Annotated in this window: 39 protein-coding genes (1 of these 39 running past the window's edge); 30 read left to right on the top strand and 9 right to left on the bottom strand. The window is 45.3% G+C overall.

Features of this window, described 5'->3' with window-relative positions; translation table 11 throughout:
• Positions 1–288 precede the first annotated feature (288 nt).
• The 6 genes from G633_RS0116390 to G633_RS0116365 all read left to right on the top strand — a co-directional run bounded on the left by G633_RS0116390 (position 289) and on the right by G633_RS0116365 (position 9,855).
• On the top strand, positions 289–795 hold the full coding sequence (locus tag G633_RS0116390; protein ID WP_026520578.1) for a GNAT family N-acetyltransferase: 507 nt from the start codon (positions 289–291) through the stop codon (positions 793–795).
• A 132-nt stretch (positions 796–927) separates the two neighbouring features.
• Positions 928–2,208 carry an MFS transporter gene (locus G633_RS0116385; protein WP_026520577.1) on the top strand — a complete coding sequence of 427 codons (1,281 nt, stop codon included), beginning with the start codon at positions 928–930 and terminating at the stop codon, positions 2,206–2,208.
• A 132-nt stretch (positions 2,209–2,340) separates the two neighbouring features.
• A complete protein-coding gene (locus G633_RS0116380) occupies positions 2,341–3,558 on the top strand; it encodes an iron-containing alcohol dehydrogenase (protein WP_026520576.1) in 1,218 nt (405 codons plus the stop codon).
• A 176-nt stretch (positions 3,559–3,734) separates the two neighbouring features.
• Entirely contained in the window at positions 3,735–6,149 is a 2,415-nt protein-coding gene (locus tag G633_RS0116375) for a glycoside hydrolase family 2 protein (protein ID WP_242838888.1), read from the top strand.
• A 12-nt stretch (positions 6,150–6,161) separates the two neighbouring features.
• Positions 6,162–8,774, top strand: a complete 2,613-nt coding sequence (locus tag G633_RS18870; protein ID WP_081664839.1) for an alpha-L-rhamnosidase — start codon at positions 6,162–6,164, stop codon at positions 8,772–8,774.
• Between the two features lie 7 nt (positions 8,775–8,781).
• Positions 8,782–9,855 (top strand): alpha/beta hydrolase, encoded by a 1,074-nt coding sequence (locus tag G633_RS0116365; protein WP_026520574.1) that lies wholly within the window; start codon positions 8,782–8,784, stop codon positions 9,853–9,855.
• Positions 9,856–9,955: 100 nt separating this feature from the next.
• Here G633_RS0116365 and G633_RS0116360 read toward each other — a convergent pair whose 3' ends face one another.
• Together G633_RS0116360 and G633_RS0116355 are read right to left on the bottom strand one after the other, a co-directional pair.
• Complete coding sequence (locus tag G633_RS0116360) at positions 9,956–11,284, bottom strand: sensor histidine kinase (RefSeq protein WP_026520573.1); 1,329 nt, start codon at positions 11,282–11,284, stop codon at positions 9,956–9,958.
• A gap of 1 nt (position 11,285) precedes the next feature.
• Positions 11,286–11,996, bottom strand: a complete 711-nt coding sequence (locus tag G633_RS0116355) for a LytR/AlgR family response regulator transcription factor (protein WP_026520572.1) — start codon at positions 11,994–11,996, stop codon at positions 11,286–11,288.
• A 130-nt stretch (positions 11,997–12,126) separates the two neighbouring features.
• Here G633_RS0116355 and G633_RS0116350 point away from each other — a divergent pair, with 130 nt between their 5' ends.
• The 5 genes from G633_RS0116350 to G633_RS0116330 all read left to right on the top strand — a co-directional run bounded on the left by G633_RS0116350 (position 12,127) and on the right by G633_RS0116330 (position 19,071).
• Positions 12,127–13,578, top strand: a complete 1,452-nt coding sequence (locus G633_RS0116350) for an MFS transporter (RefSeq protein ID WP_026520571.1) — start codon at positions 12,127–12,129, stop codon at positions 13,576–13,578.
• Positions 13,579–13,707: 129 nt separating this feature from the next.
• Positions 13,708–16,779, top strand: coding sequence for a glycoside hydrolase family 3 C-terminal domain-containing protein (locus G633_RS0116345; RefSeq protein ID WP_026520570.1), 3,072 nt, complete (start codon positions 13,708–13,710; stop codon positions 16,777–16,779).
• Entirely contained in the window at positions 16,779–17,165 is a 387-nt protein-coding gene (locus tag G633_RS20200) for a hypothetical protein (RefSeq protein ID WP_026520569.1), read from the top strand. Before G633_RS0116345 ends, G633_RS20200 begins: the two co-directional genes overlap by 1 nt.
• A 47-nt stretch (positions 17,166–17,212) precedes the next feature.
• A complete protein-coding gene (locus G633_RS0116335) occupies positions 17,213–17,623 on the top strand; it encodes a hypothetical protein (protein WP_026520568.1) in 411 nt (136 codons plus the stop codon).
• A 2-nt stretch (positions 17,624–17,625) separates the two neighbouring features.
• On the top strand, positions 17,626–19,071 hold the full coding sequence (locus G633_RS0116330) for a family 43 glycosylhydrolase (protein ID WP_155834984.1): 1,446 nt from the start codon (positions 17,626–17,628) through the stop codon (positions 19,069–19,071).
• A gap of 100 nt (positions 19,072–19,171) precedes the next feature.
• On the opposite strand, the gene G633_RS0116325 is transcribed toward G633_RS0116330, so the two are convergent.
• Positions 19,172–20,395 (bottom strand): helix-turn-helix domain-containing protein, encoded by a 1,224-nt coding sequence (locus G633_RS0116325; RefSeq protein WP_026520566.1) that lies wholly within the window; start codon positions 20,393–20,395, stop codon positions 19,172–19,174.
• Between the two features lie 198 nt (positions 20,396–20,593).
• Between G633_RS0116325 and G633_RS0116320 the strand changes: the two genes are divergently transcribed.
• From G633_RS0116320 to G633_RS0116290, 7 genes are all read left to right on the top strand, one after another.
• Complete coding sequence (locus tag G633_RS0116320; RefSeq protein WP_026520565.1) at positions 20,594–22,072, top strand: MFS transporter; 1,479 nt, start codon at positions 20,594–20,596, stop codon at positions 22,070–22,072.
• Positions 22,073–22,096: 24 nt separating this feature from the next.
• Entirely contained in the window at positions 22,097–22,378 is a 282-nt protein-coding gene (locus G633_RS18865; RefSeq protein WP_196804285.1) for an NINE protein, read from the top strand.
• Positions 22,379–22,392: 14 nt separating this feature from the next.
• Positions 22,393–24,207 carry a beta-glucuronidase gene (gene uidA / locus G633_RS0116310; RefSeq protein WP_026520564.1) on the top strand — a complete coding sequence of 605 codons (1,815 nt, stop codon included), beginning with the start codon at positions 22,393–22,395 and terminating at the stop codon, positions 24,205–24,207.
• Between the two features lie 17 nt (positions 24,208–24,224).
• The gene (locus G633_RS0116305; RefSeq protein WP_026520563.1) at positions 24,225–25,949 is read left to right on the top strand and encodes a glycoside hydrolase family 3 protein; all 1,725 of its coding nucleotides are present in this window, start codon (positions 24,225–24,227) and stop codon (positions 25,947–25,949) included.
• Positions 25,950–25,966: 17 nt separating this feature from the next.
• Positions 25,967–26,794, top strand: a complete 828-nt coding sequence (locus G633_RS0116300; RefSeq protein WP_026520562.1) for an HAD family hydrolase — start codon at positions 25,967–25,969, stop codon at positions 26,792–26,794.
• Positions 26,795–26,891: 97 nt separating this feature from the next.
• The gene (locus G633_RS0116295) at positions 26,892–27,626 is read left to right on the top strand and encodes a lysophospholipid acyltransferase family protein (protein ID WP_022768636.1); all 735 of its coding nucleotides are present in this window, start codon (positions 26,892–26,894) and stop codon (positions 27,624–27,626) included.
• Positions 27,626–29,134 (top strand): 2-oxo acid dehydrogenase subunit E2, encoded by a 1,509-nt coding sequence (locus G633_RS0116290; protein WP_026520561.1) that lies wholly within the window; start codon positions 27,626–27,628, stop codon positions 29,132–29,134. The genes G633_RS0116295 and G633_RS0116290 overlap by 1 nt, the downstream gene beginning before the upstream one ends.
• An 81-nt stretch (positions 29,135–29,215) precedes the next feature.
• Here the strand turns inward: G633_RS0116290 and G633_RS0116285 are convergent, their stop codons facing one another.
• Positions 29,216–30,553, bottom strand: coding sequence for an MATE family efflux transporter (locus tag G633_RS0116285; RefSeq protein WP_026520560.1), 1,338 nt, complete (start codon positions 30,551–30,553; stop codon positions 29,216–29,218).
• An 871-nt stretch (positions 30,554–31,424) separates the two neighbouring features.
• On the opposite strand from G633_RS0116285, the gene G633_RS0116280 reads away from it, so the two are divergent.
• Positions 31,425–33,311, top strand: coding sequence for a glycosyl hydrolase 115 family protein (locus tag G633_RS0116280; RefSeq protein WP_022768633.1), 1,887 nt, complete (start codon positions 31,425–31,427; stop codon positions 33,309–33,311).
• A 3-nt stretch (positions 33,312–33,314) separates the two neighbouring features.
• Here the strand turns inward: G633_RS0116280 and G633_RS0116275 are convergent, their stop codons facing one another.
• Positions 33,315–34,196 (bottom strand): alpha/beta hydrolase, encoded by an 882-nt coding sequence (locus G633_RS0116275; protein WP_242838887.1) that lies wholly within the window; start codon positions 34,194–34,196, stop codon positions 33,315–33,317.
• A 139-nt stretch (positions 34,197–34,335) separates the two neighbouring features.
• Here G633_RS0116275 and G633_RS0116270 point away from each other — a divergent pair, with 139 nt between their 5' ends.
• The 3 genes from G633_RS0116270 (at position 34,336) to G633_RS19835 (ending at position 36,645) form a co-directional block, all read left to right on the top strand.
• Positions 34,336–35,703, top strand: coding sequence for a hypothetical protein (locus G633_RS0116270; protein WP_026520558.1), 1,368 nt, complete (start codon positions 34,336–34,338; stop codon positions 35,701–35,703).
• Positions 35,704–35,830: 127 nt separating this feature from the next.
• Positions 35,831–36,448 (top strand): L-2-amino-thiazoline-4-carboxylic acid hydrolase, encoded by a 618-nt coding sequence (locus tag G633_RS18860; protein ID WP_035771688.1) that lies wholly within the window; start codon positions 35,831–35,833, stop codon positions 36,446–36,448.
• 35 nt (positions 36,449–36,483) lie between these two features.
• The gene (locus tag G633_RS19835) at positions 36,484–36,645 is read left to right on the top strand and encodes an L-2-amino-thiazoline-4-carboxylic acid hydrolase (protein ID WP_081664837.1); all 162 of its coding nucleotides are present in this window, start codon (positions 36,484–36,486) and stop codon (positions 36,643–36,645) included.
• Between the two features lie 52 nt (positions 36,646–36,697).
• On the opposite strand, the gene G633_RS0116255 is transcribed toward G633_RS19835, so the two are convergent.
• Positions 36,698–37,129: a hypothetical protein gene (locus G633_RS0116255; RefSeq protein WP_026520557.1), complete on the bottom strand. Its 432-nt coding sequence runs from the start codon at positions 37,127–37,129 to the stop codon at positions 36,698–36,700.
• 994 nt (positions 37,130–38,123) lie between these two features.
• On the opposite strand from G633_RS0116255, the gene G633_RS0116245 reads away from it, so the two are divergent.
• Entirely contained in the window at positions 38,124–39,836 is a 1,713-nt protein-coding gene (locus tag G633_RS0116245) for a S41 family peptidase (protein WP_022768626.1), read from the top strand.
• A 48-nt stretch (positions 39,837–39,884) separates the two neighbouring features.
• Positions 39,885–40,658, top strand: coding sequence for a PrsW family glutamic-type intramembrane protease (locus tag G633_RS0116240; RefSeq protein ID WP_022768625.1), 774 nt, complete (start codon positions 39,885–39,887; stop codon positions 40,656–40,658).
• Positions 40,659–40,681: 23 nt separating this feature from the next.
• Here G633_RS0116240 and G633_RS0116235 read toward each other — a convergent pair whose 3' ends face one another.
• Complete coding sequence (locus tag G633_RS0116235; protein ID WP_022768624.1) at positions 40,682–41,653, bottom strand: AraC family transcriptional regulator; 972 nt, start codon at positions 41,651–41,653, stop codon at positions 40,682–40,684.
• Between the two features lie 121 nt (positions 41,654–41,774).
• Between G633_RS0116235 and rhaB the strand changes: the two genes are divergently transcribed.
• The 5 genes from rhaB to G633_RS18855 all read left to right on the top strand — a co-directional run bounded on the left by rhaB (position 41,775) and on the right by G633_RS18855 (position 49,364).
• On the top strand, positions 41,775–43,223 hold the full coding sequence (rhaB, locus tag G633_RS0116230) for a rhamnulokinase (RefSeq protein WP_022768623.1): 1,449 nt from the start codon (positions 41,775–41,777) through the stop codon (positions 43,221–43,223).
• A gap of 26 nt (positions 43,224–43,249) precedes the next feature.
• The gene (locus tag G633_RS0116225) at positions 43,250–44,512 is read left to right on the top strand and encodes an L-rhamnose isomerase (protein ID WP_026520556.1); all 1,263 of its coding nucleotides are present in this window, start codon (positions 43,250–43,252) and stop codon (positions 44,510–44,512) included.
• A gap of 37 nt (positions 44,513–44,549) precedes the next feature.
• A complete protein-coding gene (gene rhaD, locus G633_RS0116220; RefSeq protein WP_022768621.1) occupies positions 44,550–45,377 on the top strand; it encodes a rhamnulose-1-phosphate aldolase in 828 nt (275 codons plus the stop codon).
• Between the two features lie 97 nt (positions 45,378–45,474).
• Positions 45,475–46,620 carry a lactaldehyde reductase gene (gene fucO, locus G633_RS0116215; protein WP_022768620.1) on the top strand — a complete coding sequence of 382 codons (1,146 nt, stop codon included), beginning with the start codon at positions 45,475–45,477 and terminating at the stop codon, positions 46,618–46,620.
• A gap of 593 nt (positions 46,621–47,213) precedes the next feature.
• The gene (locus G633_RS18855; RefSeq protein WP_051200323.1) at positions 47,214–49,364 is read left to right on the top strand and encodes a glycoside hydrolase family 3 protein; all 2,151 of its coding nucleotides are present in this window, start codon (positions 47,214–47,216) and stop codon (positions 49,362–49,364) included.
• A 110-nt stretch (positions 49,365–49,474) separates the two neighbouring features.
• On the opposite strand, the gene G633_RS0116205 is transcribed toward G633_RS18855, so the two are convergent.
• A complete protein-coding gene (locus tag G633_RS0116205) occupies positions 49,475–50,866 on the bottom strand; it encodes an MFS transporter (RefSeq protein ID WP_026520555.1) in 1,392 nt (463 codons plus the stop codon).
• 176 nt (positions 50,867–51,042) lie between these two features.
• On the opposite strand from G633_RS0116205, the gene G633_RS0116200 reads away from it, so the two are divergent.
• Positions 51,043–52,533: a hypothetical protein gene (locus G633_RS0116200; protein WP_026520554.1), complete on the top strand. Its 1,491-nt coding sequence runs from the start codon at positions 51,043–51,045 to the stop codon at positions 52,531–52,533.
• Between the two features lie 170 nt (positions 52,534–52,703).
• On the opposite strand, the gene G633_RS19595 is transcribed toward G633_RS0116200, so the two are convergent.
• A protein-coding gene (locus tag G633_RS19595) for an AraC family transcriptional regulator (RefSeq protein ID WP_022768615.1) crosses the window boundary here: on the bottom strand, positions 52,704–52,813 show its final stretch. The gene runs 865 nt beyond the window's last position; 110 of the gene's 975 nt are visible here — the last part of the coding sequence; its start codon lies off the right edge, out of view; it ends in the stop codon at positions 52,704–52,706.

Genomic DNA, 52,813 nt, shown 5'->3' with positions numbered 1-52,813 from the left:
TTCGTGCTTAATTGACAGGTAAAAGAGTTTTGCACAATCCGAATTTCGCGACAAATTTATGGCAGAAGTAGGGTTGCAATCATTGTTGACAGGTAAAATACCGGGACAACCTCTTTTACAACAGTCATCCAACAATCATCCAATAATCATCCATAACTTGTGACGCAAGAACAGATTTCTGCTACCATAGATAAAAGAGATTTAATCGTGAAATGAACAAAGTAAGACAAATAAAGAAAGAAAAATAAAGCAAGACGCACAAAGCAAGCTGAAGAAAGGCATAACCCCATGAAACTACGCGCATACAAGAAAAGTGATTCCCCAATAATAGCAACCTGGTTGCGCACTGAGGAAGAGCTATACAGATGGTCAGCGGACAGGTACGGATTCTTTCCGCTAAAACCTGACAGCGTAGATGAAAACTACGCTCCGGCGATAGGGATCGGAAGATTCTTTCCGCTGACGGCAATAGATGATTATAACAATGTCATAGGACACCTGATCATAAGGTATCCCAACGAAAACGATGATTCTTCAGTCAGGTTCGGCTTCGTGATCGTGGACCCGGAGATTCGCGGAAAGGGTTACGGGCAGGAGATGCTGAAGCTTGCAATAGAATATGTAAAAGAGAATCTGACCGCCACCAGGATCGACCTGGGCGTTTTCGTCAATAACCCAAAAGCCAGGAAATGTTATGAAGCAGTAGGGTTTACCGAGTATGGTGCACACGTCATAAACACGCCCTACGGACCATGGGACTGTGTCGACATGGAGTTATTCCCGACAAGATGCTAAGCATCAAAGTAAAGCGAAATTACTAAATAACAGAAGAGTAATAAAACCGGAACAGGAGGCATAAAGATGGTCATTTGCAGTGCAAATGCTCCTTTTTCAGCAAGATAATTCAGGAAAAAGGAGCGAATTAAAATGAAAAACAGAATAAAGAATCTAAAAGACTTCTACGTACTTTGGAGTACACAGAGCCTGTCACAGCTTGGAAGTGCCATAACGCAGTTTGCGCTTACGCTCTGGATTTATGAAAAGACAGGATCGGCGCTGAGCACAGCGACGCTGACAATCTGCACTTATGCGCCGTACGTTATAATGAGCATTTTTGCCGGCGCACTTTCAGATAAGTTTGATAAAAAGAAAACCATGCTTATCTGCGACCTGTTTGCGGCACTTACAACGGTACTTGTATTTGTGCTTTATAAGACGGACCTATTGTCCATGTGGCATCTGTATGCCATCAACATGGTGTCGGGACTTATGAATACCGTTCAGCAGCCGGCTTCCGAGGTAGCATACACGCTTATTGTGCCCAAAGACGATTATCAAAAGACAAGCGGGCTTCAGCAACTGAGCAGATCACTTGTATCAATCGGAAACCCGATCATTTCAGCGTCTCTTTATGCGCTGGCGGGGCTTGATGTTGTTATCGCTGTTGACCTTCTGACCTTTGCCGTTGCCTTCTTTTCACTGCTGCTTTTCGTGAGAATTCCCGAAATCAGCAGCAAGGCAAACTCAGAAGGAAATGTTCTGACGCTTGCAAAAGAGGGACTTGTCTTTTTGAAAAAGACACCGATGATACTCCATGTGATATTGTTCATGTCGGGAGTTAACCTGATTGCATCTGCGTTTGATGCAGTGCTTCCGGCACTGGTGATTCCAAAAGCAGGAAACAGTGTCTTTGGAATAGTTACTGCATGTTCCGGAATAGCTATGGTTGTAGGCAGCTTTTTGCCGACTGTTCTTCCAAAGCCCAAGGACAGGGTAAGAGTGATATTCCTCACAATGCTCTTTTCCCTGGGAACGGAAAACTTCGTACTGGCGTTTTCAGAAAACCCGGTGATATGGTGCATCGGACAGTTTATTGGATGGTTTTTTGTTCCGCTCATGGCGGCCAATCAGAACGTCATCATGCGAAACACCATACCTGTTGAACTTCAGGGAAGGGTATATGCGTGCAGAAATACACTGCAGTTCTTCACGATTCCGATAGGTCTTTTCCTGGGAGGGCTCTTTGTTGACAAGGTCTGCGAACCGTTCATGACTATCAGAGCCGGCAGCGCTTTCTGGACCACGTTGTTTGGTACGGGTAAAGGCTCGGGAGCTGCTCTTATGATGCTCATACTGGGCATAGCCGGTGTTGTAATGTGTCTGGTTTCCAGAGGGTTTATCAGGAAGTACTCCTACATTGAAGATTGATAGAAATGTCTTTTACCAAAAAATTGACTGACATTTTGGATAAAACCCTACATTATTTCTGAAAAAATGATATAATAAGAGAAGGGTTACGTTATTTATTTAACAATATTTTTCAAAGGAGGGTTTTTTCTTATGTCACGTTTTACACTGCCGAGGGATGTCTACCACGGGAAGGGCGCACTTGAGGCGCTTAAATCACTTGAGGGTAAAAGAGCTATCGTCTGCGTTGGTGGAAGCTCAATGAAGAAAGGTGGATTCCTTCAGAAGGTAGAGGATTACCTTAAAGAAGCAGGTATGGAAGTTGAACTGTTTGAGGGTATCGAGCCCGATCCTTCAGTTGAGACCGTTATGAAGGGTGCTGAGGCTATGCAGAAGTTCCAGCCTGACTGGATCGTAGCAATCGGTGGCGGATCACCTATCGATGCTGCCAAGGCTATGTGGATCAAGTACGAGTATCCCGAGACAACATTCGAGGATATGTGCAAGGTATTCGGACTTCCTAAGCTCCGCACAAAGGCTCATTTCTGTGCTATTCCTTCAACTTCAGGAACAGCTACAGAGGTTACAGCTTTCTCAATCATCACTGATTATGACAAGGGTATCAAGTACCCTATAGCTGATTTCGAGATCACACCTGATGTTGCCATCGTTGATCCCGAGCTCACACATACAATGCCTATCAAGCTCGTTGCTCACACAGGTATGGATGCGATCACACACGCTATCGAGGCTTATGTTTCAACAGCTAACTGCGACTACACAGACGCACTTGCAATCCATGCAATCGAGATGATCCAGGCTAACCTGGTTAAGTCATACAACGGCGATATGGATTCAAGAGATGCAATGCACAACGCACAGTGTCTTGCAGGAATGGCATTCTCAAATGCTCTTCTCGGAATCGTTCATTCAATGGCACACAAGACCGGTGCTGTATTTGCCGACAAGGGTGCACACATCATCCATGGCGCAGCAAACGCTATGTACCTTCCTAAGGTTATCGCATTCAACGCCAAGGACGAGACAGCCAAGAAGCGCTACGGCGTTATCGCTGATTACATGAACCTCGGCGGATCAAACGATGACGAGAAGGTTAAGCTTCTCATCGAGTATCTGCGCAAGATGAATGACGACCTCAACATTCCTCACTGCATCAAGAACTACGGTGCAGACGGTCTTCCTGCAGAGCAGGGCTTTGTTGCTGAGGACGTATTCCTTGACAGACTCCACGACATCGCAGCAAACGCTATTCTTGACGCCTGCACAGGATCCAATCCTCGTCAGCCCAGCCAGGAAGAGATGGAGAAACTCCTTAAGTGCTGCTACTACGACACAGAAGTTGATTTCTGATATTCTTAAGTCGATTACGGATTGTGCTATAAAAATGACAGTTGGCGCTCTGCATGTGCAGGGCGCCATTTTTTGCATTAGAATTATATCATCAAGAAAAATGAGCCCTTGACTCCGTCCCTGGGGGTCATAAATGAGCCACTGACTCCGTCCCTGGGGATCATTTCAGAAAGGATATGAAGATGCAGAAGATTGATTTTGGAAAGAACTGGACATATAAAAGAGCTGATGTGGAAGATACCTACAAAGAAGTAACGCTTCCGCATGATGCAATGCTGTGCGAGAAGAGGAGCATAGATAACCCGGGAATACACAATCTTGGCTATTTTGAGGGCCATGATTATGAGTATAAAAAGACCTTTAACCTTCCCGAAGATTATGCTGACAAGGATATAATCTTTGAGTTTGAGGGAGCTTATCACTCACCTGAAATCTACATAAACGGGAAGCTTTCAGCAAGATGGGACTATGGCTACACCGAGAGGTCTTTTGCACCGGATAATCTTAAGTTCGGTGAGGAAAAAGAGAATGCTAACGAGATAAAAGTCATTGTCCGCAATGCAGATCAGCCAAACAGCAGATGGTACTCAGGATCCGGAATCTACAGACCTGTATGGATGTATGTCGCAGACAAAGATCACATAGAGTTAAACAGCATAAGGGTCAGGACAATCGATGTAAAGGCTTCTGACAAAACCTATACCCGTGGAAGTGCGTTGATTGGAATAAGCGCAGAGACCACAACTCACGGCCCGTTTGAGTTTGCAATCCTTTCAAAAGACGGCGACGTGATCAACAGCGGGGTTGAACAGTCAGATGAAGAGGCGATTGTACAACTTGAAGATGTCCTCTTATGGAGTGCAAAAAGCCCTGCGCTCTACACCCTCAAAGTAAAATATCAGGAAGACATCGAGGAGGTTACCTTTGGCATCAGGACTCTTACCTGGGACAGAGAGCACGGAATGAGAGTAAACGGAAAGCGTATCCTTTTAAGAGGCGCATGCATTCATTCGGACAACCAGCTTCTTGGCGCAGTAACAGATCCTGACGCGGAGGAGAGAAGAGTAAAACTTCTTAAGAAGTGGGGCTACAACGCGATCAGAAGCGCTCACAATCCCTGCTCCAAATATCTGCTCGACGCCTGCGACAAGTACGGAATGTACATGATGGACGAGTATGTTGATATGTGGTACATCCACAAGAACAAGTATGACTACGCAACTCTTATGGAGAAGAATTACAGGGAAGACCTTAAGTCCATGGTTGAAAAGGACTACAACCACCCAAGCGTTATCATGTACTCAACAGGAAACGAAGTTGCTGAGACCGGCCAGGAGAGAGGCATCAAGCTGACAGAAGACATGACATTGCTCCTTCACAATCTTGACTGGACGAGGCCTGTCAGCTGCGGCGTAAATATCTTTTTCAACTTCCTCTTCTCAATGGGAATGGGAATCTACAGCGATGAGAAGGCGGAAAAAGACGCAAAGAACGGCGCAAAGAAAAAGAAGGCCGTGGGCAGCGAATTCTACAATCAGATGGCGGGACTGTTTGGCGATACCTTCATGAAGATGGGCGCAACCATCTATCCATGCGACGTAAAGACCAGAGATGCCTACGCAAATATGGACATTGCAGGCTACAACTACGGAATTCTCAGATATAAAAAAGACCTTAAGAAATATCCCGAAAGATTGATCCTTGGAAGCGAGACCTTCTGTAAGGACGCCTACAAGTTTTATGAATTTGCAAAAAGACATCCCGGCGTAGTCGGAGACTTTGTTTGGGCAGGTCAGGATTACATTGGAGAAGCAGGCATAGGTTCCTGGGAGTATGAGGATTACGCGCCTGCAGATTGCGACCAGGCAGGCTGGCTTACTGCCGGCTCAGGCAGACTCGACATCACGGGAAAAGAGATCGGTGAAGCATATTATACAAGGGTAGCCTTTGACAGAGAGAAAGGCCCTATCATCGCAGTTAAGCCCGTATATCAGAAAGGTAAGCATTCACCTTCCGCATGGAAACTCTCGGATGCTATCAGAAGCTGGTCCTACAGAGGCTGCGAAGGATATGAAGCAAGTGTCGAAGTTTATGCAAGAGCCGAGGATGTTGAGCTCTTTGTAAACGGAGTTTCAGTCGGAAGAAAGAAAGGAAAAGACTGCATCTTCCGCTTTAAGACTCCTTACAAAAACGGTCAGATCGTGGCAATCTCCTACGATAAGAACGGCCATGAGATTGGAAGAGATGAGCTTTCAACAGCAAAGGATGACACACAGCTTACCATAAAACCAGAAAAAGACAGCGTTCAAAAAGGTCACCTTTCCTACGTAAGGCTTTCGCTTACCGATTCAAACGGCGTATGGGAACCAATGGAAAAAGACAGGATCAAGGTGAGCGTATCAGGAGGAGAGCTTGTGGCGCTCGGAAACGGATGCCCCTACAATCCTGATGGATACTTAAAAGATGAGACCTTTACCTACTACGGAGAAATGCTCGCGATAGTAAGAGCGGGTGATGCCGACAAGGTAACCATTACAGCTACAGGGTCAGACGGCAAAGAATATACCTGCGAAATACCTGTTACAGCATAAGGAAAAACAAAGATGTTACAGATAAAAAAGTTTACAGTTGAAGAACTTGATAGAGGCTGCGTTACGGACAATGAAAATCCTGTCTTTGCCTGGAACTATGATAGTGACAGAAATGGAACGACTATCGTATCCCAGAAGCTCGTGATTGGAGATTATGAAAAAGAGATATTATCCGACGGCAGCTATACCTATGATGGCCCAGAACTTAGTTCAATGCGCGAGTACAGCGCAAAGCTCATAGCCGAGGCAGATAACGGAGACATGGCAGAAAAGAGCATATCTTTTGCAACAGGCAAGATGCATGACCCGTGGAGCGGACAGTTTATCACTGACGGAGAATATGTCTTTAAGGAGAAAAAGATATCTCCCAAAGTCATGGTTTTTAGAAAGAAGTTCGCGACTGATAAAAAAGTAAGTAAAGCTGTGATCTACTCAACAGCCATTGGAATGTACAGGCTCGACCTCAATGGAAGTAAAGTTGGAGAGGATTTCCTGACTCCGGGATTTACTTCCTACAAGACTAATCTTCAGTACCAGACCTATGATGTTACAGACATGTTAAAAGAGACTAACACTCTTTTGGCAACTTTATCCGGAGGCTGGGCTGTCGGCTCATTTGTCTTTTCAAGAGTAAACAGGGTGACAGCGGATAAGCAGAGCTTTCTGTGCGAACTTCACATCCTTTTTGAAGATGGAACAAAAGAAGTGATCGCGACAGATGCTTCCTGGGAGGTTGCACTGGGCGGTCCTGTCCTTTCTGCGGACATCTATGACGGCGAGGAATATGACGCAAGGATAGGCGAAGGAGAAATGTCTTTTAAAAAGGCATCAGTTTATGATCTGCCTTTTACTACGAACATTAAGGCTCAGTACGGACTTCCCGTAAGAGAGCATGAAACCTTTGAAGCGGTGAGCATAAGAACTGCCGGGGATGAGATCATCTACGACTTTGGGCAGAACTTTGCAGGTCTTGTACATCTTGAAATTGACGGCAATAAGGGAGAGGAGATAGAGGTAAAACATGCCGAGGTTCTCCATCCCGATGGAAGGCTTAATACGGACTTTCTGCGCTCAGCCAAGGCGAGGATCAGATATATATGCAAAGATGGTCACCAGGAATACTGCCCATCTTTTACTTACATGGGATTTCGTTATGTCAGCGTAAAAGGGATCAGTGCTGACAGGATCAAAGTGACTGCAAGGGCGCTGTATTCTGATGTAAAAGACAATGGATCTTTTACCTGCTCTAACGAAATGATAAACCGTCTCCAGGAAAATATCAGATGGGGAGCAAAATCCAACTTTGTCGACATCCCCACGGACTGCCCACAGAGAGATGAAAGGATGGGCTGGACGGGAGATATAGCTCTTTTTGCAAATACTGCTGTTTACAATTATGACTGCGGAAGATTCCTTAAAAAGTGGCTTAAAGACATGCGCGCAGAGCAAAGAGCCACCGGCGGAATTCCCAATACCATACCGTCTCAGGGCTACGGTTTCCCCGTGACAATGCCTGTTATTGCTGTGGATTTTTGGGGAGATGCTTCGGTCCTTGTTCCCTATGCCCAGTACATGGCGGATGGGGATGAAAAGATACTCATCGATAACTATGAGATGATGAAAAAATATGTGAATGCCTGCAGGTTCTGGGCCGGATTTCTTAGCTTCGGGAAGAGAAGGCATCTCTGGAATACCATGTCTGTCCTTCACTTCGGAGACTGGGTTGCGCCTGATGTTCCTAAGATGAGTCAGTGGCAGAAGAGATCGAAGTGGACTGCAACTGCAAGTCTTTCGAATACTTCCAGCCTTCTGTCTGAAATTGCAGGGATCCTTGGAAAGAGCGAGGATGAAGCTCTTTATAAAAAGGTTTCAGAAAATGCGGCGGATGCCTACAGGAAATATCTTACCGACGGAAATGGAAAGCTTAAGGAAGAGTTCCAGACGGCTTATGTTCTTCCTATTTACTTTGGTATGTTTAAGGGAAAAGAGAAAGCAAATGCAGCGAACAATCTGGCAGAGCTTGTAAAAAAGAATGACTACAAGATCGGCACAGGTTTTCCCGGTACGCCATACATTCTTTTTGCGCTTGCTGATAACGGCCATGAGGATGAAGCCTTTAATATGCTGACCAATACTCAGTGCCCTTCATGGCTCTACGAGGTAAAGATGGGGGCAACCACAATCTGGGAGAGATGGGATGGCCTTGATGAGAACGGAACCTGCCCCATCGGAGATGACGGGACAGAGACCATGATATCCTACAACCACTATGCCTCCGGCGCCGTGGGAGATTTCCTCTACAGGAGAGTTGCAGGTATAGAGGCTGTGACTGCCGGGTATAAGAGCTTTAGGATAAAACCCGTTATCGGCGGCGGAATCACTTCTGCTTCCGGCAAAGTTGATACGCCCTACGGAGAGATTGATAGCACCTGGAAGGTAAGCGGGGATGTCTTTTCCATAGAAGTACATGTCCCGGTCGGCAGCACCTGCCAGCTTTTCCTCCCTGACGGAAGCAGCCACCACCTGGAAAACGGCCACCACACCTTCACCTGCAAAATGAGCCCCAGGGACGGAGTCAGTGGCTCATTTGTGAGCTCCGGGGACGGAGTCAAGGGCTCATTTTGAGGGAGAGATGATGAGAAAGAATAAGAATTCACGGATTTTAATAATTACAGCGGTACTTCTTTTGGCTATTGCGTCAGTTCTTTTTGCATATAGAAGTGCTGCGCACATGGTGATAAAAAACATGACGGCCATGCATGTTGATATGGATGAGAGTGCGGACTGGAGCGGTGGAAAGAGCTATATAAAGGTCCCATACGCCCTGGATTCAGAATCTCAGTACCTGGATTTATATGTGCCGAACACTGCTACAAACGAAGATGCACCACATTTGTTTGTGCTGGTTCACGGCGGCGGTTTTATTACCAACGACTCCCAGTCAAGGCAGGCGCAGCTCATGTACAGGTACTTCAGGGACAACGGATATGCCTGCGCGACCATCAACTACAGACTGGCTCAGGAGGAGCCTTTCCCGGGCGCTCTATGTGATGTCAAGGCAGCAGTCAGGTTCCTTAAGGCTCACGCCGATGAGTATGGATATGATGCGGAGCACATCGCTATATGGGGAGAGTCTGCAGGAGGCTATCTTGCAGTGGCTGCATCGGTTACAAATGACAATGAGTTCATGGATGTAGAATACATCGAGCAGAAAGAGTACGAGGAGAGGACCGGCGAGAAGTTATCGGCGAAGGTTGATATCTGCGTCGACTACTACGGAGCGGTTGAACTTACCGATAAGAGCGATGACTGGAAGACGCTGGGTGTTCCGAAGTTCGTTGTGAATATAGCCAACTCGTGGCTTCACACGGATGTTATGGAAGGGTATTCGGATGTGGAGTCATTCTGGCAGAGAAAAGAAACGTCTCAGATGAGCGAGGAAGAGAAGGCCTATAGCGACATCTACACTTATGTGGCAGAAAATATCTCTAAAGACTTTGGTGTGAAATTCTGGATCGCTCACGGAGACTGCGATATCACGGTTCCGATTCTTCAGTCCGAGAGATTTTATAATACTGTAAAAGAGCTTGTGGGAGAGGGAAATGTCTTTTACAGAGTCGTAGAAGGCTCCGGCCATGCGGGAGATATCATGTACTCCGACGAAGAACTTTCCGGGCTCAAGATATTCCTTGACGAAAATATGTAAAAATGAGCCATTGACTCCGGCCCCAGGGCTCAAAAAAATGAGCCCCTGACTCCGTCCCTAGGGCTCAAAAATGAGCCACTGACTCCGTCCCCGGGGCTCATTAATTTTGAGAGGGGATGAGGATGGAGAGCTTGAACCAGCCGTCCTCTGCGACGGCTACGATTGAGCCTCCGTATTTCTCTGCGATGCTCTTCATGCTCTTTATTCCAAAGCCGTGGAAGTTGGTGTCGGCTTTACTGGTAAGAGGCAGATTGTGTCTGAATCTGATCTTACCGATATATCTGTTTTCTACAAAGATCCTGACAAAGCTCTTTTGCTTATCGACAGTTAAGTGAATCAGTCTCTCGTTCTTGTCGGGGATCTTCTCTGCGCCTTCGATGGCGTTATCCAAAGCGTTTCCAAAAAGTGAACTGACATCCATGGGATTCATAAATGAAAGTATGGAGCCGTCGGCAACGCAGGTAAGTTCAATTCCTCTTGCCTGGCACTTCATGGCCTCTGACGTAAGGATGGTATCAAGGACTTTGTTTCCTGTCTGGTAGCTGGTTTCATAGTGTCTTATCTCATCGAGCATCTGGTCGAGGTACTCCTGGTTTTCCTCGGAAGAGCCGGCTTTCAGAGCCAGGATCTGATGCTTTAAGTCGTGGTATTTCTGATTTACTAAAGCCATGTTCTCTTCCTGGATCTGGTACTGGCTGTACTGCATTTCATACATGCTCTTTAGGGTCTCGGCTTCAATTCTCTCAACAGTCTGAAGCATGAGCTCGTGATAAAGATACAAAAGAGATACTGCCATAAAGTCGATGACTGTTCTTATCATGAAAAGTTCAAGTGTGTTCTGGGTGGTAAAAGGCGTGCCAACGACAACATAAGAGAGATTACTTATGCTGTAGAGAATGAGCATGACGATGACAACCATAATGAGTTCACGTTTCCCAATAATGAGTTCCCTGTTGCGAGTGGCATTTCTCTTTTCCAAAAGAATACCAATTCCGAAAACTATGACATAGACTGTGATCATTGAAATGCACATGTGAAGCAGATCAAACTTAACACCTCTGTTTTTAACTCCGAAGTAGTATATCTGCCAGCCGAGTGATGCCATGAATTCTCCCAGCATAAAAGACCTTACGGAGTAATAAGCTTTTTTGCAAAAATCACCCTCAAGGCAGTGGTGGAAGATCATAAAGATGGTTAGCCCCACAATGGTCATGACAAGGACAAAGTATAGTCCATAGCACCCGGTTGTAAGGTGCATGAAAGCCAAAAGAAATATTCCCAGAGCAATGAGCGCAGGCCATTTGCGAAGTCCCTTTTTTGTATTGTGATTAAAGTGAAGAAAAAAGAGAGCCGAGAAAAAATAGCCCACAGCATACCATGCTCCGGGGGTGTTTCCAAGCTCTGAAATCAGACGGAATTTTATATCCATTTCAGTGTCCCATCTTTCTCATATATTCGTTGAGGGCGTCAATAAGAGGCTTCTTCTTGGCCCTTGAAACCTGCAACAGGTTATCGCCTACTTTTACATCATTTCCGGTAATGGCATCCACAAATTCAAGATTTACAAGATATCCCTTGTTGCACTGGAAAAAGTTAAGTCCCTCCAGTTCCTTCATGGTCTCTTTCATGGTGCCTTTTGCATTTATGTTCCCGTGTTTTGTATGGAAGATAAGGTCGTGATTTATGACCTCAACATAAAGAATTTCTGAGGCATCTATCTTTTGTTTTATGCCACGCTCGCCGGCTACAATGTATTTCTTTTCGCTGGTCTTTCTGCGTCCGATAGCTCTTTTCATGGTCTGCGAAAAAGCGTAGTAGCTAAGCGGCTTTAGAATGTAGTCAAGAGCGCCCACCTGATAGCCGCTGATGGCATACTGTGGCATGTTGGTGATAAAGATGATAAGCACATCCTGATCCACTTCTCTTATTCTTGTGGCTGCCGTCATACCATCAACAAACTCCATCTCGATATCCAAAAGGATAATATCAAGCTCGGGTTTGTAACCATCCAAAAGTTCATCGCCATCTGAATATTCAGAGATCTGAAACTGCTCTGCGTATTCGTCTTCATATTGTTTAAGAAGCGCTCTAATCTCTTTTCTGTATCCTGCGTCGTCATCAACTATCGCCAGTCGTAACATGTCTTTTCCTCCATAAACTAATTATAATCGAAAATTGCAGTTCACGACAAAAATCTACCGTTTCCGCAGACAAGAGTTTTTTCAATATATTTTTTGCTAGGATATAAACATGGAAAAGGAGTAACGCGTAATGAACAAAAACATTTGGTCAAATCCGCTTTTAAAAAGCGCCATAAAGTCAGATGACGTAAGGATGCCCGAGATGCTCCTGGGATATCTTATAGGCCCCTTCGGCGCACTTTTGTCATCCGGAATTTTTACCAGCATGCTTCAGAAATATCTTAACGAAGTGCTGGGAATATCAAACAAGTTTCTGACAGTGCTTCCACTGGTTTCAACCATATTTATCATAATTGCAAACCTGGTGGTGGGACAGCTCATTGAAAAGACAAGAGTCCTGGCCGGAAAGGCAAGACCCTGGATACTTCTCTCGGCAGCCACGCTCTCGATTGCATCGATACTCATGTTTATCGTACCGGCGCATGGGACGCTCAAACTGATCTGGATAGCGGTGGCTTACAATCTCTACTACTCAGTGGCATATCCAATTTACAACACAGCCAATGCAACAATGGTCCCCGTGTCCACGAGAAACGGGCAGCAGCGAAGCGCCCTGGCTTCCTTAAGTAACATCGCAGGCCTCGGAGTTATGGGAACAGGATCCATGGTATTCCCGATTCTTGCTTCCAATATTCTAAAGAATGACCAGAGCAGATGGCTGATGATAATGATCTTTGTCGCCATCATTACCGCACTGACGATCATCCTTCAGTACAAGTTCACAAGAGAGAGGGTCACTGAAGAGGATCTTCATGCAGCAGATAAGGGAAAAGAGCTTTCGGCAAAAACCGTGTCAATGGCTGAGCAGCTTAAGGCAGTGACAAGCGAAAAATGGTGGTGGATCATCATTATTTTCTACATGCTCTTCCAGTGGTCAGGCGCCATCAAAAACGGAGCAATGACCCAGTTCTGTGAGTGGGTCGTAAGCCTTGACCTTGTGGGAGGTGACTGGGGAATCGCCCAGACAATCCTTTCCATCGCAGGAGCAGTTCCCATGGCAGTGGCGGTGGTTGTGGTAATGCCCCTGGCTTCTAAGATTGGAAAAGCAAAGACCACATTTATTTTCCTGGTCATCGGATTTCTGGGAGGAGTTCTGGCAGGTCTTTTCCCTGAAAACCTCGTAATGGTAGGCATTGGTGTAGGACTGAAGTGCTTCGGTTCATCCCCGTCCTGTTATCTGATCCTTGCGATGCTGGCTGATGTCATCGACCACATCGAGTACAAGACAGGCTTCAGGACGGATGGTCTTACGATGTCAATCTATTCATCACTTATGGTTGCAGCAACTCCCATCGGATCTGCGATACTTAACGCACTGCTTTCAGCCTTTGGTTTTGACCAGATGCTTGTTTTCGGAGAGGGAGTTCAGAGTCAGTCAGCAAGGATGGCGCTATCTGTTTCCTACATATGGATCGAGACAATCTGCTACGGTATCTGCGCGCTTCTGATTCTTGCATTTACTGTGGAAAAGAACCTTAAGAAGGAGCAGGAAGAGATCAAAAAGAGGAAGGGACTTTCATAAGAATTTGCACAAAGGTTTCCGTTCATGCTCAAAAATGTGCAGATGACGCAGATGATGATCACGATCGGTTTTTATAGAGTAACATGACAATCGAGAAAAGAATTTCTTTCAAAATAAAAGGAGGGACGTATGAAAGGGAAACATTCATACAGAAAATGGAGAGGTTTTAGTGCAATAACAGCATCACTTATGACCATCGCTATCGGCGGTGTGGCTATAGTTAATGCCAACGCAGCATTCATTAACTCTCGTCTTGGAACAACAAACATAAAGCTGGTTGAGACCGGTGACGGAACTCAGGATACTGATTATTTCAAGTCATCCTACTCTACACTTGCTGAAGTTGTAGAGGCAAAAGAGGCACTGGCTCAGCAAATCGGGGCAGAGGGAACAGTTCTTTTAAAGAACACAGACAGTGCGCTTCCCATTAAGACCACAGACAAGGTTACAGTTTGGGGAATGAACAGCGTAAATCCGGTGCTTGGCGGAATGATCGGATCATCTGTTACGGTTAATACCGATGCAGGGCAGAAATCCTACGGAATCCTCGAAGCACTTGAGGAAAAAGGAATCTCTGTTAACACTGAGATGACAGATCTTTACAATTCAGAGTCTGCACAGGCTAGCGGCAAGAGAGTAATCCAGCCCAGCTTTGGACCCATTTACGAGAGTCCTTCAGTATACGGAATTGGAGAGATGGATCCTTCATATTACACATCTTCAGTTCTTTCATCAGCAGATAACACAGTTGCCATCTGTTTCATCTCCAGAGGAAGTTCAGAGGCAGCAGATTATTCAACTACAATGAAATCTCCCGATGGCGACGGAGATACCTACGATGTGCCACTGGCTCTTTCAACCTATGAGAAGGCAATGATTGAAAATGCCAAGGCTCACAGCACCAAGGTTATTGTGATGCTCAACACATCCAATCCTATCGAGATTGAAGATCTGAAAAATGACAGCGACATCGACGCTATCGTGTGGACAGGAGATCCCGGAGCATACGGCTTCCTTGGAGTAGTGGATGTACTTACCGGCGTCGAGAATCCTTCAGGACACCTTGTTGATACCTACGCTGTGGATTCAACATCTTCACCTGCCATGGTCAACTTTGGTGTTTACAATTACACAAATGCATCAACTTCAAAGGAATCAGGTGCCATGGATTCAAACAACAAGTCAGACTGGTTTGTTGTTGAGGGCGAGGGCATTTACAACGGATACAAATACTACGAGACAAGATATGAGGATGAGATCCTTGGTCAGGGCAATGCCACTGCAAAAGAGGGATCATCAAACGGAAGGGCCTGGAACTACGAAAACGAAGTCAGCTACTCTTTTGGCTACGGCCTTTCATACACAACCTTTGAGCAGAAGCTTGAGAGTGTAAACGTCGAGATTGGCGGAGAAAGCACTGCAAAAGTAACTGTAAAGAATACCGGATCAGTAGCCGGAAAATCTGCAGTTCAGCTCTATGTTCAGGCTCCTTATACAGAGGGCGGCCTTGAAAAGTCAGCTATCCAGCTGATCGGAATCGGCAAGACAGAGAAGCTTAATCCCGGAGAGAGCGAGACTGTAGAAATCTCTTTTGACGCATCATACTTTGCAAGCTATGACGAGACAAGTGCAAATTCTCTCGGAACAGAAGGCGCATGGGTGCTTGAAGCAGGCGATTATTACTTCGCGATCGGAAACGGCGCACATGAGGCAATCAACAACGTGCTTGCCAAGAAAACAGGAAGCGCAGACGGACTTGTAAGCATTGCTGAGGATGAAGTCATTTCAGCAGACAATGCCATCAAGTGGAACCTCGGTGCTACAGATACAACAACCTATTCAGCAAATGTTGAGAACCAGCTCCAGGATATGGATATCAACAATCTCATTCCGGGAACTGTAGAGTACACTACAAGAGCTGACTGGACAAAGGGATGGACAACAGTAGATTCCATCACTCCTGTAGAGGCAATGATGACAGGCCTTAATAACGCCAACTACGAACTTACAGCTAACGGCGACGGCGTAGTATGGGGAGCAGATAACGGACTTACAATCCTCGACATGATCAACCTTGATGAGAGCGGCAATTATGCAGGGGTAAAAGACCTTGATGACCCGGCCTGGGATCAGCTCATTGATCAGATCACTTTGGATGAAGCTATTCAGTTCATAGAAAAAGGCGGAGACGACGTAGAGAATGTTGATTCCATCCTCCTTAGCAGAACTTATGCAAATGACGGCCCTATAGGTTATACAGGCGATCAGGTTGCTGACTATACCTACAGATGGTCGACCTCCAATTCAGGAGAGGCTACTTATACAACAACAAAGGATGACAAGGCAACCTATACAATGGCTACAATGCCTACAGATCCTGTCGTTGCAGCAACATTTAACACAGAACTTGCTTATCAGGAAGGACTTCTTTTCGGAGAAGATGCACTTTGGTCAAATGAGAGTTCACTCTTTGCACCCGGCATGAATCTTCACAGAACACCGTACTGTGCAAGAAACCATGAGTATTACTCAGAAGATCCGATGCTCACATCACTTATCGGTACTTCGGTATGCGTTGGTGGTGAGGAGAAGGGAAACCAGATGGAGCCCAAGCACTTTGCTTTCAACCATCAGGAGTCCAACAGATCCGGCGTATCAACCTTTATGACAGAGCAGGCTGCAAGAGAGAATGAGCTTAGATGCTTCCAACTGGTAATGTCTTCAAACAGCTGCCAGGGAATCATGACAGCCTTCAACCGTGCAGGAACAGTTTATGTCGGTGCTTTCAAGAACCTTCTTGTAAACATTGCAAGAAACGAATGGGGATATACAGGCTGGTACAACACCGACATGATCAACGGAACAGAGTACATGAACTGGAGAGACATCACTGCAGCAGGCGGTGGAAACTGTCTTACAACTTCTGCTTATGACAGCTCGGTTATCGGAACCATGGCTGCTTCAAAGAGTAAGATCGCCAAGGATACACAGTTCCAGCAGATGATGAAGTACAGCCTTAAGTACTGGATGTACAACCTGGCAAGCTCAAATGCCATGAACGGAATCAGCAAGACAACCAAGATTCAGCACGTACTCACCTGGTATCAGATGCTGCTTGGAGGAGTGGCTATCGTAACAGGAATTCTTACAGCACTGTTTGCTTTCCTTGGAGTAAGAGAAGGAAGAAAGGAGAATGAGTGATGAAGCAGGGTAAAAAGAGAGGTGCGTTCTTTACAATAATTGCAGGAATACTGGCGCTGGCTGCCTGCGTTGTCTATATAGGTGTTATGTACAAGCTTCCTATAGTGTTTGTTCTCTTATTGGCAGCAGCTGCAGTTTCCGCAGCAGCTTATGTGGGAAAGGTCGGAGTTGTTACAACTCTTGCTCCCGCGGTTATAGCTTTTTTGTCAGCAACAGCAGTTATCTGGTCGGTAAATCCAATGGTAAACCAGCTTGGATACGTAGTTTCAGGACTTGATGATATCAGTACGGTAATTGCACTTATTATATCAGGCGCTCTTATGGCGGCATCTATGGTGGTGGCTATTGTTGCTTCCTTCATGCCACAGAACGAGGCAGAGGCATAATCTTTGCAGTTAACTATAAAAACAAAAATTAAGGAGAGGTATTAAAAATGAAAAAGAAAATCTTATCAGTAGTTATGGCAGCAACACTTGCAGTAGCAGCTCTTACAGCTTGCGGATCAGGCTCATCAGCCGGAGTTTCAGCAGAGGCTAAGGCCGAGGCACAGGCAGCTCTTGACGGACTTGGACTTACAGCAGAGTATGATCCTAATTCAGAGTACCAGGATTACACACTTGTTGACTATGAGATCACAGAGATCGGAGCACAGTTCGTTGCAACAGTTTCAAGATCATCAGATGGCAAGAAGTACGAAGTACACTGCAACTTCTACGGCGACGAGCAGGTTGCTGTTCTTGATAACGGCAAGGTTACAGAGGACAAGACAGGATTCATGGAAGGCGATACACCTAAGATCGTTGAGAAGGCTGAAGCACAGGGAATCTGGGTTCCTATCAAATAATTATGAGCAATCCATATCTTCCAAGTTGGGAATATGTTCCGGATGCAGAACCACATATTGTCGGTGACAGAGTGTATATTTACGGGTCGCATGATCTTTTTAACGGAATCTCTTTTTGTCTGGGAGATTATGTCTGCTGGTCAGCACCCGTAGATGATCTGTCGGATTGGCGATATGAAGGAGTTATATACAAAAGGCAGCAGGATCCAAGCGCCAGGCCACCTAAGGTGTTATTTGGACTGGCAGCGCCGGATATGGTTCAGGGGCCGGACGGCAGATTCTACCTCTACTATTTCATGGGCGGAACAAAAAAGATTTCGGTGGCAGTCTGTGATACTCCTGCCGGAAAGTATGAGTATTACGGCGATGTGAAATATGCGGATGATGTGCCGGTGGGCTTTAAGGGCGAACCCTTTATGTTTGATCCGGGAGTTTTTCTTGATGACGACGGAAAACTCTACATGTATGTGGGTTTTGCTCAAAACGACAATCCACTGTTGCTTATGGGAAATAAGCCGACAGATAAAGGCCCTATGTGCTTCGAGATTGATACCTCGGACATGCTGACTGTAAAGTCAGGACCTGTCTATATAGGAGTCGGCGCCAGAGAAGACGGCGACAAAAAAGGGTATGAAGGACATCTTTTTCTGGAAGCAAGTTCCATGAGGAAGTTTGACGGAAAGTATTATTTTATCTACAGTTCTTTAAACAGCCATGAGTTATGCTATGCTGTTTCAGACTCTCCGACAGGAGGATTTTCTTTTGGAGGAGTTCTGGTTTCCAACGGCGATATCGGACTGTCGGGAATTTCTGATGTAAAGAGCGCAAGGAATAATACGGGAAATACCCATGGGAGTCTGATAAAGATCGGTGAAAGGTACTTTGTCTTTTACCATAGACAGACGAACAGAAAGCAGTCATCGAGACAGGCTTGCGCTGAAGAGATCAGGTTTGAGAACGGAAAGTTTTATCAGGCGGAGATGACCAGCCGGGGCTTTAATCATGGGCCGCTGCCGGGCGTAGGGATTTATCCTTCCCACATTGTATGTAATCTCTACGGCAAGGACGGCACCAGATTTTTGTCCATGATAAAGCACAGAATGGGTAACACTCCCTATCTGACACAGGACGGCGGCGACAGAGAAGGCGGAGATGATCAGTACATCGCCAACTTCTGCGATGGCGCCACCGCCGGGTTTAAATACTTTGATCTTTCGAAAACAAGGGAAATTGCGGTTAAGATGGCCGGAAAAGGAAAGGGATATATCACGGTGCGAACTTCGGAAAACGGAGATGCACTTCTAAAAATTCCGGTATTCTCAGGCGCAAGAAACTCTGTATGCGACTGCAGAGGCCAGCTCCCACCGGGGCTCTCCGGCAAGGAAGCGATATACCTTGGGTATGAAGGATGCGGAAGATTTAAACTGATTTCCTTTGAACTAAATTGAAAAATGAGTCAACTTGAAACGTCCCCATTGACACAAAATGAGTCACTGGGGACGTTTCACTTTGACTCATTTTGAGTCACCGGGGACGTTTCACTTTGACTCATTTCGGGTGGATCATGTTGCGATACTGGGTGGGTGTCATGCCCTTCTCTTTTTTAAAGAGCCTGGTGAAGTAGGTCATGTCGGTGATGCCACAGACGGAAGCAATTGTATGGACGGGATAATCTGTGGTGTTGAGCATGAAGATCGCATGATCTATACGCTTTTTATTAACATAGTTTGTAAAGGTGCTACCTGTCTCCTTCTTAAAGAGTGATGACAGGTAGCTTTTATTTATGCCAAGTTCAAGAGCCGTACTCTGAAGCGTAAGATCAGGCTCTGACAGGTACTGCGATATGTGGTTCATGACCTTTTGCATAACGGGAGAGTAGCCGGAGGTTGAATGCTGCTGAACCATCAGGCAGTATTTCCTTAGCATCTCGCGGTGAACTTCCTTATCTTCGCCCGGAGCCGTAATGTTCTCGATACGGATTGCCATACGGCGGGACATCTCATCAAGATACACAGGGTGAACATTGCCCCTCTGGGCGGCTTTTCTGCAGAGTGTGTTAAAGACAAAGAGGTGGTTCTTCCTGCTTCTGAGCGTGCTGGATGCCCTGTTATCAAGACCGCTGAAAGACTTGTCGGTGCTGTAGTGCATGGCCTTATCATAATCGCCTTTTGCGATCGCATCCATCATCTTTTCTTCCAGCACGTATCTGTGTTCCAATTGCTGGACCGTGCTCTCGTTGGAAGTACTCTCTGCGCTTGATAGGTACTCGGTATTTTCTACCGCGTCTTGCTTTAAGTATTCGATGCTGTAGTTGCCGGCTCCATATATCTTTTCCGCAACAGTCTCAATGAAATACTCCAGTGATGAAGTGTTATCCAGGTAGGTAGTGGAGGAGTAGTACTGATTGATAAACGAGGTAAGCCCCTGAGGAATGCCGTGCCTTTTGCATATCTCCTGAGTCCTCTGGATGCTGGGCGTCTCCGTGAGATAAGGCCCGAGGATCATGGCGACAGGAAGCTCCTGTTCAGGAACAGGAATAAAGATATAATGGCAGGTGTAAATGTCTTCGGCGAAATATATGCTATTGTTTTGGGCAAAAGACCCTGCGATGTCTTTTAACGATACTGCCTCATTATCTCTTTTACTCACAATGGTCTTTCTAAGGCCCATATCTATTTCATCTGAAAGAGGCTCGTTCAGGTTGGCGATATGAGTGGGAATCCCCATCTTGTCGAAAAAACTCTGAGTAAACTCCAAAAATGCGTTCTGCATATTTTCTCCAATCAGACAATATTTATAAAATATAGTACAATGTTAACTTTATTTAAATAACTATAAATATAATACTACAATAAACAAATATTGTCATTGTTTTGGCCCTTGCACGTATGTATTATGAGAATACAAAAAAGTGCTCTGAACTGCAGCAGAGCACAAAAAACGGTTAAAGACAAACGCGGAGGAAAAACAATGGGAAACAGTAAATATGATGTTGGAAACGGAATCCACAGAGTTCCAACATGGCGAATTGCAGGATATGCGCTTAACAACACAGCAACAAATCTTTATTTATTCCTGATGAACTTTATTGCCTACTACATCACCGGATGGGTTGGCCTGGGTGTTGTCCTGGCAGGAAGCTTTTCAATGATCATGAGAGTATGGGACGGAGTAACAGATCCCTTCATCGGTTATATCGTAGATAAGACAGACGGCAAGTTCGGTAAGAACAGACCATTTATGATAATCGGAAATATCATACTTGCACTTGCAAGTTTTCTGATGTTCTTTGTAACACCATCACTTCCTGAAGGCGCACCAAGGATATTCTTCTTCATCCTTATCAACGCCATCTACTACATCGGATACACTTTCCAGTGTGTAGTTACAAAGTCAGCTCAGACCTGTGTTACAAACGATCCCAAGCAGAGACCTTTGTTCACAGTATTTGATGCGATCTACAACATGATCCTCTTCACAGGCGGACAGGTTTTCGTTTCATCATACCTTGCACCTAAGTACCATGGCCTTGGAAAAGACATTGCGATGTTCCATGAGTTCTGGGCAATCGTTGCACTTGTTTCAGCACTGTTCACAGCCATCGCTGTTATCTCAATCTGGCCTAAGGACAGAAGAGAATACTTCGGAACAGGTAAGGCACAGAAGATCACCTTCAAGGATTACTTCGAGGTTATCAAGAACAACAAGGCTATCCAGATGCTGGTTGTTTCCGCATCAACAGATAAGCTTGGATCAGCAGCAAGAACATCTACAGTTACGCTTATCATGTACGCTATCGTAGCAGGTAACTACGCTCTTTCAGGTGGCTTTCAGATCTACACAACCATCGGTAATGTCCTCTTCATCATCCTTGGTGTCGGCGTGATCGCAACCAAGTTCGGACAGAGAAAAGCAATGGTTATAAGCAGCTGGATCGCTCTTATCGGAAATGTACTTATGATGCTTCTTTGGGGCTTCGGCGATCCTACAACACTTAATCTTCCTGGTTATGAAGGATTCACAGGATTCAGCTTCTTTACAGTAGCTCTTTTCATCCTGACAGTTGTAGCAGGTGGCTTCCAGCAGGTAAGCTCAAACATCGTAATCCCTATGACAGCAGACTGTGCAGATTATGAGACTTACAGATCAGGTCGTTATGTTCCGGGACTTATGGGAACGCTCTTTAGCTTCATCGACAAGCTTGTTTCATCACTGGCTCCATTCGTAGCGAGCATCTGCCTTGCAGCAATCGGATTCAAGACAGTGATGCCTGACGTTGATACACCTTATACACCTCAGCTCAAGGTAGTTGGAATCTTCCTTATGTACGGACTTGTTTCATTAGGTCTTTTGGCAAACGTTATTGCCATGAAGTACTATCCGCTTACAGCTGAGAAGATGGAAGAAGTAAGAGAAAAGATTTCTGAGATCAAGAATCAGAACGCATAAAGAAAGGGACGACAAATGAGAGCAATGAGCACAGAAAAAGACAATAGACTCTGGGTACGACTCGGAGAAAAATACTTTGAGTTAAAAGAAAAACTTGATACTCCTAAGACTGTAAACAGAAAGAAATATCTCTGGCTCTGCGCTCTTTCAATTGTCGGCGCAAACCAGTTTTACGCAGGGCACTACGCTAAGGGCGTTTTCTATCTGATCCTTTCATGGACCGGAATCTCCGTTGCCATGGGACTTTTAGACTGGATGGCAGCAGTGCCCAAAGCAGCTGATGAACACGGAAACATAGAGATCTGACAGGAGGAATAAAAATGTTATATCCAATAATTACTGGTTCACGAATGGTGATGGACCTCTCTGGAATATGGGATTTTGCACTGGATAATGGCAAGGGTTTTGAAGAGAAGTGGTATGAAAGACCACTGGAGAATCCGATAACCATGCCTGTTCCTGCTTCTTATAACGATTTGAAGGAAGGCGCAAGCTTCAGGGATCACTACGGCTTCGTGTTCTATCAGAAGAAAATTACCATGCCCAAGGCAGTGCGCAGCGGTCAGAGAGTTGTCCTTAGGTGCGACGCTGTAACTCACCATGCAATTGTATATTTGAATGGAAAAGAGCTGGCGCGTCATGAAGGAGGATTTCTTCCCTTCGAAGTTGAGATAGGTGGTGAGCTTACAGATGGTGAAAACCTTCTTACGATAGCAGTTTCTAACATCATCGATTACACAACTCTTCCAGTGGGCGGAGATGCCCCGATGATGGGCGGACCCATGGCTTCACTTGCAGACGGAGAGAGAAAAAAGACCAACAATCCAAACTTTGATTTCTTCAATTACTGCGGAATCACAAGACCTGTACGCATTTACACCACTCCAACAAGCTACATTAAAGACATATCTCTTTTGCCAAAGATAGAGGGCGAAAACGCAGAACTGTCCTACGAGGTAGAGACAGAGGGAGATGCAGAAAAATGTCTTGTTGAGATCTATGATGAAGCAGGAGCAAAGGTCGGCGAGTGCGACGGCGCAAAAGGAAAGATTGAAATCAAAAACGTACACCTCTGGCAGCCGCTTAATGCATATCTCTACAACATAAAGGTTACTTACGGAGAGGATGTTTACGTGCTTCCTTACGGCTTCAGAACCGTTGAGGTAAAGGGAAAACAGTTCCTTATTAACGGAAAGCCTTTCTATTTCAAGGGCTACGGCAAGCACGAGGATACTTTCCCCAATGGCCGTGGAATCAACATTCCAATGTACATCAAGGATGTCTCCCTTATGAAGTGGCAGGGAGCAAACAGCTTCAGATGCAGCCATTATCCCTACAGCGAAGAGATGATGCGTATCGCAGACAGAGAAGGTTTTGTAGTTATAGATGAGACCACTGCCGTTGGCATCAATTTCGACTTCGGTGGCGGCGCTAACTTCGGCGGACAGAAGGTTGGAACCTATGACAAGGAACATGGTGTAAAGACCTTTGAGCACCACAAGGATGTTATCCGCGACCTGATAAGCAGAGATAAGAACTACGCATGCGTAGTTATGTGGAATATAGCAAACGAGCCGGATTCCTATTCCGAGGGTGCTTACGAGTATTTCGAGCCTCTCTATAAGCTGGCAAAAGAGCTTGATCCGGAGAAAAGACCTTGTACCCTCACCAGCGTACAGATGGCAGGAGGGCCCGATAGAGACATCTCAGCAAAGCTTTCCGATGTTATCTGCCTCAACAGATACTATGGCTGGTACTATGCAGGACCCGACCTTGAGGCTTCCGAGAAAGCTCTTAGAAAAGAGCTTGAACAGTGGAAAGAGCTTGGCAAACCACTTATGTTTACCGAGTACGGAGCTGATACGGTAATGGGGCTTCACGATACAACACCGGTGATGTTTACCGAGGAGTATCAGGTTGACTACTACAAGATGAACAATGCAGTCTTTGATGAGAATGATTTTGTTGTGGGCGAGCATGTCTGGAATTTTGCGGACTTTGCAACAAGCCAGAGCATCGTAAGAGTTCAGGGCAATAAGAAAGGTCTTTTCACCAGAGACCGTAAACCTAAGCTGGCTGCACATTACTTCAAACACAGATGGACAAATATTCCGGATTTCGGATACAAAAACTAAGAAAGAACGGTGAAATAATGGTAGATCTTAAGGCAAAACCTTTTAATCTTGATGATAAGAAAATTAAGTGGGTCGAGGATACGATCAGGGACATGACCATGGATGAGAAGATCGGTCAGCTCTTTATTAACCTCACACTCAGACGAGATGAGAAGACCCTTGATGAGCTTGTAAACAAGTATCATATCGGCGGAGTTCGCTGGCAGGGAGGAACACTGGAGGAGGTCTATGAGCAGAACAGATTCTTCCAGGAAAAGAGCAAGATCCCTGTGCTGATCGCAGCTAACTGCGAGGCAGGCGGAAACGGCGCTGTGGGTGAGGGTACATTTGTGGCAACAGGTGCTGCCTGCGGAGCGAGCAAAACTCTTGATACTGTAAGGAATATGGCAAAGGTCGGCGCAGCAGAAGCCAAGGCTGTCGGATGCAACTGGAGCTTTGCGCCGGTGTGCGATGTGGTATCTAACTGGAGAAATACCATTGTTAATACCAGAGGCTTTGGCAATGATCCTGAGGCTGTGGCAGAGAGGTCACTGGCCTACATGGATGAGATGACAAAGGCAGGAATTGCCTGCGCTGCCAAGCACTTCCCGGGAGACGGAAGCGAAGAGAGAGACCAGCACCTTGTGATGGGATGCAATGACCTGTCTGTTGAAGAGTGGGATGCGTCCTTTGGAATGGTCTACAAAAAGCTGATAGATGCGGGACTTCCAAGCATTATGGTTGGCCACATTGCTCAGAGAGCGTATACAAAGAAGTTTAATCCTGATATCAAGGATGAAGATATCATGCCTGCTACAATGTCACCTGAACTGCTTCAGGGACTGCTCAGAGGGCAGCTTGGATTTAACGGTCTTATCGTTACCGATGCAACACATATGGCGGGACTTACAGCAGCTGCTGACAGAAAGAATGCTATGCAGAAGGTTGTGGCAGCAGGCTGTGACATGATCCTGTTCTTTAATGATCCTGCTGAGGATATCGAGTACGTGAGAGTGGGAATCGAGGATGGCACCATCAGCGCAGAAAGGCTTGATGACGCTCTTCACAGAATCCTGGGACTCAAGGCTCACCTTGGGCTTGACGAGATGTCTTTTCCTAATAAAGACATGCTTGCGGTTGTCGGCTGTGATGAGCATCATGCTCTTGCAAGAAAGGCTGCGGATGACAGCATCACGCTGGTAAAAGACACTCAGCGTATCCTGCCGGTTACTCCTGCAGATAAAAAGAAGGTTGTGCTGTACTTTGTAGAGAGCGCACCTGTTTCGCTGGCCGATGGCCCTGATCCTGCAAAGGCTCTTTTGGTAAAAGAGCTTGAGAAGGCCGGGTTTGATGTGAGGGCTCCTAAGGACTACTACGAATACGAGATGGAAGGTCCGTCGAAGTTTAACAGATTCAAGATGATGGAGCATGAGAACAGGGAGGAGTTTAAGAAAAACACTGACCTGGTGCTGTTTGTCATCAGCATGAAGGGCTATGCCAAGGAGAACAACACAAGGCTTACTTACTCGGTTTCACACTCTTGTGAGATCCCGTGGTTTGTACATGAAGTGCCAACGGTTGCCGTATCGCTCAATTACACCAATCATCTCTTTGATGTGCCTATGATGAAGACTTTCATAAATGCTTATAGCGGAAGCGCTGAGTACATCGAGGCGCTGGTGGAGAAACTCACCGGAAAGTCTGAGTTTAAGGGTGAGGCAAATGATCTTGTCTGGTGTGACAGATGGGATACAAGGCTTTGATTAAGGAAGGATATGTTATGTCCGGTTTGGATTTTAAGAAGAAACATGAGCATATAGTCTGCATCGATTCAGACGGATGTGCCATGGACACCATGAATATCAAGCACTTCAGGTGCTTTGGTCCCTGCATGATAAAGGAGTGGGGACTTGAGAAATGGGAAAAAGAGATCCTGGAGAAGTGGAATGAGATCAATCTCTTTTCCATGACAAGAGGTATCAACAGGTTTAAGGGACTGACGCTTTGTCTTTTGTATGTTGATGAGAAATTTGTAAAGATCGAGGGAGTCAAGGCGCTTAAGACTTGGAGTGATGATGCGCCGGAACTTAGCAATGATGCAATATCCAAGATGCTTAGCGTTTCTCCCATATTTGATAAGGCTCTTAACTGGAGTAAGAGCGTAAATGAAGCCATCTCTGAGCTTCCTGAAGAAGAGATCAAACCTTTTGACGGAGTAAAAGAGGCTTTTGATGCAATTTACGGAAAGTGCGATATCGCAGTGGTGTCCAGCGCTAACCCCGAGGCTGTCAGGGCCGAGTGGGACAGGTTCGGACTCCTTGAGATGGTGGATATTGTATGTACTCAGGAGATGGGTTCAAAGAGCGCTTGCCTTGGTATGATCAAGGACATGGGGTATGACAGCAGACATATCCTGATGGTGGGAGATGCTCCGGGCGACCTTCAGGCTGCCGGCGAGAACGGAGTATTCTTTTACCCGATCCTGGTTCAAAAAGAGGCGCAGAGCTGGAAGGAATTTTCAGAACATGCCCTTGCAAGATTCGTGTCGGATACCTACGATGACTATGGCGTCCAAATGATAAATAATTTCAAAAACAACCTAAAATAATGGTCCTGCGGGGCCATTATTTTTTTTGACGCCGGGGTTTGATAAAGGTATACTTTTTCTTTGGGGGATAAATCAAAATCCACCCGGAGGTGAATAGTTGAAACATTTTGTATATCGTCTGATCAGGAGAATTGTGGCCATTGTAATGCCGGTATACCAAATTGAGGGAGAAGAGAATATTCCGGAGGGACCTGTTGTGGTTGTGGGGAATCACTCTCAGGCATTCGGACCTTTGGCTGCGGAGCTGTACTTTCCGCGAAAGCACTATACCTGGTGCATTTCCGAAATGATGGAAAAAGATCGTGTTGCTGACTATGCATACAAAGATTTCTGGTCAAAAAAGCCGGCTCTTTTAAGGCCGTTTTTCAGGCTTTTTTCATATATGATCCCACCTCTTGCAGAGATTATATTTACCAGTGCGGATACGCTTCCCGTCTATAGGGATAAGCGCGTAATGAAGACCTTTCAGCTCTCATGCGACAGGCTCAAAGAGAATGCTGCAATAGTTATTTTCCCTGAAGATTATATAGATCACAACAATATAGTTCATGAATTTCAGAGGGGCTTTGTGCACGTGGCCAAGTATTACTACAGACAGAACAAGACAGCAATCCCTTTTGTTCCCATGTACGTGTGCCCGAAACTCAGAAAGCTTGTATTTGGCAAGCCTGTTATCTATTCGCCTGACAATCCGCAGGCAGAAGAGGCAGAGAGGATCTGCAATTACCTGCAGGACGCAATCTCGGAGATTGCCTACGCCATGCCAAGACACCTTGTTGTACCTTATCCCAATGTCTCAAGAAAAAACTATCCGTATAATGAAAGATTGTAATGAAGAAACCTGTTGTTGATTACACTAAACTGAGATTATCCAATATAACAAGCAAAGAATACAGACATTTACTGCTGCTGCTGGGCTGGGTGGCATATTTTATAATGTACCTGGTCACCGAGAACTTTATCCCGGTGAGCAAGTGTCATGTGGTCCACTGCTTTATTGATGACCTGATACCTTTTAACGATTACTTCGTTATATTCTATGTGTCATGGTACATCTTTATGGTGTTATCGCTCCTTGTATTCGTGCTCTATGATATAAAGAGCTTTGTGCGGGCTCAGAAACTGATAATCGGAATGCAGATAATAGCTGTTATTACCTACATTGTCTGGCCTTCCGTACAGAACTTAAGGCCGGATACCTTTGAACGTGACAATGTCCTTACAAGGCTTCTGGGATTTATTTATTCCGTTGATACTCCCACAGGCGTATGTCCATCCCTTCATGTGGGTTATACTCTTGCCGTGCTCTCTGCCTGGATTGTCAAAAGAGATATAAAGCTTTGGCAAAAGATCTTTATAACAGCCTGGGGACTTATGATATGCATATCGGTATGCTTTGTAAAACAGCATTCATTTGTCGATGTGTGTGCAGCATTTATACTTTATCTATTTTTGGAATTGATTTTGTTTGAGAGGGAATTTAAGTTGGGAAAAAGAAGGATCGGAGACAGACGAGACGGCACTAAGTTGCGGGATATCGATGCAATGCACTATATTATGCCGCTTATGTATCCAAACAGATGCGACAACGAGGCATATATGAAGCTCGCTGTAGACATTACAAGTACTGAAGATTACATCAGGGAGTACAACAAAGCGCATCCCGATGATAGAATAGCTATCTTTGATGTCGTGATCGCAGCGGCTCTTAAGCTACTGCGTATGCGTCCCCAGATGAACCGTTTTATCGCCAATCAGACCATGTATCAGAGAAACAATATCACTGCGGCTTTCACTGTTAAGAAAGAGTTCAGGGATGACGGCGATGAGACTCTTGCAAGAATTGTGGCAGAAGATGACGATACCCTTGGGAGCATCAGCCACAAGGTAAGAGAGCAGATAGCTCTTTGCAAAAATGAGGACGATCAGTCTACAGAGGCTATGAATTTTATCATGAAGCTTCCGGGCAAGCACATTATCGGAGCTGTTGCAAGGTTTCTTGACAGGCACGGCTGGATGCCTGCTTCCGTCATTGCGACAGACCCCTATCAGTGTTCGGTGGTCCTGACTAACCTTGGATCGCTTGGCCTTGATATCGGGTATCATCACCTGATGAACTGGGGAACCAATTCCATATTCATTATCATCGGAACCAAGAAGTTCAAGCCCCATCACGACCAGGAAGGTAATGTCACCATGAAGAAAGAGCTGGATTTGGCATTTACCATAGATGAAAGAATTTCGGACGGATTCTATTATGCCCGTTCCCTGAGGCTAATGAAGACTCTTATTGAGAATCCGGCTCTGCTGGAGGGACCTCTTTCAGAAGAGGTTCGCTGATAAGTCAGTGGGGAGTCAGTGGGGACGGTTCTCTTTGACTCAAAATGAGTCACCGGGGACGTTTCAAGTTGACTCAAAATCTCATGCAAGAGTCTTGAATTTCCACTTCCCAGAGTAGTACCTGACAACAGGAATCACGCATCCGCAAGCCCATGAAAACGGCGTAGAGATCCAGATTCCAAGAGGCCCAAGGAAAGGAGATGCAGCATAGGCAAATATAATTTTGCCCGCAAGCTCCGTGAGCCCTGCAACCATGCAGGTGTTGACGTCGCCGGCACCTTTTATGACATTCTGGTAGCTCTGCATAATGGCACAGATAAGGTATGCGACACCTACGATAGATAGGTACTGCGCACCTGTGTTAAGAGCAAGCGGATTAGCATCTGCATCCAGGAATATGCCTACGATGCAGAACCTGAAGGTATATGCACAAATAGCAATGACAACAGCACTGAAGAACATGATGATTCGTGACTTCTTCAGTGCTTTTTCTATTCTCTCAAGATTGCCGATGCCGATGTTCTGCCCTGTGAAAACACACAGCGCATTGCCAACGGAGAGGATGACCTGAATGGCAAGTGAATCCACCTTACTGGCTGCAACATAGCCCGCCATGACATCGCTGCCAAAGGAGTTGATGAGCCTCTGTACAGAAATTCCGCCAAGTGTAATGAGGGACGATTGAAAGGTCGAAGGCAGGGATGTTCTGATGATAAGAAGCAGAGTATGTGCATCCGGCAGCAGGCTTCCGACGCCGTTAAAGCTGAGGTCAGCTCTTTTCCTGATTATGATCACAAGGCAGATAAGGCCGGAAACGAACTGGGAAATGACTGTTGCGTAAGCTGCTCCTGCCACGCCCATATTCAGTTTCAGGATAAAGAAAAGATCCAGGCCAATGTTGATAAAGGAGGCGGCGATGAGCGCATAGAGCGGAGTCTTGGAATCGCCTACGCTCCTGAGTATTGATGATGTCAGGTTGTAGAGAACCGTGCCGATGGAGAAAACGAAGATGATCCTGATGTAGGTGACGGAATAGTCAAGGACGTTATTCGGAACCTTCAGGAATACAAGGAATTTCCTTGAATAAACGAATCCGACAAAAGACATGACGGCTGCCAGGAGCAGCATGATATAGCTCATGGAAATGATGGTGCTGCGCAGCTTTTCATAGTTCTTGCTGCCATAACACTGCGCGATGATAAGACCTCCACCGGCGCCCATTCCAAGCGTTATACAGAGCATCAGAAATGTCAGAAGACCTGTCGCCCCAACTCCTGCCAGCGCGTCCGGTCCAAGGTATCTCGACACGATATAAGTATCCACCAGAGAATACAGCTGCTGGAAGATGCTTGAAATAAGCATTGGAATTGAAAAAGAAATGATGGCACCGATAATGCTGCCCTTTGTCATGTCTTTCATGGTGATTCCTCTTTCATGAGTGGAGCTTCGCGTGAGTCATTGGGGATGGTTCTCTTGAGTCATTGGGGACGTTTCAGATTGACTCATTGTGTGCAATGAGTCAATCTGAAACGTCCCCGGTGACTCAATTTGTATGCCACATTTGGCGTAGGCTACTGTCCTATGACAAATTTCTTCTGGGGACAGTAGTGAATTACACATTATCATGTGCAGGGCTACTGTCTCATGACTGAATTGTTATAGAGACAGTAGAAAAATCACAGTTTTTGCAGTGTTTAGACGTGCAAGGTGCTAATTTAAAGCAAATATTTACTGTCTCATGGGGAATTTAATTCGCGGACAGTAGTGTTTGCTCAAACATGACGACCGTGGCTACTGTCCTTGAACAAATTTCAGTGCCAGACAGTAGGATCCGATGAAAAAGCAGGAGTTGGTATTTGCAATTAGTCTTTTTTCTTTCATATTAGTCTAAATCATTAATAGGCACATTTTAGTGCATCCATAGTTGAAATCTTATAAAAAACGACCAAGTTATCACAAAACAATTATGTAAATTGAAGGCTTCTGTTATCCTTGAATTATCAGCAAATAAACAAGCAAATTCAGCTTGATATAAACGCCGGCAGGAGGCAAAAAATCTATGATCATCAACACAAACTTAACTATAATAACAGGCGAAGCAAGCGAGCCTGTTTTACATGCATTAGGTCACTTGAAAAGAGATTTAAGTGAGTCAATGGGGACGGTTCAGTTTTGGACCCTGGGGACGGAGTCAGTGGCTCATTTTTTGCGAGAAAATGCGGTTTCGTCACAATCCTTGAAAAATGAGCCACTGACTCCGTCCCCAGGGTCCAAAACTGAACCATCCCCATTGACTCCCAACCTTATCCTTGAGGAAGATAATTCCCTTGAAGCTGAAACCTACATACTCTCATGCAAGGACAATACCCTGACCATAAAAGCCTCCGACGACCTTGGTTTTATCTACGGTATCTATGAGATAAGCAGGCGCTTTCTCGGTATACAGCCGCTGTGGTTCTGGAATGACCAGAAGATACAGCGCCGCGAGAGCATAGAGATTCCCGAAGGTTTCACCTATAAATCCGAAAAACCAAGAGTCCGCTACCGTGGCTGGTTTATCAACGACGAAGTCCTTTTAGCAACCTGGAAGGTGGACGGAAGCTCAGAACTTCCCTGGGAGATGGCCTTTGAGGCACTACTGCGCCTTGGCGGAAATATGACCATTCCTGGAACTGATAAGAATTCAAGAAAGTACCGCGCCCTGGCGTCCAGGATGGGGCTATACATAACCCATCACCACGCAGAGCCCTTGGGCGCTGAGATGTTCATAAGAGCCTATCCAGACCTGGAGCCCTCATTTGCAAAGCACGAAGACCTCTTCATCGGTCTATGGAAGGACGCAATCAAGGAGCAGTCAGACAGCAAAGTAATCTGGAACATTGGATTTAGAGGACAGGGTGATAAACCCTTCTGGGCAGACGACACGAGGTATGACACGCCCAAAGCCCGTGGCGAGCTCATCAGCAAGATCATTCGCATGCAGTATGACCTGGTCAAAGAGCATAACAAAGATGCAGTCTGCTGCACCAATCTCTATGGCGAAATCATGGCACTTTACCGTGACGGCCACCTTGAAATCCCCGATGATGTCATCAGAGTATGGGCTGACAACGGCTACGGCAAGATGGTATCCCGCAGGCAGAACGATGATGACCCTCGAGTTTATGCGCTTCCCACAGAAAGCGACCACGGAAGACATGGTATCTACTACCACGTATCCTTTTATGATCTTCAGGCAGCAAATCACATGACCATGATGCCGAACTCACCTGCGTTTATAGGAAAAGAGCTTTCAGACTGCCTCTCACATGGCGCAGAGGATTTCTGGATCATCAATTGCTCAAACATCAAGCCCCACCTGTACTACCTTGACCTTGTTGCAAGGCTCTGGCAAACCGGCAACGCAGACACGGCGCAGTACACTCAGGATTACGCGAGGACCTACTACGGAGCCGATAACGCAGAGGCCGTTTCAAAGCTCTTTTCCCAGTGGCCTGAGTATTCACTGAAATTCGGCCCTCACGAGGACAACAGGGCGGGAGAGCAGTTCGCAAACCACATCACAAGGATGCTTGCTACGAACTTTGTTGTGGACAGAAATAGTCCTGCGCCACACCTTAAATGGGCCACAAGCGCCACCACCTTCCGAGATCAGATCATCTGGTATAAAGAGCTTGTGGAAGCAGCAGCTGACAATTATGAACAATATTTGAAACAATGTGAGACTACAACAAAAGCTCTCTCCGATACAGGAAAAGAGCTTTTCAAAGATTCTCTGCTGATGCAGATAAAATATCTGTACTATGGCTACCTCGGAGCAAACCTTGCCTGTGAGAGCATGCTTCTTGGACTTGCCGGAGAATACAAAAAAGCCTTCTACCAGGCCGGACTCGCTCGCGAAGCCTTCCTTTCAGGAGACAAGGCTCAGCGCGACAGAGAGCACGACAAGTGGCAGGGCTTTTATGAGAATGACTGTGAAACTGATATCAAGCAATCTGCCTATGTGATGGAATACCTCATGTCCACCTTAAGAGCAATCGGCGACGGCCCTCATTACTGGGCTTGGCAGCGCGACGTTCAGGACCCCGAAGAAGACAGGAAAGTAACGCTCCTTCTTAGCACCACCAATCATTTGAAGGACTTGGAACTGTTTGATCTCATGAAGCAAAAATTATAATGCTTAAGCCATAAGCTCCATAAAATTGACTCTGAACAAAAACTTCCTGATGATATCTTCATAACGGTCTGCATCAACAAGAATGTTACGGGTATGATCAGCGCCTTTAAATATGTGGGTCTCAGTATAGCCATTAGTCGCGTCTTCAAGCTCCATAGTATCTGAGACAGGTACAACGCAGTCGCTGTCACCCTGAATGAAGCATATCGGAACTGTGTTCCCACCAAGGCTGTCTCTTGTAAAGATCTTTTTATAAGAGTATCCAAACATAAGCCTGAAGAAGACTACAGCCGGATCAAAAAGTACCGGTGATACATGTGCCATCTGCTGAGCAAGCTTGCAAAGAAGTGAATAAAGAGAATTGTAGCAGCTGTCAGCGATAACAAAAGAGATATTAGGATGATACTTAAGAGCGGTAAGAGCAGTTACGCCGCCAAGGCACTCGCCGTGAACACCAATCTTGATATCATCGCCGAAACGGTCAACGGTATCATTTATTACACTGAGAAGGTCTTTGCTCTCCTTGATGCCCCATGTTGACGGAGACTTTTTGTTGTCGCCATGACCACGAAGATCAAAGAGAATACCGTTGTATCCCATTTTCCTGAATATGTTAAAGTATTTGATCCCACCGATTCTGCAGTAAGTAGATGAATGAACCAGGATGACAAATCTTTTGGTAGGAATGGCTGAAGGAATATAGGTGGTATGAAGTTCATAACCGTCAAAAGATTTTATTATGTATTCTTCACTTTTCCAGTTCTTATAGCCATCGAGAAAATGTCTTTTGTTCTCTTTCTGATAAGCCTTGTTTGGATCGATGCACTTAATGATTCCCATTGATCTTGCAAATATTGCACAGAGTGTAAGATATAAAGCTGCCAAAAATATTATGTTTGCTATTACGATTATCATATAACGCTACTTTCTATAAAAAAAATATAAACTGTTTATTGCCCGAAGAAGTATAATAACATGAAAAAGAAAAAATGCAAGTCCCAAAATTGAAACTGGAGAATATAAATTGATAGATCTTTTTACACGTTTTAATAAATCAAAACTTAACATAGAGACGTTATCAGTATTTGGCAGATCTGAGAAATTCTACGCACCCGGAGCACTTCTGTATGTAGAAAACGGGAAAGGACTTATTTATGAGATCCAGTCCTATTTTGAGAAGGAAAAGAAAAGTCTGATGACCCTCATGTTCGGTGATAAGCCTCTTTTTCAGCTTCAGGACGAAGAATATTTTTGTCCGACCTGCGAAAAGATAGTTAAGACCGGATACAATCTTGAGCAGAGCAAAGAGTTTTCTTTTGATGCCATCAATTCTGATACAGCCTCTTTTGAAGAGGTGCTGGAGCAGATAAAGCCTTTGGTGGGGCTTCTTATGGATGGATATTACTGCATCTGGGATACAGAGCTGTACCCAACAGATGGAGGCGGCAACCTTTTCTGGGATTATCCGAACGATGATACTGTGAAACCGGGTTCTTGCCTGGTTTATCTAAAAGATGGCGAGTGGGGAAGCCTTAAGCCTCATTTTACGATAGCTACAGAACCTTTTGAGAAATGCAACAAGGAGAGAGTTGAATATTACAGGCAGCATCCCGGCGCCAGAGCAATTGCCTATTTCATGGACGGGAATCTGACAGCTCTTTTAGATGGACATCACAAGGCAATGGCAGCAGCGTTAGATCACCGGCCCTTTAACGCAGTTGTGATCACCAGGTGCTTTGCCAATGATTTTACGGAAAAAAGCGGGAAACAAAATAGGTTCATAATGGCAAATGATGTCAGGATAGATGCGCCGAAAAAGTGGGTTAACAAAGAAAGACTTCAGAAGATTAAAGATAAGATCCAAGCTAAGAGTAAAGGCCCGGCCATTGTAGAACCGCTCAAGACTCCTTCCTACAGGTCTGTGGAGGATACTTATCCGGCAAAAGAGCTTGTCAAATATTATCCGACTGCTGAGCAGCAGGCATGTATCGATACCTTTGACGTGATTAATGATGAGCTGATAGATGAATATATGAATAAGGCCCAGATGAGTGATGCTGCCAGATTCGGAGATACACTTAAAGCCAGGCTGGTCCATGATTCCAGGAGTACCGGTAATCTGGTGACAGCCCTTGAAATAATGCGCTCCGAGAGATTTCTGGAATTTGCAGATTATATACTAAGGTTCCACTATGACAGTGATCTGCTTATAGATACGATCGACGCCCTGGTGGATTGGAACGAAAGAGGCAAGCAGCTTGGATATGATACGGCAAAAGAGATTTTCGAAAAGCTGGGGAAGGAGAATCTACAGGATTATCTTATCTCCTACATGACAGAAATAGAGGGCGAGAAACCTGTTGTTGGCAAACATGTATTTGAGGTGCTCTGATGGTATATAAGGCCGGTTAAGTGGGTGCTCAAAAAGAGCGCCCACATTTTTTTTGATAAGTTAGCGCTAACTAACAATAAGTGATATCATGAAATATAGCAATGAAGAATAAGAAAGGAAACAGAAGATGCAAAACAAGGCAGAACAGATAATGTCCAAGAAAGGCTTCATAAAGGCTGAAATGGATAAGGTTTTTCCTAAGGAGCAAAGTGATAGGCTCTGGAATGATGCCACAGTTAAGCTTTCAGAGTATCTGCGTAAGTACGAGTCATTGCCTAAGGGAGTACATACCCATACTGATAGCAGGATTTTCCCTTCCTCAGCAATATATCTGACAATAAAGCCTATACTGGGCGAGGATGCGGCATATAAAGTTATTGAAGATGCTGCGATTGCAGGGTGCGTAGGTATACAGGCTAAGCTGGCCAGACTGATGAGAGTACCCGGAATGAAAAGCTTATTTGTTAAAATGTGGGATCCAATGACCAAAAAGATATTTGGATCTTCTTGCGGATTTCAAAATGTCTTTTACCCAAACAAAAAGGGCGAATACAGGATGGATGTAACAGAATGTCCTTATAGTAGATATTTTACTGAACTGGGGTGCCCTGAAATCACGAAGATCTTCTGCGGAAATGATGACAGGATATATGGCAATCTTCCGGGACTTGAGTTCATCAGGACGGGGACATTGGGAAGAGGCGCAGACAGGTGCGATTTTTGCCTGCGAATCAGAAACAATTAAAAGGGAGGCATAAAAAGCTAAAGTAATGAAATATAATGGAATGCCTGCAGGAATGTGGATTTTTTGACCTGGTTCCTGCGATGTGTCATTTGGACTATACAATGAGTGAACTGGGCGGTGCTTCAAATTTTGTCAGGGAATATACACTGGCTTCAGGCGGTCCGTATTGTGACTGCGGATATAAGAAGAAAGCATAGAATCGTCATACAAAAACAGGCCGGAGGAAATTGATTCCTCCGGCCTTTGTTATTATCCGCGAATTCCTAAAAACAATGAGGCGATGACTAGTGAAAGAATCACAACACCTACAAATAGGAGAACATTAAGAAGTATCTTAACTCCGGTAGATTTTTTGCTTCTGGTTGCAATCTGAACAGTAAAGAGAATTGCAAAAAGATTGACTACACCGCCAAGTGCTCCACCGAGAAATACGAAAAAGTTAATAGCATAAAGTACAACAAATACCCATGTCCATGCCGGGATAGGAGCTACTGTGTACTCTTCTCCAGTAACAACGTCTCTGCCGTTGTATACAAGGTGTTTCTGAGTGGTAGAAGAGAACATCTTTGCAATCTCACCATTAGGGAGTGCAATATCAAATACTGCTTCGAAGATATTGCTATCAGCACTGTTTTTGATGGTCTTGGCATTTACTTCCTCGCCACCATTGACAGATATCAAGTATTCTTGCGCAGGCTGATCTCTACAGGTGTTCCGTCTGTGGTTGAAAAGTTCCAGGTTTTTGTTTTAGCCATTGAAAATCCTCCATTTATATAATAAGACTTGGCTATATTACTACTTTTCCAATCATATTTCCACAAAAACATTATTTTTTATAATACAGGGTTAGTAGTAGCTAACAATGGTGATATCATGTATTGGAAGGAAAACATAGGCATGGATCATCCCCGGAACAGAGGATATGATGCCGTACATCTACGGAAAAACGCTGATCGGCAAGTGGGTGTTTACAGTTATAGGATTCCCGGTTTTGGCAGTGCTCATTGCATGGGTGGCTTCAAAGGTTTAATTCCGGGATTATGTACAATGACAAAGTGCGGGGCGGAATTTTAGAAATATGCCTTAACAAGGTGTTTTTGTTTTCTGAAGGCATATTTTTAATATATTATTGATCTTTGATTTGTCTTTGTATGCCTTAAATAGCCCTTTTTATCTATTAAAGGCATACATTGAAATATTTTCATTTTTTGACTAAACTATCAATAATTCCCAAATTTAGTCACTCTTTTTGGAGCTTCTAATGATGCTTGAGTGACTCAGGTGATAGATTTCAGCAGACTTAGTCAAATTTTTTTCAATTTGAAAGTGAAATTGTCTGATTCAAGTCACTAAAGCATGCAAAATAATATACATTAGTCAATTTTGCAAATTTGCCAAATTATATGAATAAGAAAATCTAATTGCGGATGATAAGTTATCCCGGAAGTTAATCTTCTTTTGGTTTCAATCAAAAAATCACCTTATTAAAATAGTGGAAAAATGGAAAGGACAGAATCAGTGCGATATCTGTCCTTTTTTGCTCGAAACGTAATACAAAACACATTTTATCAATTTTTTATTGGAGTTCAAATCTGAATTGGCTCATAATTTATATATGAGAGTTTGTTCCTCACAATAAAGGGAAAGTATCAGGTGCCCAATCAGGAGGTGCTCCATGAAAAAGCAATCATACAATCAGATCTGGACTGTTTTGGCATTGACCATCTTGGGAAGTGCTCTTTTGACCTCCTGCGGAACATCATCCGGAAGCACCCTTACTGAAATGGAAATTCCTTTATATTTTCACTCTGCCAATAATGAGGAAAGTATCAAGCTCTGGTTCGCTGACGAAAGCAAAGACATTCCCTATCTTGACATTGATACTGCCGTCTCCCTGGTGGAGAGAGTAAATCACGAGATTATTGAAGATGAAAATTATGCACTGACCACTTCGGCCCAAGGCTCAGTGGTAACAATTACCCGTGAAAACCAGTATCCTATGCAGATAGATTGTGATAAGGACACAATAAGCTTTTATGATTTCGATGCCTTTTTTGTCCCGTCCTGGACGAGCACGGTTATAGATGTATTGCAGCCTGATACGGTATTTGATGGCCTGATACTCTCAGAAGAAAACTCATACAGCCGCTTTGGTTCAGAGGTGGTTTTTGATCTGAAAAAATATGGGATAGACCTGATTGAAGAGAATGGTAAATGCTATATTCCCATGCAGACCTTAAGCGATATTATGTTGTCTCTTCCGAGTTATGTATGTCTTTTGTATAACAACGAAGGAGTATTTGTGTATGAGTATGGCTCGGAACCCGGAAGGGAACTTTTGAGAAAGTATTATGAAGCACAGCCGAAGGAGAGCAAAAGCGAGGACCTGGCGGAGTTTACCTATAATGAACTATGTATGGTAATGGACTATTATTATGGCCTGAAAGAAAGCCATGGGATCGAGAATTTTGACGACTTTTTTGCTGAGACAGCTCTTAGTGACGCGCTAAGGAGTACTGATCCCGAGATGTCTGCAAAGGCGATGAAAGTTTTGATGGAACTTTATATTGATGATATGCACAGCGGGTATATGCTTAATTCGTGGCGAATGGGCCTGGATACTAACATTGAGGGGAAGAGTGGCAAGTCAATTCAGGATATGAACAGTTCGGCGATGAAGTATTACACTGCCAGAGAAAAGTTTTACCCTGATGGAGTTCCGGGCTATGAAGAAGTAGGAAACACAGCATATATCACCTTTGACAGTTTCATGACAAAAGATCAGGATGCTGATTATTATGAAAATGCACCTACTGCCGATACCCAGGATACAGTTGGGCTTCTTCTGTATTCCTATTCTCAGATTACGAGAAGGGGAAGCCCTATAAAGAATGTAGTCATGGATCTTAGTATGAATTCAGGTGGTGATACCGTTACTGCAAGCTTTGTGATCAGCCTGTTTTTGGGAGAGGGTTCAGTATGTATCCAGGATACACTGACTGGCGCTTATTCCAACGAATGTTTTCGAGCAGATGCCAATCTTGATGGCAAATACGATGAAAAGGATTCGCTCCTTGATTACAATCTCTATTGCCTGACTTCGCCTATCAGTTTTTCCTGCGGGAATCTGGTCCCGAGCGTATTAAAATCATCGGGACAGGTCACAATATTAGGGCAGCAAAGCGGAGGCGGCGCATGCACCGTAATGCCATTTGTTACTGCAGATGGGACTATACTTCAAATGTCAAGCAATCATCGCCTAAGCTACATGAAAAACGGGTCTGTGTATGACATCGATCAGGGCGTTGAACCGGATTATGTGATCCGGCAGCCGGAGCACTTCTATGACAGGCAGGCACTGACTGAGTATATAAATGATCTGTACTAAGCTATAGGGGAACTGTTTATAGCAACTTTTTGAGAAAGGGAAATTATCATGGACGTAAAAACAACTATTATTTCGATTATTGCTTCATTGTTTGCCTTAGTTATCTGTGGATTTATTTACCTTCGAATGATCAAAAGGGAAGTCCCTGAGCCTATAGGGAAACTTCAGGCAATCCTGCCGATAGTTTTGGGCGGCATTTGCGTACCGATTTCCGGTCCTACCGGTCTTGGTTTAGCATATGCATTTAAAAGCATTGGGGTATCGGGTGAAGCAATGGCAAATTTCCCGGCAGCTTTTTATACAGCCTTCTTTGTAGCGGGAGGAACGGAGGAACTGTTTAAGTTTCTTGCAATCATCATCACAATCGTCATCTTAAAAAATAAGATAAACAACGTTTATGAGTATATCCTCCTTGGTGCTGCTGTGGGCTTTGGCTTCACGGTTGTGGAAGACTTTACTTTTGGGGCGTCGATTATTGTATTATTGATCAGGACTCCTTTAATGTTCACTCATATGACGCTTAACATGATCATGGGAGAGTTTATTGGCAGGGCAAAGTATAACAAACAAAAAGGTGAAGGACCTACTGCATTATACTGGGCTCTGGCACTCATCGTCCCAATGGCTTTACATACTCTGTATGATGCCGGAACAGTCTTTAATTATCCTGCTATAAGGGGCGGCGATTTTATTGTAGGCGGCATACTTGGCGGCATAGCAGTTTTGACAAATGTTGTTGTTTTGATCAATGTGCTGGTAAGAGCCAAGAAGAATGCAGAAAAGTTCTCTGCTCTGACAATCTTACCCAAAGACGCGCAGTAAAAGAGGTTGTCTCGACAATTCGCTTACCCCAGCACACTGACCTTCTTCCTGTAATCCCTTGGGGAGCACCCATACTTCTCCGAAAACTTCCTATAGAAGTATGCACTGTTCTCGTACCCGATCTTCTCAATGATTTTCTCGGTGGTAAGTGTCGTGTTCTCCAGGTAATACGCAGCCTGCTGGAGCTTTCTGGTCTGAAGGAGCTGCTTGAAGTTGCTCCCGGTGTGACTCTTTAACAGACGACTTAAATAAGCCGTCGAATAGCCGGTTACAGACGCAAGTTCATCAAGAGTACCACTCTTATAGTTATGATCGATGTACTCAAGCGCATTGATGGTTGTCTGCTGGCCCTTTGAGCCCATGTCCTTAAGGGTGTCGGAAGAGAGCGCAGCAAGATTCATCAGTAAAAGATCCATCGTAGTATTTACAATCTGGTTCATGCCTTTGTGGCCTGAGGTGAGCGTCCAGATAAGATTCTCAACAAGATTATCCACAGCGACCATATCTTTTGTGTGATACAGAAGATAGTCGCTGTGATTTTTTTTCTCTGACAGCGAAGTGATGATGAAGTCACGCAGCACGTTCTCTCGGTCATAGGAGACATCACTCCGGGAAAAGAACTCCGGGAGGATTATAATGTTTACCGCTATATCTTCGCTGCTACATGGCATGATCTCATGCCTGGTGTGACGGTTCATCAGAAGGATATCTCCTTCGGATAAAAAGAGAGTATCGCCGTCAACGATCTTGGTAGTCAGATTTCCCTTTATCATCACCAGCATTTCTATATAGTTGTGCCTGTGCACCGGGAAGTACGCAAATCTGGTGTGGGGACGGATGGCAATGAGCTTACCCTTCTCAAGGAGCTTGGCAGCATCGATGACAAACTCATCCTCGGAGGTGTAAATATCTTTTGAAATAGCGCCGTTTTCCCTGATAATGCGCTCTTCCTCCTCGGTCATTTTACTTAAGGTTTCAACAAGTTCTTTTCTCATAAATCACCCATAACAATACATGTCAAATAAGGTCCTATTTTGTGAGAGATATGGTCCTAGAATATTCCTCACATATCCCATATTATAGCATTGTTGACACTAAATGTATTGGAGTTTCGATATGAATAAATATTTTCTTGCAATTGACATAGGTGCATCCAGCGGACGCCACATAATCGGATGGCTGGAAAACGGGCAGATGCAGCTTAAGGAAATGCACAGATTTGAGAACAGACAGCTCCAGAGAAACGGCCACCTTGTGTGGGATACGGACAATCTCTGGAACGGGATCATAGATGGACTTAAGGCCTGCAAGGCAGAGGGCATGATTCCTGAATCCATCGGCATCGACACCTGGGGTGTTGACTACGTGCTCCTTGATGAAGCCGGAGAGATGCTGGGTGATGCGGTTGCTTACAGGGACCTTCGAACAGAGGGTATTGAGGAAGAGGTCTTTTCCCTCATTAGTGAAAAAGAGCTCTATGAGAGATGCGGAATCCAGAAGCAGCCCTTCAACACGATATATCAGCTGATGGCACTTAAGAAGGAAAGCCCGGAACTTCTGGAGAAGGCACAAGCTCTTTTAATGATGCCTGACTACCTGGGCTACAAGCTGACAGGCGTAAGGAAGCAGGAATACACCAACGCCACCACTTCGAACCTGGTAAATGCGGCCGGCAAGACTTGGGACATGGAAGTGATCAGAAGGCTTGGACTTCCTGAGAGACTCTTTGGAGAGTTGTCGATGCCCGGCACTGTAGTCGGTAATTTGGCAAAAGACATTCAGGAAGAAGTAGGGTTTGATGCAACGGTAATCCTTCCTGCAACCCATGACACAGGCTCAGCTTTCCTTGCAGTTCCGGCAAGAGACGACTCATCGGTGTTCCTATCAAGCGGAACCTGGAGTCTTCTTGGACTTGAGAACAAAGAGCCTATAACAAGCGAAAACGCAAGGCAGCAGAACCTCACCAACGAGGGCGGCGCCTGGTACAGATACAGGTTCCTTAAGAACATCATGGGACTGTGGATCATCCAGTCCATAAGGCGAGAGCTTAACGGCACGGAATATGTCGAAGGCAGAAAGAGTAAGTACGCAGACGGCAAGAATTACAGCTTCCCCGACCTCATTGCAGCAGCAAGGGAATGCGCAGATTTCGGGGCAGAGATAAATGTCAATGATGATGCATTTCTTTCACCCGAGAGCATGATCGACGCCATCAAGGACCACTGCAGAGAGCATGGTCAGCCGGTTCCCGAGAAAGTGGGAGAAATCATGCAATGTGTTTATCGTGGACTTGCAAAATGCTACGCGGACACCATAAAAGAGATTTCCGCAATCACAGGAAAAACCATCACATCCGTCAACATCATCGGCGGCGGATGCCAGGATGCCTATCTCAATGAGATGACAGCACAGGCAACTGGCCTTACTGTTTACGCAGGACCAATCGAAGGAACAGCGATCGGAAATCTTGCCATTTTGATGATCGCATCAGGAGAGCTTTCTGATCTTCAGGCAGCAAGAGATGTTATCTATAACAGTTTTGAGATAAAAGAATTCAGAGCATAAAACTATATAAACGGAGGAAATACGAAATGAGTTACGAACAGGCAAAAGAGAGATACGCTGCAATCGGCGTTGACACAGAAAAAGCAATCGAGAAGCTTAAGGAGGCTGAGATCGCGCTTCACTGCTGGCAGGGAGACGACGTAAGAGGTTTTGACACAGACCCAAGCAAGCCCCTTACAGGCGGAATCCAGACAACAGGAAATTATCCCGGAAGAGCAAGAACTCCCGAGGAGCTCATGGCTGATATCGACGAGGTTTTAAAGCTTATTCCCGGACGTGCCAAGATGAATCTTCACGCAAGCTATGCAATCTTTGATGATGAGAACGGCGGATGGGTAGACAGAGATAAGCTTGAGCCCAAGCACTTCAAGAAGTGGGTGGATTTCTGCAAGGCTAGAAACCTTGGATGTGATTTTAATCCTACATTCTTCTCACACCCTAAATGCGATCCGCTCACTCTTTCTTCACCCGATGAAGAGACGAGAAAGTTCTGGATCGAGCACGGCAAGGCATGCATCAGGATTTCCAATTACCTCGCTGAGGAGCTTGGCGAAACCTGTGTAATGAACATCTGGACAGGCGACGGCTTCAAGGATATTCCTGCAGACCGTAAGGGGCCAAGAGACCGTTACAAGGATTCCATCGAGCAGATCCTCTCAGAGCCCTTTGATTTTAACAAGGTTAAGCCCTGTGTTGAGTCCAAGGTTTTTGGAATCGGCGTAGAGTCCTATACAGTAGGTAGCGCAGAGTTCACATTGTCTTTTGCAGCGACACATTCAGACAAGTGCATTCCTCTTATGGATAACGGTCACTACCACCCAACAGAGGTTGTAAGCGACAAGATTCCTGCACTCCTGTCATTCTATCCCAACATCGCACTTCACATCACAAGACCTGTGCGCTGGGATTCAGACCACGTTGTACTCTTTGATGATGAGACAAAAGAGATTGCAAAGGAAATAGTACGTTGTGGCGGCCTCGACGGAAGAGTATTCATGGCACTTGATTACTTCGATGCATCCATCAACAGAATCGGCGCTTGGGCAACAGGCTTCAGAAATACTCAGAAAGCTCTTTTAAATGCCCTGCTGATGCCTCATGAGGAGCTGAAGAAGTTACAGGATAATTCAGAATTCACCAAGCTTATGATCACACAGGAAGAGCTTAAGACCATGCCATTTGGCGATGTTTGGAACGAGTACTGCAGAAGATGCGGCGCTCCGGAAGATGGCAAGTGGTTTGAGGAAGTTGAAAGGTACGAAAAGGAAGTTCTCTCTAAGAGAGTTTGAACTTTGAATTTATAAATAATAGGAGATGACTGGTAATATGAGAGTTTTAGACGCAGAGTTTACACAAGGCTTTATTCGCATGGCAAACGACGGATGGGAGCAGGGATGGCACGAGAGAAACGGTGGCAACCTCTCCTACAGAATGAAGCCTGAAGAGGTTGATATGGTAAAAGAGGAGTTTTCTGCCGGTGAGTGGAAAGAGATCGGAACAACGGTCCCTGACCTTGCAGGTGAGTTCTTCATGGTGACAGGTTCCGGAAAGTTCTTCAGGAACGTTATCATCAAGCCTGCTGAGAGCTTCGGCATCATCGAGATCGATGACAAAGGCGAGAACTACCGTATCATGTGGGGCCTTGAGGGCGGCGCAAGACCTACCTCCGAGCTTCCTTCACACCTTATGAATCATGAGGTTAAAAAGCGCGTGACAGGCGGTAAGTACAGAGTTATTTATCACGCTCACACAACAAACACCATTGCTCTTACATTTGTGCTTCCTCTTACAGACGAGGCTTTCACAAGAGAGCTCTGGGAGATGGCAACCGAGTGCCCTGTAGTATTCCCCGACGGAATCGGCGTTGTGCCGTGGATGGTTCCCGGCGGAAGAGAGATCGCAGTTGAGACCAGCAAACTCATGGAGAAATATGACGTTGCAATCTGGGCTCATCACGGAATGTTCGCTGCAGGAGAAGACTTTGATCTTACCTTCGGCCTTATGCACACAGTTGAGAAGTCAGCAGAGATTCTGGTTAAGACTCTCTCCATGACAGGAGCAAAGAGACAGACCATCACACCTGATGATTTCAGACACCTTGCTAAGGACTTTAAGGTTACACTTCCGGAGAAGTTTCTTTTTGAGAAAAAATGAGTCACTGGGGACGTTTCAGTTTGACTCAAAATGAGTCACCGGGGACGTTTCAGTTTGACTCAAAAATATATCAATTCACAAGAAGGAGGGTTATAAAATGGCAGATCGTATCGTTTTAAACACCGTGTCTTACCACGGAGCGGGGGCAATCAAGGAGATAGTTGGCATTGCTCAGCAGAAAGGATTCAAGCATGTATTCGTTGCTTCAGATCCTGACCTTATCAAGTTTGGGGTAACAGCTAAGGTTACAGATCTTTTGGACGAGGCTAAGATTCCTTACACTGTTTACTCAAACATCAAGCCCAATCCCACAATTGAGAATGTTCAGAGTGGTGTTAAGGCATTCAAGGAGTGCGGTGCAGATTCAATCATCACCATCGGCGGCGGATCCTCAATGGATACAGCCAAGGCTATCGGTGTTATCATCACAAACCCTGAGTTTGAGGATGTAAGAAGTCTTGAGGGCGTTGCTCCTACCAAGAACCATGCGGTTCCTACAATCGCAGTTCCCACAACAGCCGGAACAGCAGCTGAGGTTACAATCAACTACGTTATCACAGACGTTGAGAAGAAGCGTAAATTCGTTTGTGTTGACACCAACGATATTCCTGAAGTTGCCATCGTTGATCCTGATATGATGAGCTCAATGCCTAAGGGCCTTACAGCTTCAACAGGTATGGATGCACTCACACACGCTATCGAGGGATACACAACAAGAGGTGCCTGGGAGCTTACAGATATGTTCCACTTAGAGGCAATCAAGCTCATCGGTGCTAACCTTCGTGATGCAGTTGAAAACAAGCCTGAGGGAAGAAAAGGAATGGCTATGGCTCAGTACATCGCAGGAATGGGCTTCTCAAACGTAGGTCTTGGAATTGACCACGCTATGGCACACACTCTTTCAGCATACTATGACACACCTCACGGTGTTGCATGCGCTATGTTCCTTCCAATCTCAATGGAATTCAACCGCGACTACACAGGTGAGAAGTACAGAGAGATCGCAAGAGTTCTCGGCGTTAAGGGTGTTGACGAGATGAGCCAGGAAGAGTATCGCGATGCAGCTATCAACGCTGTTAAGCAGCTCTCCAAGGATGTTGGAATTCCTGAGAAGAACGAGAAGATCAAGGAAGAAGATCTTGACCAGCTTGCAACAGATGCTCTTGCAGATGCATGCTATCCCGGAAATCCCAGAGAGGCTACAAAAGAGCAGGTTATCGAGATGTTCAGAATGCTTATGTAATTATTGTTGATTATTGTGCTTATTGGCGCGCTCCGCTTATGGCGGGGCGCGTTTTTTGTGCCCCTGATTTTGAGCCCCGGGGACGGAGTCAGTGGCTCATTTTTGGTCCCTGTGGACGGGGGTTAGGGACCATTTTGGGTAGATGAACGTCGGAATACATCACAAGAATGGTTATATTGATCAGTTGGTTTGAATTGATTTTTGAAAAGCATCACAAGAGTTTCTATATGAAAAAATAGTTGGAAATTGCAAAGATTATTTAGGGGCTGGGGGCGAGAAAACTTGATGCCTAGGGCTTTTCATACATCACAACTACCGGCCTACGGATATCATGTGATGCATTTACTCATTGAGAATGAAAATCACTTTTTACAATTTCCAACTATTTTTTATATAGAGAAATATTGTGGGGTGGCCGAAATTACGTTTCCAACCAAGACCCTGTTCATTGGCCTGTTGTGATGCACTATCTGCTTGCCCCTGTGTAATAGATGGTAATGAAGTGTGATAGAATTAATTATGAGTCAAAGTGAAACGTCCCCGGTGACTCAATAATAGTAATACAATTTGTGGTAAAGACTGGAGATAGATATATGAAGCTTAGCAAGAAAAAGCTTATTCCATTTATTCTGGCGGCAGTAATTCTGTGCAGTATTGTTTTGATGAGTGGCTGCAGAGACAGTGATGCAATTGATAAAAAGCCGGATGAAGAAACAACTCAGATTATAGACAATACATCAGAAAACATAGTTGGAAATTCATCTGAAAATGCAACTGAAACAACCGACCCAAAAACAACTGATTCATCAGGAGATATAACAGACAATCCAGAAGATAAAGCAATAGATGATGAAACCAACCAAAACCTCGACGCAGTCATCTCAGCCATGTCCATGGATGAAAAGATATCTCAGCTGATAATCCCCGCAATCCGAACCTGGAATGATGCAGACGTCACTGACCTTAGCGCTGCACCGGAACTTGCAAGCGCCCTCAGAAACCATCAGTACGGCGGAATCATCCTCTTTGGCGGAAATATCACAGGAGCTGAGCAGGCAACAAGACTTGTTTATGACCTTCAGGAAAACAACATGCAGATAGAGGACGCATCAGCCCACATCCCATACCTGATGCCCGTTGACGAAGAGGGCGGAATTGTCATCCGCCTTAACACCGGAACAAGAATGACCGGAAACATGGCAATCGGAGCCACAACAGATGCGACTGCGAACGCAGAAATAACCGGTAGCATTCTTGGCGAAGAACTTGCTGCAATTGGCTTTAATACTGACTTTGCGCCGGTGATTGACGTGAACAATAATCCGGCGAACCCAGTTATAGGAACAAGGTCTTTTTCTGATGATCCTGAAATCGTGGCGAGCCTGGGCGCAGTATATTCGAAGGGACTATCCGGTAGCAATATAATCGCCACCTACAAGCATTTCCCCGGACACGGCGATACCGAAGTGGACAGCCACATAGGGACTCCGTCGGTGGAAAAGACCTATGAAGAGCTTAAGGAAAACGAACTTGTGCCCTTCAAAAAAGTCATAGATGACGGCGCGGACATGATAATGACAGCCCACATAACCTATCCTCTAATCGATGAGGAGAAGACCTTTGGTGACGGGCAGACCAAGGGCTTTTTCCCCGCTACGATGTCTAAGAAGATGATCACCGACATCCTCCGCACGGACCTCGGCTATGACGGCGTCGTTGTGACGGATGCCTTGGAGATGGGCGCAATATCTACAGCAGGACTTGTTCCGGGAAAAGAGAATTCGGAGGAATATGGTGTTGGAATTGCGGCGGAGGTTATAAATGCCGGTGTGGACATGCTTTTGCTTCCGCTTGATCTCAACAGCTTGGCAGCAGCAGATTATTACGATGATTATATTGCAGGGATAGCTGACAAAGTGGCCTCGGGTGATATTAGTGAAAAGAGAATTGATGAGAGCGTTAAACGCATCTTAAGGCTCAAGGCCAAATACGGAATATACGACCCGGATGGAGTGCCTAAAGAAGCTGCGTCAATTGATGAGAGAGTCGCAAAGTGCAAGGAGATAGTCGGATCCAAAGAACACCATGAAAAAGAAATAGAGCTTGCAAGGCAGGCTGTTACTGTAGTTAAGAATGATGGGGATGTTCTTCCGATTAAAGATGATACAAAGAAGGTTGTGATATTAGGGCGTCAGGCAGGCGATGCCACTGCGATAAAATTCGCGTTTGGCGAACTGGCAAAGAGTGCTGAAGTAGATTACTACTACGATTCTTCCGTGGGTGCGATCATGCATTACACCGAGAGCATGAAGAAAAAAGTTCGTGCTGCAGATTATGTCATCGCATTTTCTTATGCCTCCGGAAGCAGCGCACTTGATAAGAGTGACTCTCAGTTTATTGCATTGCATGAAGCTATGTCTGACACTCATAAAGCCGGAGGAAAGTTTATTCTGGTCAGTGAGAATCTGCCCTATGACGCGGCGGTTTATCAGGATGCCGATGCAATTGTCCTTGCTTATATGGGTGCCGGGCTCAATGTTGACCCGACAAGAGATAAGGAAAGCGAAAACGGGATGAGTGCCAGAAATGCCAACATAGTTGCTGCCATCGAGACAATCTATGGTGCCAATACGCCAAAGGGCCACCTTCCTGTCAATGTTCCTGTAGTGGAGGAATCGGAAGATGGCACCCTTAAGTATGGTACAAAGTATTTGTATGAAAGAGGTTTTGGTCTGACCTATTAATGGTCCCATACCTCCGTCCCCATGGTCCATTTTTGGTCCCTAGGGACGGGGGTTAGGGACTATTTTTTAGTGAGTCAAAGTGAAACGTCCCCAGTGACTCACCCAGTGACTCATTTATATGTGTCGGCGGTAATATTATCCAGATCGGCATCCTTAGTCTCTTTTACCTTAACAAGCAGAATAACAAGGCTAAGCACCATGAACGGCAGGCAGATGATCATGAAAAGAACATCCATAGGCAGGAAGTTCTGGCACACAATGAACAGTGCCTGGCCCAGGAACATTCCGGCTCCGATGAGGACTGAGATGGTACCCATAACTGAGGAGCGCATGCCTGATGGAGTTGACTCTGCGGGCATTGTCAGGATAAGTGTGTCGGACATTGACCAGAGACCTCCGATTGAGCAGCCGTAAGCAATTCCGGCAGCGATGGGACCAAAGCCGAGTCTGCAGGAGAGCACGAAGGCTAAAAGCCCGACAATGGTAAGTCCGCCGAGAATCAGACACACCTTTTTACGTCCGAGTTTATCGGAAAAGAATCCGCTCAGGATCGTCACAAGTCCGTTAAAGAACGGATAGATCACCAGCGCTGTAGCCACCATATCTGTGGACATGGCGCCTTCCAAAACAGTTGCATAATATGAAGTGTAGAAAGTGGTTGCAAAAAAGATAAAGCCTGCAATCAGGATCCACCTCAGCTGTCTGTTGGTAAAGATAAATCGGATTGCTTTGAAAACACCGCCTTCTTCCGATGTACCGTTTGCCTTGTCATCTTTTTTCTTTTGCTCACGCTCTTCATCAGTCAGTGAGAGATAACCGATTCGCTGCTCCACAAATACGGGAGTCTCACGCATAAAGAAATATGAAAGGAAGCCAATAACCAGCGCGGATATCACCGGTATGAGGTAGACCATGCGCCAGCTTGAAGGAACGGTTTCCTTAAGGAACATCCGCGAGAACACTCCAATCAGTGACACGCTCACAAGTGCAATTCCTTTTGCGATAAAGCTGTAGGTTGCACGCTTTTCTTTTGGCGCAGTTTCCATGATATAAAGCACCTGCATATCGTTTGGCGTAAAGAACATCATGAAGAGCATTCCCAGAATGTACCAGACCACGTTCTGTGCGGTCATGACGATACACATTCCAAGCCCCATGCCGATCGTGTTCAGCATGAGAAAGAGCTTTCGGCCGTACTTGTCAGACAGTGCTTTATAGAACGGTGTGATGATCAGAAGCAGATTTGAAAAGACCTGAATAGGAGCCACAACGTTAAACGCACTTGTGTACTCCGGTGAATTGACGTTTCTTGAAGTGATGTTAAAAAGATCGAATAACACATAGGGCTGCATTGCAGCATTCATGTTGGAGGTGATCTCATCAACGATATAGATTATCGTGAGAACCACCATCGCAAATCCGATGTAGTGGAGTGGCTTTTTTCTTGCCGCCTCCGCCTGTAGCTTTGATAGTTGTCTTAGTTCTTTTTCCTTATTTGCCATATATTTCCCCTTCCCCCTTTTGGTGGTCTGCCACCAACTATAATTATAATATTTTTTGAAATAAACAGGAACCAATATTATTTTTTAAGTTTCTTTTAGGTTCGGGTGCCATAATCTCTTTTAGCTTAAGAAATAACATGTTAATGACATGGATGAATAAACAAGGAGATTTCGACATGAAGAAAAGAGACATCAAAAGAATTCTATCAATAGGAATGGTTACTGTTATGTGTGCAGCAGTTACTGCTTGTGGCGAGGCAGGAGCAAGCGCAGCCGGCACAACAACTACAGTTTCAGAAGACACAGCAGCTCCGACAGGAGAAGCACCTGACGGACAAGCACCCGACGGACAAGCACCTGATGGCCAGGCACCAGACGGACAAGCTCCCGATGGACAAGCCCCTGATGGCCAGGCTCCGGGCAATCCTCCCGGAGGCGGATTTGGCGGCGGAAGCAGCAGTGCAGATATAGATTACACGGGAGCTGAGGAGATAACTTCAGCAGATACACAAAAAGATAAGACTTACGCAAGCACCACAGCAGATGAGAGTGCACTTCTCATCAGTACATCAGATGATGTGACAATCACCAATCCGACAGTCACCAAGACCGGCGACTCTGACGGCGGAGATAACTGCAACTTCTACGGACTTAATGCAGCAGTGCTTGTAAAAGACGGATCCACAACAACCATCACAGGTGGAAGTGTGACATCAGATGCTGACGGCGCCAACGGTGTCTTTTCCTATGGTGGAAACGGCGGCCAGAACGGAGCTACAGGTGATGGAACAAAGGTTATTATCTCAGATACAAAGATCACAACAACCGGCGACGGATCAGGTGGTATCATGACAACCGGCGGTGGAATCACAGAAGCTTACAACCTTACCGTTGAGACCAGCGGAAGATCATCAGCTGCCATCAGAACAGACAGAGGCGGCGGAACAGTTACCGTTGATGGCGGATCTTATACAACTAACGGACTTGGATCACCTGCAATCTACTCAACTGCAGACATCACAGTATCTAATGCGACGCTTACATCAAACCTTTCAGAAGGCGTATGCATTGAGGGTATCAACTCAATTACACTTAATGACTGCGACATGACTGCTAACAACACCGACACAAACGGTAATGCCACATTCTACGACACAATCATGATCTACCAGTCAATGTCAGGTGATGCCGACAGCGGAACTTCGACATTTACCATGAACGGCGGAAGTCTTACCAGCAAGAACGGCCATGTCTTCCACGTTACAAATACATCGGCAGTTATCAATTTGAGTGGTGTTAAGATCACCAACAAAGATGCAGATAACATCCTACTGTCAGTTTGCGCAGATGGTTGGACGGGTGACACAAACAAGGCAACTCTCAACGCAGATTCTCAGGATCTCGAAGGCACAATCCTTGTAGGAAGTGATTCAGAGCTTACACTCAACCTCACTAATGGTTCAACTTTCACAGGCTCCATCGGTGGAAACATTACCAATGCCAAGGGTGACACTGTATCAACAGAAGTTGGAACAGTAGCTGTATCAATCGACAAGAACAGCACATGGACACTTACAGCAGATACCTACATCACATCTTTTGATGGCGACATTTCTAGCGTAAATACAAATGGATATACTCTTTACGTCAATGGCGTAGCAATGTAAAAAGACAAGCCGGTTCCATGATATGGGGCCGGCTGTTTTTATGATCCCCTGACTCCGTCCCCAGGGTTCAAAAAATGATCCCCTGACTCCGTCCCCAGGGTTCAAAAAATGATCCCTTGACTCCGTCCCCACTGACTCAAAATGAGTCAAAGTGAAACGTCCCCGGTGACTCACACTACGCCGGCGAAATGAGCGTTGGCGCTTAATGGGTGGTGTTCTTCGTTCAGCATCCTGAACTGTGATGGCGGATAGCCGGTGCTTTTTTTGAAGGCTCTGGTAA

Origin of the sequence: Butyrivibrio sp. FCS006, from assembly GCF_000424525.1 — a bacterium.
Taxonomy (GTDB): domain Bacteria; phylum Bacillota; class Clostridia; order Lachnospirales; family Lachnospiraceae; genus Butyrivibrio.
The sequence above is the reverse complement of the archived record's forward strand: the minus strand, read 5'-3'. Positions and strand labels throughout refer to the sequence as shown.

Coding starts and splice junctions, on each gene's coding strand:
- G633_RS0116380 (WP_026520576.1), top strand. CDS start 2,341: ATGTCACGTTTTACACTGCCGAGGGATGTCTACCACGGGAAGGGCGCA.
- G633_RS20200 (WP_026520569.1), top strand. CDS start 16,779: ATGAAGCAGGGTAAAAAGAGAGGTGCGTTCTTTACAATAATTGCAGGA.
- G633_RS0116300 (WP_026520562.1), top strand. CDS start 25,967: ATGTCCGGTTTGGATTTTAAGAAGAAACATGAGCATATAGTCTGCATC.
- G633_RS0116320 (WP_026520565.1), top strand. CDS start 20,594: ATGGGAAACAGTAAATATGATGTTGGAAACGGAATCCACAGAGTTCCA.
- G633_RS0116290 (WP_026520561.1), top strand. CDS start 27,626: ATGAAGAAACCTGTTGTTGATTACACTAAACTGAGATTATCCAATATA.
- G633_RS18855 (WP_051200323.1), top strand. CDS start 47,214: ATGAAGCTTAGCAAGAAAAAGCTTATTCCATTTATTCTGGCGGCAGTA.
- G633_RS0116245 (WP_022768626.1), top strand. CDS start 38,124: ATGAAAAAGCAATCATACAATCAGATCTGGACTGTTTTGGCATTGACC.
- G633_RS0116345 (WP_026520570.1), top strand. CDS start 13,708: ATGAAAGGGAAACATTCATACAGAAAATGGAGAGGTTTTAGTGCAATA.
- G633_RS0116350 (WP_026520571.1), top strand. CDS start 12,127: ATGAACAAAAACATTTGGTCAAATCCGCTTTTAAAAAGCGCCATAAAG.
- fucO (WP_022768620.1), top strand. CDS start 45,475: ATGGCAGATCGTATCGTTTTAAACACCGTGTCTTACCACGGAGCGGGG.
- G633_RS0116325 (WP_026520566.1), bottom strand. CDS start 20,395: ATGCAGAACGCATTTTTGGAGTTTACTCAGAGTTTTTTCGACAAGATG.
- G633_RS18865 (WP_196804285.1), top strand. CDS start 22,097: ATGAGCACAGAAAAAGACAATAGACTCTGGGTACGACTCGGAGAAAAA.
- G633_RS18870 (WP_081664839.1), top strand. CDS start 6,162: ATGTTACAGATAAAAAAGTTTACAGTTGAAGAACTTGATAGAGGCTGC.
- G633_RS0116390 (WP_026520578.1), top strand. CDS start 289: ATGAAACTACGCGCATACAAGAAAAGTGATTCCCCAATAATAGCAACC.
- G633_RS18860 (WP_035771688.1), top strand. CDS start 35,831: ATGCAAAACAAGGCAGAACAGATAATGTCCAAGAAAGGCTTCATAAAG.
- G633_RS0116375 (WP_242838888.1), top strand. CDS start 3,735: ATGAAGATGCAGAAGATTGATTTTGGAAAGAACTGGACATATAAAAGA.
- G633_RS0116365 (WP_026520574.1), top strand. CDS start 8,782: ATGATGAGAAAGAATAAGAATTCACGGATTTTAATAATTACAGCGGTA.
- G633_RS19835 (WP_081664837.1), top strand. CDS start 36,484: ATGGAATGCCTGCAGGAATGTGGATTTTTTGACCTGGTTCCTGCGATG.
- G633_RS0116235 (WP_022768624.1), bottom strand. CDS start 41,653: ATGAGAAAAGAACTTGTTGAAACCTTAAGTAAAATGACCGAGGAGGAA.
- rhaD (WP_022768621.1), top strand. CDS start 44,550: ATGAGAGTTTTAGACGCAGAGTTTACACAAGGCTTTATTCGCATGGCA.
- G633_RS0116385 (WP_026520577.1), top strand. CDS start 928: ATGAAAAACAGAATAAAGAATCTAAAAGACTTCTACGTACTTTGGAGT.
- G633_RS0116205 (WP_026520555.1), bottom strand. CDS start 50,866: ATGGCAAATAAGGAAAAAGAACTAAGACAACTATCAAAGCTACAGGCG.
- G633_RS0116360 (WP_026520573.1), bottom strand. CDS start 11,284: ATGGATATAAAATTCCGTCTGATTTCAGAGCTTGGAAACACCCCCGGA.
- G633_RS0116285 (WP_026520560.1), bottom strand. CDS start 30,553: ATGAAAGACATGACAAAGGGCAGCATTATCGGTGCCATCATTTCTTTT.
- G633_RS0116335 (WP_026520568.1), top strand. CDS start 17,213: ATGAAAAAGAAAATCTTATCAGTAGTTATGGCAGCAACACTTGCAGTA.
- G633_RS0116305 (WP_026520563.1), top strand. CDS start 24,225: ATGGTAGATCTTAAGGCAAAACCTTTTAATCTTGATGATAAGAAAATT.
- G633_RS0116330 (WP_155834984.1), top strand. CDS start 17,626: ATGAGCAATCCATATCTTCCAAGTTGGGAATATGTTCCGGATGCAGAA.
- G633_RS0116225 (WP_026520556.1), top strand. CDS start 43,250: ATGAGTTACGAACAGGCAAAAGAGAGATACGCTGCAATCGGCGTTGAC.
- rhaB (WP_022768623.1), top strand. CDS start 41,775: ATGAATAAATATTTTCTTGCAATTGACATAGGTGCATCCAGCGGACGC.
- G633_RS0116355 (WP_026520572.1), bottom strand. CDS start 11,996: ATGTTACGACTGGCGATAGTTGATGACGACGCAGGATACAGAAAAGAG.
- G633_RS0116200 (WP_026520554.1), top strand. CDS start 51,043: ATGAAGAAAAGAGACATCAAAAGAATTCTATCAATAGGAATGGTTACT.
- G633_RS0116240 (WP_022768625.1), top strand. CDS start 39,885: ATGGACGTAAAAACAACTATTATTTCGATTATTGCTTCATTGTTTGCC.
- uidA (WP_026520564.1), top strand. CDS start 22,393: ATGTTATATCCAATAATTACTGGTTCACGAATGGTGATGGACCTCTCT.